Source organism: Parabacteroides sp. AM17-47, assembly GCF_003434625.1.
Classification (GTDB): domain Bacteria; phylum Bacteroidota; class Bacteroidia; order Bacteroidales; family Tannerellaceae; genus Parabacteroides; species Parabacteroides distasonis.
Map to the genome: position 1 here is coordinate 57,672 of NZ_QTLI01000018.1, position 57,671 is coordinate 115,342.

A 57,671-nucleotide genomic window follows, 5' to 3' on the forward strand; every position below is an offset into this window, starting at 1 on the left:
AGATCCACGTTCGATAAGATATCGACATTATGTATCAAGAAAGGCTCGTTCCCGCATAAAAGAGAAGTGGCCTTCTTGATTCCTCCTCCCGTATCCAGCAGATAATCGCTCTCGTCCGAGATTTCGATCCGGACACCGAAGTTGTTGTTCGCCTCCAGAAAATCCACGATCTGGTTGCCTAAATGGTGGATATTGATCACGATCTGGTCGAAACCGGAGGATTTCAGTTTCAGTATGACGTGTTCTAGCATCGGTTTGCCCCCGATAGGTATAAGCGCTTTTGGCGTGTGATCGGTTAACGGCTTCAGTCTGGAACCAGTACCGGCCGCGAAAATCATAGCTTTCATAATGTAGGGTTAAAGAGTTGTTCTATATTTTGTTCTCTATGTACTAAATGTACTTTTACTCCGAACTTGGTGTTAAGATGTTCCGCCAGATGCTGTGCGGAATAGACCGAACGGTGCTGTCCTCCCGTACATCCGAAACAAATCATCAAATTGGTGAATCCACGATCCATATATCGTTTTACCGAGGCGTCTACGATATGGTAGACATGCTCGAGGAAGTTCGTGATCTCCCCGTCATCCTCCAAGAACTGGATCACTGGCTCATCCAAACCGGTGAAATGGTTGTAACGCTCGTATTTACCGGGGTTATTTATCGCACGGCAATCGAATACGAATCCACCTCCGTTCCCGCTAGGGTCGTTCGGGATTCCTTTTTTATAGGCGAAGCTCATGACCTTTACTTCCAGCATATGTTTCTGGATATCGTCCGTGAATTGTTTCAACCCGGTAAGCTCACGAAGGACGGAGCATAAATAGGGATATTCCGGATAGTCATTCTTCAATAACTGCCGCAGGTTCTCGATTGCGAACGGGACGCTTTGGATGAAATGGGGTTTTTTCTCGAAATATCCCCGGAAACCATAAGCCCCCAATACCTGCAAGGTCCTAAACAGGACGAAATGGCGCAGCTGGCTATGGAAGTAAGCCTCGTCTACCGGGATATATTTACGTAGGGCCGTGATATAATCCGATAGTAATTCATTCCTCAGATCCTCCGGATATTTCGCTTTCGCCTGCCAAAGGAAGGAAGCCACGTCGTAATAAACCGGGCCTTTTCGTCCACCTTGAAAATCAATAAACCAAGGCTCTCCGTCCTTTACCATAACATTGCGTGACTGGAAATCACGGTATAGGAACGTGGCGGATGAACTGCGTAACAATACGTCGCTCATCTTCAAGAAATCATCTTCCAGACGGTTTTCTTGAAACTCCATCCCGGTAGCCTTTAAGAAACAGTACTTGAAATAATTCAAGTCCCAAAGGATAGACCGTTGGTTGAACTCGGCTTGCGGATGGCAATACGAGAAATCGAAACCGTCGGACCCCAAGAACTGGATGTCGGGGAGTTTGGTGATCGTCTTGTGTAATAAACGGCGTTCCTCCTCGTCGAATACACTGCTTTTACGGCCTTTCTCGATGGCGTTGAAAAGAAGCGTATCTCCTAAATCTTCTTGGATATAAAATGAATGGTCGTCCGAGCTGGCATATACTTGCGGTACGGGTAAGCCCTTCCCCCGGAAATGTTTTGCCATATAGATAAAAGCCTCGTTCTCCTCAATAGAAGTGCCACTAACTCCAATCAACGTCTCAGGACCTTTTATCCTGAAATACCGGCGGTTAGAGCCGGATGACGGTAACTCCGTTATTTCCTCTGCCGGTGATCCGGTATATGATTGGTATAGCTTCCTAAGTTCTTCTGTTATCATACTTATCGATTTACGGCACTAAGATACCGCTTTTTAATTGAAAATTAAGAATTGAAAATTGAAAATTGGGACTTCGTCGGAAATAAGAAAGGGGAATAGCCTCTCAAAGCCTATCCCCCTCGCTTATATGATCATCAATCGCTCCTCTCTAACTAATTTTCAATTCTCAATTCTTAATTTTCAATTACCTAGAGTATTCCTTGTGCCATCATAGCCTTAGCTACCTTCATGAAGCCGGCTACGTTGGCGCCTTTCACGTAGTTTACGTAACCATCCTCTTGCTTTCCGTATTTTACGCATTGCTCGTGGATGTTTTCCATGATGCTTTGAAGTTTCTGGTCTACTTCCTCGCTGCTCCAGCTTAACTTCTGTGCGTTCTGAGTCATCTCAAGACCGGAAACGGATACACCACCTGCGTTAGCGGCCTTACCCGGAGCGTAAAGGATCTTGGCCTCAAGGAATGCGTCGATAGCTTCTGGTGTAGAAGGCATGTTAGCACCCTCGGATACGGCGAAGCAACCGTTGGCCAATAAAGTCTTGGCATCGTCGCCGTTCAACTCATTCTGGGTTGCGCTCGGCATAGCGATGTCGCATTTCTCTCCCCAAGGACGAGCGCCTTGTACATATTTGCATCCGTATTGCTCCGCGTATTCACGGATACGGCCACGATACAAGTTCTTCAACTCCATGATATAATCCAGTTTCTCACGGTCGATACCATCCGGATCATAGATATAACCGTCGGAATCAGACATCGTGACAACTTTCGCTCCAAGACTGATTAATTTCTCTACCGTATATTGAGCCACGTTTCCGGAACCTGATACACAAACTACCTTGTCCTTGATATCAATGTTGCGGGTTTTCAGCATCTGCAACAAGAAATATACGTTTCCGTAACCTGTAGCTTCCGGACGGATCAAGGAACCTCCGAACTCGATACCCTTACCCGTGAATGTGCCCGTATTCTCACGAGCCAATTTCTTGTACATTCCATACATATAAGCCACCTCACGTCCGCCTACACCGATATCGCCGGCGGGAACATCCGTGTCCGGACCGATATGGTGCCATAACTCAAGGATGAAGGCTTGGCAGAAACGCATGATCTCAGCGTTTGACTTTCCTCTCGGGCTAAAGTCGGAACCTCCTTTACCACCACCCATCGGCAATGTAGTCAGTGAATTTTTAAACGTTTGCTCAAAAGCCAAGAACTTAAGGATCGATTGGTTTACGGAAGCGTGGAAACGGATACCGCCTTTGTACGGGCCGATAGCGTTGTTGTGCTGGATACGGTAACCCATGTTCGTCTGGATTTGTCCCTTATCGTCCATCCAAGTTACACGGAAAGAGAAAATGCGATCGGGGATACAAAGGCGCTCGATCAAGTTGCTTTTCTCAAATTCCGGATGCTCGTTGTAAGCTTCCTCGATAGTCCCTAAAACCTCTGATACTGCTTGATGATATTCCGGTTCGTTCGGAAATCTTCTTTTCAAGTTGTCTAAAACTTCACTTGCCTTCATGACTGAATTTTATATTTAGAATGTTATACCATTTTGTTATCCGTACGCCGTTTGTTTAACGACGTGGCAAAGGTAAGCTAATTTTTGACACTAGCAAATAATTGAAAGAGAAAATGCGTAAAAAATATCATTTAGATATATTAAGTTTGAAAAAACGACGAAATGTTATTCATCTCTATGCTTGAAACTCTTATAGATCGGAACGAACACAATGATAGCGGAGGCTACAAGGGCAAATATGACGTCGAAATTGATCGTTTCGCTGTATACAAGCAGCATGTAGCATAAGACACCCCATAGTAAGGTGATACATACGGCTTGACTATTTGTTATCTTTCTGCGTGCCATTGATTACATTTGTTTAGTTTGAGGAAATAAGCGATCCGAAGTAAATCACCAAAGCCAAAAAGACAGCTATGATGACGAATAGGATCATGATTTGTTTCTCTAAGGGATATTTTCGTAGAAAAGGGATATGACGTGCGAATCCGGCGACTTGTTCTACCGGTTCCGCTTGCTCGTCTTCCCGGGGTAGGTCGTAACCGCCTTCCTCCATGATCTTCATGGCTCGGGGAACGTCGCTTTCCAGAATCTCCACCCGTGCGCCGCCTACGTCTACGTAACCGGCCATGATCTGGCTGCTTAACTCATTGCGGAGATAACATTCTATCCCTTCCGACCTCAACAGGGCCATCAGCGGTTGGGCATCCGCCGGATAGGTGAACCGGGCTATTTCTACGATCTTGTCCATGGTATTTGTTTTTCTGCAAATGTAAGTAGACAATCACGAATTAACCGTGTTTTTTATTGTAATTTACTTTTTTTATACGTGAAAATATGAAACAGTATGATTTAGCGGAGGGTATGCGGATGTATATAGCCCGATTGAGAGAGCAAGGACGTTATTCGTCCGCCAAGAGTTATCAAGATGCCTTGAATTCATTCCTGCGTTTTTGTGGGCAGGAGGTGATTCCTTATACCCGTATCGACCGGGAAATGCTTTTGAGGTATCAAGACTATTTGCGGGACCGGGAATGCTCGTGGAATACGGTGTCTACCTATATGCGTAGGATTCGCCGTGTGTATGGGTTGGCGATGGAGAATGGGGAGGCTCCTTTTTCCCGTTATTTGTTCAAGGGAATTTTCATGGGAGTGAAAAGCAAACAGAAGAAGGCGTTGCCTACGGAATCCTTGCGTTTGTTGATGACCGCTCCGTTGGATGATTCGGGGCTGCGGAAAACACAGCGGGCATTGTGTTTGATGTTCTTGTTTTGCGGTATGGCGTTTGTCGATTTCGCTCATTTGAAAAAGAGTGATATCCGGAATGGTGTCTTGAGGTATAACCGCCAGAAGACGGGTACACCGATGTTGGTCGAGATACAGCCTGTGGCCAAGGAGTTGTTGGCTGCGTTAATGACCGACACGCTTAGGGATTCTCCTTATCTATTCACTTTCTTGAGTGGGACGAAAACGGGTGAAGAGGCCTTCCGGGAATATACCTCTGCCTTGGCTGATTTCAACAGTTCCTTGAAGGAACTGGCAAATGCCTGTGGTGTGACGGAAATGGTTACCTCGTACTCAATCCGTCACTCTTTCGCTACGACCTTGAAGGAACAGGGTGTACCGATCGAGATGATCAGCGAATTGCTGGGACACCAATCAATCAAGACGACGCAAATCTATTTGAAGAGCTTCTCTTTGGATAAGATGTCTGCGGTGAACAAGGCTTGCTTCGAGAGCATATATAATAATGTATCAAAGGTGGGGTAGGCGATCGGCTACTTGGGAAGTAGCGTAATCTTCCACGCCGCAAATTTAGTAAAAAACACCGAATAACAAACAATTTTTAGGCTTTGTGTAAGCTTTGTTTGTTTTCTGAATTTATCTTTCCTCGATTTTTCGTTTCTATTCGTGGTGTATGGGCACGACAATGGAGACGAAACGACCTCATATTTCCTGCATCATCACGTCTCCAAAAAAAATCGTACGAACATCGTGTAGAGACGGGGCGTGTCCCGTCTCATCCCCTCAAATGGGTATTTTAAATTACTGCCAGACGGTGGGAGACGGAGCACGCTCCGTCTCTACAACTGGGTAATAATCATTTCCTATCTTTTACGCTACTTCCCAAGTAGCCGATCTTCCACGTCCCGATAGAAGAGATATTGACATGGTTTCTATTGCTTTAAAATTTTCGGGAATAGAAAACGATATTTGATTTAAGTATTAGATTATCAGTGTGTTAATAGAATACGCTGATATGGCATTGAAGTATCTATGGGTCATGATCTTCCCCCTTTACCATTGCGTGATGTCCACACCGTAAGATGGTATGTGTTATCTCTTCCCGCTTGTCACAAAGGTCCAGCCAAAGGTTTGCGGAAGGAGTTAGATCGCAGGGTGCGTTTGGGCGAGCCTACGTTCGATTTTTTCGCCCCCTCTTTCGTGGAGATGCATCGCCGTGAGGGGCGTTTGGTGGAGACTCACCGTCCGTTACTCTACAATTATGTGTTTATCCGCTCTTCTGTGTATGAGATCTTCCGTTTGAAACGAGATTTTCCCTTGTATAATTTCCTGCCTAGCGTGGATGGCCGTGGCTCATATCCTTTTGTCTCCGATCGTGAGATGGAAAACTTGCGTTGGGTGGCCCGTTCTTACTCGGATGAGCTTCCGGTGTATGTGCCGGAAGCGGGTTATTTGCGTAAAGGTGACCGGATACGCATCACGGATGGTCGTTTCAAAGGTGTTGAGGCAAGTGTAGTAATACAGCCCGGTGTTGGCGAGCGGGAGGTAATGGTATGCGTGGACAACTGGATGTGGGTTCCTTTATTGCGTGTTCAGCCGGGCGAGTATGAGGTGATCAGCTTGGCCGAGGAAGGCAAGCATGTATATACCCGTTTGGACAATTCCCGGATACAAAATGGTCTTCATGAGGCGTTGGGCCGTCATTGGGGGGATGGTGGCGTTACGGCTATAGATCGTGAGCTGGCGACCGAGACCTTGCGTGCCTATGGAGAGTTACAGTTGGATTCTGCCGTGATGCGGTGCAAGCTCTATTCCCTCTTGTTGCCCGCCTATACGATACTAGGGGACGAGGAGCGGCAAAAGTCGTTGATCGGAACGATCGTCTCGTTCTTACCCTTGATTCGTGCGGAACAGTCGTTGGCATTATTACTACTTACGCTTTATGGTTGTACGGATAGCAGTATCTATTATTATCGTGCGCACGAGTTGATCGATCCGTGGAGCCGGGAATCCTCCCCGAAGAAGAGTAAATTATTCTTGATCCGTCGGTTAGCCGACTACGACCGCTGGCTAAAACACGTGGGAATTGAAAATTAAAAATTCAAAACATGCCTTCTCTTCCTTCTGGCATACGCTTGGTTACGTTACTAAACGAGCATCTGAGCGAGATCATGGATCGTGAGCGCACGAACCGTACCTCGATCCATTTATATTGTACGGGTCCTTATTGGGTGGCTTTCGAGCGTTCTGCCTATCAGTTGTGTCTCACCTTCCCGGATAGCGAGATCACGCCGCTGCGCCTGTTCGCCTACCCGTTCCCGATCGTGATGGTGTCCGTGACGGATCGCTCGTTGCGTTCGTACGCCCGTAAACATATTTTGAGGCAGGACGAGACGGATTACGTGGTGCTGACCGTCCCCGAATCCTCCTTGACTGACTACCGAAGATGGCATGCCGGTGAGGTGGAGGGCTTGCCCCAGCTGACATGAACCAAAAATTTTATTCATGATGAACCTTTTTTCTAAACTCTCAACGTGGTATTTCTCAAGGAAAGCGTTGCCGTATTGGAGCATTATCCTGTTGGATTGCTTGGTGATCCTGTTTTCAGGCTTGCTGGTATATGCCTTGAATAACGGGATCTTCGCCACGATGGGCATCTTTTGGCACCTGTCGCTCACGTGGGGTGTTTGCCTAGTGCCTTATCTGGTGGGCTTTAGGCTGTTCCGTACGTATTCGGGCATCATTCGTTACTCTTCCTTCGTGGATTTGCAACGGGTGGGCTTCGCCGTGCTGTTCGGTGTGGTTTGCGTGGTGACCTTCCAAGAGTTTACGGATTTTTCGCCTTACTTGGTGTATATCCGTAAACGAGACCTTGTGCTATCCTCCCTGCTGGCGATGAGCTTGATGTGGGCGATGCGTGTGTTCGTGAAGTATTTCTACGTGACGACCTTTCGCCAGTCGAAGGCTGAGCGTGCCTTTATCTTCGGCGTGAAGCAGGGCGGTATCAGTTTGGCGAAGAGCATCCAGAACCAAGATCCCGCACAGTACGTGCTGGCAGGCTTCGTCTCGGAGGCCGGGAACATGCAGAATCGTATATTGATGGGAGTGCGTGTGTACCCTTTCGATGAGGAGCTGATCGATGCGATGCGCCGGGAGCGGGCGACGATCCTTTTCGTCTCCCCCTTGAAGAGCGACTCCATCCGGGAACAGCCGGATATGGTGGCCCGTTTGGCGGAGGCGGGGATCAAGATCTACGTGACCCCGGCGGCACAAGAATGGGATGGCAGGAGCGATTTGACACATACACAACTCCGGAAGGTTGAGATCGAGGATCTGCTTCCCCGGGAAAAGATAGAGATAGACATGGAGGCGGTGGGCCGCTTGCTTCGTGGTCAACGCATCCTGATAACGGGAGCCGCCGGCAGCATCGGTGGCGAGATGGTGCGCCAGATCGCCTCGTTCACTCCGGATCGCTTGATCTTGGTAGATCAGGCGGAGACCCCCTTGCACGACATCCGCTTGATGATGGCGAGGGATTGGCGGGATATCAACGCCTATACCTTGGTGGCGGACATCGCTAACAAGTCTCGCATGGAGGAGATCTTCTCGGAGCATCGCCCCGCCTACGTGTTCCATGCGGCGGCTTATAAGCACGTTCCGATGATGGAGGATAATCCTTGCGAGAGTGTGGGTAACAACGTGGACGGTACCCGTGTGATCGCCGACTTGGCCGTGAAGTATGGCACGAGGAAGTTCGTGATGATCTCCACGGACAAGGCGGTGAATCCTACGAATGTGATGGGTTGCTCGAAGCGCATCTGCGAGATTTACGTGCAGAGCCTCGACAAAGCGATCAAGGAGGGCCATGTGGAAGGCGTGACGCAGTTCGTTACGACCCGCTTCGGCAACGTGCTGGGTTCTAACGGCTCCGTGATCCCATTGTTCCGTGAACAGATTGCCAAGGGCGGTCCCGTGACAGTGACGCATCCGGATATCATCCGTTTCTTCATGCTGATCCCGGAGGCCTGCCGGTTGGTATTGGAGGCGGGTACGATGGGTAACGGTGGGGAGATCTTCGTCTTCGACATGGGCAAACCCGTGCGTATCATCGACTTGGCGAAACGTATGATTCAGCTTTCGGGCGCCAAGAACGTAGAGGTCCGGTTTACGGGTCTTCGTGCCGGCGAGAAGCTGTACGAGGAGGTACTGAACGACGAGGAGATCACGCTGCCTACCTTCCATCCGAAGATCAAGATCGCCAAGGTACGGGAGTACGATTATGATACGGTTTGCCAAGATATAGATGAACTCGTCGGCCTAGGCCGCTCGAGGGACGATATGGCCATCGTGGGCAAGATGAAGGCGATCGTCCCCGAGTTCAAAAGCCGGCACTCTAAGTACGAGGTCTTGGATGGATAGCTTGTCGTTACTTTTCTCTTGAAAGAAAAGTAACCAAAAGTTCAAGGCTTAACCGGACGGGCTACTCCGAGACCTACGCTCGCTGTCGCGTCCCAACTCGCTTCGCTCAGACAGGGACGCTCCTGCCGCTAGCTTCGGTCTCTCCGCTTTACGCCCGTCCGCTTAGGCCGGATGTAGAGCCTTCCGGCTCTGTGAGGAGGTCTCACATCCCCCTCTTTTGTAAGTATTATATTATGTATATGATATGCGCACATGTACTTAAATGTAAAGAGGGATGTGAAGAGTGAGAGCCAACTTTAAACTAGAGCATCTGGCAGGCTTGTAGTCCGAATGCTCCGGCGATTGTGGTGGCCACGGCAATGATGACTTTTAAGATAATGCTCCAAACGCTCTTCTTAGAGGTTTCCGGAGCAGGATAGGTTTGTGTGATCATGATGGTTGAATTTTTGATTTATAATTTATGAATTAAGAATTAAAATACCACGGAGGATATAAGAGGAAAGCGACGCTTTCCTTTGGACGGCCTTAGCGGACGGGCGTAAAGCGAAGAGACCGAAGCGAGCGTCCGGAGCATCCCTGTCTGAGCGAAGCGAGTTGGGATGCGACAGCGAGCGTAGGTCTCGAAGTAGCCCGTCAGCGTCAGCCTTGACCTTTTGGTTACTTTTGGGTCAAGCCAAAAGTAACACTAAATCTCGTCAGGCGACTCGGAGTCCGAGGAGCCGTTCTTACCGGAGATATCCACCGTTGTCTTACCGGCCTTCTGGGCCTTGATGACGGCGGCTTGGGCGGCCCGGGTGGGGACGAGGTTGAACTTGAGGCCTTGGAAGATGACTTGAAGTTCCTCGCCGGGGACGAACTGGATGTTCACCCCCTTGATATAGTCGGAGGTGAACAGGTCGGCACTCGGCGCTCCCCCGGAATTGATCTGGAGGCGGAAGGCACCCAGATCGCCGAAATTCACCTGCTTACCGGCTTTCAGACCTTCCAGCATGCACTCGGTGGTGGCGATGAGCACGGCCGAAACGTCGGCTTGGTGCACTGTGCATTTACTCGCTATCAGGGTAGATAGCTCTTTTAGACTGAGCTCGCCGTTGGTTTGCGCCTTGGCGTAGGCTTTCTTGGGTTCCTCTTTTTTCAACGGGTTGCCCATCATGGCAATGGAATAGTTTAATGACATAATCGTAAGATATTTTAAGTGATACATAAAGAACTTGGGGGATGATGAGTTGAGTCCTCACGCTTGATGACTTGGCTCTTCGTGCTCCTTGATTTAAGTCTTCAGTTTGAAAGACTTAAGTCAATTAGGCGACTTTTCTTTATCGATAACCTGACAGCGAAGATTGCCGGGTACGTAAGAGATATGGATCCATCGGGCGCCGGGCTCTAGGATGAGCTGAGTGAACTCGAGTCCGCACAGCTCGTGCGTCTCTTGTATCAGTCGGAACAAGCGGCGATGATCATCTGGAGAGCCGGCTATCAGGTCGGCGGCGCAACCGAGGAGGTGGTGACTGTGCTTGGCTCCCCCGATAAGGATGTTCAATTCGGGGCAGCGATAGCCGCTACTGATGACGATGGGTCTGCCCCAGACCTGCCGTAGCGGGTCTAGTAGCATTTCCACAAGGATCGTGACCATCCTCCGGGCCACCGGGGTGAGGCTGTTGTCGATCCCGTCTCGCCGGGCCGTGGCGGAGTCTTCAAACTCTTGATAATTAAAGTAGCGCATAGGAGACAAGGTTGATGTTTTTGTTTCTGTAGCAAAGATACGATAGGCGGAAAGCCCGGATATACCATTTGTTTCCACCTATTCGCTCTAGGAGAAGAATTTTAGGGTTCCCCTAAAAAATCATAGAATATCTGTACTTGCTTCGGCGTGATGGAGCGGTCTTTCGAGTGATAACCATGACGGATAAGGGCCTCTTTCAGTCCTTTCACGTCACGGATATATCGGTTCAACTTATGCAAAGCGTTCGAAGGGGTGCCTGTCAGGCAATATTGACGGGCGAGATCTATTTTTTTCATCTGTATTGAATTTTAAAATGACTATAGGAGGGTTTCAAGTTTCAAGGTTTCATGAACCCTCTTTCCTCACACACACGTACGTACATTATATGGGTTTCAAATAAATCCCTTTATGCTCGCCATGCAGGAGGGCTCCGGAGTCGCATAGTCGGCGTAGCCATGTCTTGGCGGTGTTCTTAGGGATGTTGGCATGCTCGGCGGTCTCCATCCATTGGACGGTGGTGAACTCGTCTGGCATGGAGCTGAGCAGACTGTCCTTTTCCGAGAGGCCTCGGCTGGTGATCTCGCCGGTAGGCAGGAATGAGAGGATATGGGTGGCGTGGAGGTAGAGCGGCTCCGCCATTGTCAGAAGGGCGGCGAAGTCATCGTCGGTGATATGGAGTTCCCAGCCTCCGATGATCTTGTCCTTTAGGTTGTCGCTGTTGATGCCTTGGGCCGGCAGCAATAGTTCCGGTTGTTCCAAGGCACGAAGCATGGCTACCACCTCCATGAAACGTACGAGGTTGATGGCGAGGCGTACCACGGAACTGTTCATCTCCTGCCCGTTGGATTGCCGGGCACGCAGGAAAAGACGTACGAAGCTGTCGTTGAAAGCGGCTTGTTGCCGCTCGTCGAGGCGCAAGGTAATGGTACCCCGGCACTTGAGCTGATCGATCGTGGCCTTCCACTCGTAGCCCATCCGGTGGAATTCCTTCTCGGCGTCTACCTCGTCGACGGAGAATTGGTCGATCCATTCCCGGATCTGCGATTTGTAGTAGAAGACCTCACGGCTGAAGAGCCCGTTCTCGCCCGAGGGGATAAGCGGCGCTACCTGTCCGGGCGTACCCGAGAGCACCATCGAGAGGAAGGTGGAGTCGCATTCCCGGTATTCGTTATCGGTCCGTCGGTTGAACGAGAGCCCGGCATGGTCGAAAGCGTTACGGAGCGTATCGCTCCAATGCCCGTAATCACCCCCGATAGCGGTGGTGATGGTATCCGCCTCGGTCTCGAAAATGATACCGGTGCCGTCCGAATCGATGATATTTTGCAAGATACCCGTCCCGGTATTGTTGCCGGAGATGATAAACATACTGTTTTTAGGCATCTGGGGCATCTCCATCTTGGCTTTCTCCTTGCCTAAGGCATGATAGGCCGCCAAATCTTGGCGGTACTGTTTCATCGCTAGGTCCACTTGTTGGCGGATCTCCCGGTGGATAGGCTCGATAAACTTACGCAGCCACGCCATGATGCCCTTACCCGATGCGGGCGGAGCGATCACGAAGAGCTGGATACAGGGATAGATCCAATGCATCCCATAGAGGCAACGCACTGTCTTGCCCAAGGTGGCGCCTAGGGCGGTGAGAGCCGTGAGCAAAAGGATATCCCGCTGCTCGGCATTATCGGCGAAACCGAGGATGTTCCGTAGCAACGAGGGCCATGGATAGCCGGGTACCAGCCGTGGCAGGGAGGTGTAAGGCTCGCTGCCGATGTGGAGTGGGGCGTCGTTTGCCTCGGTTTCCCGATCGCTGGTCTCGTGGGCTTGATCTACCGTATCGGCTATATTATATGTACTCACACGTGTGTGTGAGGAAAAGGGTTTCGTGAAACCTTGAAACTTGAAACCTATTTCCACGCCCGCCAGCTTGGCCAAGTGGAAAGCGGTGCCCAGATGGACATTCTGGTTTCCGGTGCGCAAGGCACTGGAGAAAAGCTTGTTGGCGTGTAGGGCGTTGAACTTGGGCGATGGCTCGCAGAGACTGATGAAGTCGCTACGTCCTGCCTCCCCGCAATCGGTGGCGATGGCGAAAGCCAATTGTACATACTCGGCGTAAGTGGGGGCGATGTCGGCATGGGCCGCCCGTACCGCTTCTACTAGTTTGGAAAGATCGTTGTTCATGGTATGAATATTTTAGCGTTAGAATCATGAGACAAGAAACAGCAGCGGGCGATATCCTTGCCACAGGTATCCACCTCACCCTTGAAGGTGTCGGCATACAGGAGCTGTATGTAACTCATGGCCCATCGAACGGTCTCGTCTCCGGGTATGAAAAGTTTCACTCCAAGTCCTCCGGGGCTGACAAAGGCGAGGCGGGTCCCGAGATAGGGGTCCTCGAAGAGGTGGTCCCGGAGTTGTTCCGCCTCCTCGAGAGAGGCGAGATGGTCGATATCGATCACTACCAACCCCGAGGCGGAGATGAGAGCGTCGCTCTTACGACGGGAAAAAACGCCGTGGGGCGTTACGAACGGCAGTTGTCGCTGTTTGAGTTGGCGGTATTCCGCTACCCTGCCTTCCCTGATGAAGGCGCGTAATTCGTTGGTAACCGTTTCGAGAGATTTATCCTCGGTGATCCATCGGTACACTTCCCGTAGTGTACAGTTCCCAGTCGGAAGCGTGTTGGTGATGGGAGGAAGGAAGTAAGACATTTGTTGGTCCATATCAATAGGATTTCAGATTAATTTTCTAAAGCTATTGCTAATAATTGATTCTGCGTTTCAGCCTATAGGCTGAAATATTGGATGATTGTTTAATGAAAATTAGCATAGTATGAAGGAAAATTTAGATTTGAACCAGATTTTATTTGATGAGTTAGTGGAATTTCCACGTAAGCGGTTAGGAATCTCTATCCGTGAGTTTTGTGCGGAGGCCCACGTAGGCACCGCCACCTACAGCAAAGCGAAAAAAAAAGAGTATCAATCCCCAGAGTCTGACCCGCTTGGTACAAGAACTATGCGTAGAGATGGATGAACCGGAGTTCATGGGGTATGGGGCCGGGGCGCTCAAGGAGGTGTATAGGGCGATGAGGCGTGGAATGGAAAAATAGAGGGTTGAAAATTGATCGTTTAGGGAAATAACGTTATATTTGTCTTGACGAACCAATAAACAGAGACGAAGATGGAAGGGCGGCGATTATATCCGATAGGAATACAGACATTCTCCAAATTGAGAGAGGGGAATTATGTGTATGTAGATAAGACGGAATTGGTCTACCGAATGACACACGGTGCGTCTGGTTATATATTCTTGAGCCGTCCCCGCCGTTTCGGGAAGTCGTTGCTTACTTCTACGCTCCATAGTTATTTTGAGGGGCGAAAGGATTTGTTCGAGGGCTTGGCCATCGAGCACCTGGAGAAGGAGTGGACAAGCTATCCGGTGCTTCATTTCGACATGAGCACGGCAAAGCATATGGACAAGGATCGGCTTCTGAGTGAGCTGGAGAGGAAATTGTATGGTTACGAGCAGATATACGGACGTGATGAGAGCGCTATTTATACGAACCAACGTCTGGAAAGTCTCATCCAACGTGCCTACGCCCAGACCGGTCAAAAGGTGGTTGTCTTGATCGACGAGTACGACGCTCCCTTGCTGGACGTGGTGCATGAGGAGAAGGAGCTGCCGAAGCTTCGCGACGTGATGCGTAACTTCTATAGTCCGCTGAAAGCCTGCGATCCTTATTTGCGTTTCGTATTCTTGACAGGTATCACGAAGTTCTCTCAATTGAGCATCTTCAGCGAGTTGAACAATATCAAGAATATCAGCATGCTCCCGGAGTACGCCTCGCTCTGTGGCATCACGGAGGAGGAAATGCGTGAGCAGATGGGCGAGGATATCGGTCGTTTGGCCGACAACCTCGGCGTTACTCCGGAGGGTGCCTTGGGAGCCTTGAAATCGAATTATGACGGTTACCATTTCACGTGGCCCTCGCCCGATATATACAATCCGTTCAGCCTGTTGAACGCCTTGACCGACAGTAAACTAAATTCCTATTGGTTCGGTAGCGGTACGCCCACCTATTTGATCGAGATGCTGAACAAGTATCACGTGAAACCCCAGCAAATAGGCGCACGCAAGGTTTTGGCAGAGTCGTTTGACGCACCCACGGAACGGATGGTCGATATTACGCCATTGCTCTATCAGAGTGGTTACATCACGATAAAGGATTATTCCTCGCTCACGAATTTGTACACGCTCGACATCCCAAACAAGGAGGTACGTATGGGATTGATGAAGAGTTTATTGCCCAATTATTTGCATCAATACACAGCGGATGGACTTACTACAGTAGCCCTTCTTTTCGAGGCGATCTTTGGAGAGCGGATGGACGATGCCCTGCGTCTGTTGCAGACCTTCCTGTCCACCATCCCCCAATGTGACAATACGGATTACGAGGGCCATTATCAGTCCTTGCTTTACACGATCTTCAGCCTGCTAGGAATGTATGTGGACGTGGAAGTCCGTACCCCGAAAGGCCGTGTGGATATGGTGATGCGCACACCGACAACACTCTATGTCGTGGAATTGAAGTTAAACAAGACCGCGGATATAGCCCTTGAGCAAATCAATTTGCGCAATTACCCGGAGCGCTTCGCCCTTTGTGGGTTGCCGATCGTAAAGGTTGGGATTAATTTTGATAGTGGGCGGCATACGTTGGGGGATTGGGTTATTGAGGGTTCTATGTCTTGTTGAAAGTTACAGGTTACTCTAGTCTGATAAAGATGTTTTATCTTCGTGCGGAAGATGTATCATCTTGTTGATGTAAGGTGTATCATCTTATCGTTGTAAGATGTATTATCTTTCAGAGGTATCAGGCTTACGGAAACGAAGGGACTCCTAATCGAATTGCGTACCTGTTGGACAGAGGACAGTCAAAGAATTCAGAATTTAGAAGTCAGTATTATACAGAAGCCCTTAATTATCTGAATTGATTCTGGAAAGAGATATTTGCTTTCTTTATAGCCTTTTTAATCACAATCAAATCGTATGAATGTTCCCAAAATCGACATAATTGTACCAGTGTATAATGTCGAACCATATTTGAGAAAATGTGTTGATTCTTTATTGAATCAAACTTATGATGATTATATAATCTCTTTGGTAGATGATGGTTCTCCTGATGAGTGTCCTGTCATCTGTGATGAATATGCAATCAACTATCCGGAAAAAATCAGGGTTTATCATAAGCAGAATGGAGGATTATCAGATGCGAGGAATTATGCGGTAGAAAGATCAAAATCGGAGTTTGTGATTTTTGTGGATTCCGATGATTGGGTATCGGAGCGTTTTATTCAGAATCTAGTTGAAGGACTCACCTCTAGTGAAATTGATATGGTGGTTTCTCCATATTACAGAGCAACAGAAACTTCGGAAGGATTTTCTATATATTTTAATATGTCAACAAAAGCTCCTTGCGCAATGGAAATGGAAGAGGCTTTAGTGGAGTTGTGTAAAGAAAAATATTATGGAAATCATGCATGGTCTAAACTTTTTCGTTTAGGTTTACTTAAGGCGTATCCTTATCCAAAGGGTAAATATTATGAGGATTCTTATACTACATATAAACATATAGCTCATTCAAGGTTGGTGTCGTATGTTTCTACTCCTGGATATTATTATCTTCAACGTAAGGGGAGTATCGTACGTTCTGAATTTCAGAGAAAGCATCTTGATGTTATTTATGCAACCCAAGAAATGGTAAAGTATATGATTGACAATCATTTTTCTCGGAAAACTGTTTCGTTTGGGGTTTATAAATTATTAAGAAATGCCCATGCTACATTTATTCATGCTAAGAGAGAGCAAGATTTTGATATAATTTATGATGAGATATTTTTGATTTTGAATCAATATAAGGAGTATTTTCCTATTATTAATCAATCGTTGAAAGAAGCGATGATTCATAAACTGATGATGTCTTGTCGTTTATTGTATCATTTTATGATTCTTTATAAAAAAGAATGACCATTATTAATGGTTTGATTGTAATTGATTGATTTTGAGTTATATTTGATTATATGGTAAGATTAAAGCAATATATAGGGTTTGGACTGTATTTGACATTGAACATGTTTTTTATATTGTTTTTTTTGATAGTTCAATCTGACTTTATAATAAGTGGTCTTTTTTTGGTGTGGGCAAATATAACTGTGTATGCTGTAAGAGACTTGAAATCAAAAGGTATGCTGTTTGCCTTTTGTGTGGCTTTTTTTTCGTTTCTTATGGGTAGGCATTTGTTATCTTATTATTTTAATTATGAAGTAGAGGTCTTTTCTGAGGAGATTAATACACATGCGGAATTATGTATATTGCTGAGCTTATTGACTGTTTTTTTTTCTTATATATTTTTTTATGTGCGTAATAGGAGAAAGAATAAACAGAGTCATGCTGAATATGTTTTACCTGATAGATATATAAAAATTATACGCAAATATTCTCTTAGAATATTTTGGGTTGCTTTTGTATTCTCTGTGATATATGCGATTTTTATTGTAGTTTTGGTACATACGATAGGCTATTTGGCTAGCTATACGGTCGAAGGAAAGGAGATGATGAGAGGCAATTATTTATTGTTGACACTCAATAGGATAGAACAGGCTCTTCCTGTTGCTTTTTGTTGTTATCTAGCGACATTTCCTGAAAGAAAGTCGTGTAATAAAATCTGTATGTTCTATTTTTTATACTTGGCTCTTACGTTGTTGGGAGGGCAAAGAGGCCCATTCATATTGGGAACCCTATTTTTGATGATATATTATTTTTACCGGAATAAGAGAGAAGGTGAAATATGGATAAAGAAAAGTTGGATAAGGATGGGGTTGATAGCATTTCCTTTTTTACTTGTCGGATTAGGGATTTTTTCTAAAATACGAACTGGAGATAAGATCGAATTTAGTAATGTGGGTGATTCTATTGTGGATTTTGTGTATAATAACGGAGTAAGTGTTAATGTAATAAAAAGATCTTATGAGTTAGATTCTCGCTTAAGATCAGATCGATTTTATTCATTACATTTTCTTCATGATGGTGTATTTGGATTAGTTTTTGGTTCTGATGGCGCAGGTAATAATGCGGATAAGGCTACCGAGGGTTATCACCTTGCTCATGCGCTTCCATACTTAATGTTCCGTGATAAATATCTTGAAGGGGCAGGAACAGGTACAAGCTATATAGCAGAGTTGTATCATGATTTTGGTTATATTGGAATAGTGCTTGGAAATGTGATTTATGGATTTCTGTTGGCCTCATTAGCTAAGTTAGATAAAAATAAACCCTTTAATACATCGGTTAAACTTTTGATTATAACTCGGCTTCTTTGGGCACCACGTGGAGGATTTACTGAATTTATTACGATATTATCTCTTCCTGCTACAATTTTTATATATGTCGCTGTTTTTTTGGGTGCATTTTTAGTGTTTAGTATTCCACGGAGACGTTATACTAAATTGGGTGTTGGATAAAAATAATTTTTAATTTTAATAGTTGTGAATGTTTCTGAAAACAACAGGCGTATTGCTCGTAATACGTTACTACTTTATGGAAGGAAAGCTGTAACCATGTTGATTGCGCTATATTCATCAAGAGTATTGCTGCAATATTTGGGAATTGATGATTTTGGTTTATACGGACTTATTGGTAGTATAATTGCTGTTTTTACGTCACTCAAATCAACATTCGCCGCATCTGTTCAGAGATTTCTAAATGTAAATAAGGAAGAGAGTATCGCAAGGAAAAATGAAATCTTCTGCATGGGGATGATCATTCATGTGTTAATTGCGGTTGTCTTTATTCTATTAGCAGAGATTGGAGGTGCGATATTGCTCCCTAATCTTAATTTGAATACTGAAAAACTAATAGTTGCAGGATGTATACTTCGTTTTACTATCTTGTCGGCAGCAGTTTCTATAATTACAGTTCCTTTTGATGCACTTGCTATGGCAAATGAGAAATTTGATGCCTTGGCAGTTATTTCTATTATAGATTCTGTTTTGCGTCTTTGTGTGATATTTATTTTGTCATTTAGTCCGATTCAGAGGGTCGTTTTTTATGCAATATTACTTTTATGTGTAACTATTGTACATATTCTTATGATAGGGGGGTATTGTTATAAAACTTTTAAGGATACAGTGAAATTTCATTTTGTAATGGATAGAGTTTTATTTAAGCGAATGACCTCTTTCGCAGGATGGAATTTTTTTGGTAATTTAGGATACTATCTAACAAGTGAAGGTGTGAATTTTATTCTTAATATATTTGGTGGAATAGTCGCTAATGCTTCACGTACAATCTCTTATCAAGTGAAAAACGCATTACAGACTTTGGTGAATGATATAACTGTTGCTTTTCAGCCTCAGAGTATGATGGCTTTTTCAACAGATAAACAACGTTTTTATAATCTTCAATTTTTAGCGACAAAAGCAAGATTTGCTATATGCATAGTTTTGGGGTTCCCTTTATTTTTATTCATTCCTGAGATTTTGCAAGTTTGGTTGGGAAAACAACCGGAAGGAGCAGCGACCTTTATAAGATGTATTCTATTGTTTGTGGTCATACGTTGTTGGCATGATGCTATTGATACAACCTTTAAATCGGCTGCACGTATGCGAAATTATCAAATATGTGAAATGTCTATTATGCTATTTAACTTACCTGTATCTTGGCTTATGCTTCATTTGAAATTGCCTCTGTATAGTGTGTTTATAACAATGTCGGTTATTGAATTTGTAAATCTGATAGCAATAATGGTATTGGCATATAAAGAGTTGGGTTTTATGATAGGGGATTATATTAAGAAAGTAATTGTACCTTCGGTATTTATAATTTGTATCATGGGTATAATATTTCTAAGTTATTCTTTTTTTGATATACGCCTTTATGGGTGGACAGAGATGTTGCTTTTTTTAATAGTTACATTTATTGTTGCGATTGGTTTGATTTTTATGATCTTGTTTTCTCAGATTGAACGAGAGAAGTTAATAACTATAATGAAGCGTATATAATATTACTTTGGATGAAAAGTGAATTTGTTATGACTAATATGAAAAATCTAGCAAACTTTTAAATTATAGAGCTTTGATTGTTTCTATAGGTGATTGAAGTGAGGGTTAACCTAGTTGAAATATTAGTTTTTTTACAGTAATTCAAAATGTTTGTTTTAATTATTTCCCGAGGATTTCCGTCTTTACAAGATGTAATGATCGGAAATTTTGAGGCAGATCAAGCAAGAGCATTGTATGCTTTAGGACATAAGGTTGTCGTATTGAGTATAGACAGACGCCTTAAAGCTCATGATAGACATATTGGTTTTAATCATAGAGTTATTGATGGAATAGATGTGTACAATTTCTATATGTTTCCAATGCCGATAAAGACTATGTATAAATTGGGTTATTTTTATATAGTCCAAATGGTAAGATTTTTGTATAGGATTATTCTACGTAATCATGGTAGGCCTGATATTATACATGCGCATTATCTATATACCATGCCTATAGCTTTGAAATTGAAAGATTTATTTAATGTACCGTGTGTGGGAACTGAGCATTGGAGCTTTTTAGGAAAAAGCGTTATGCCGGTTTTTGTTAGATTTTATGCAGAAAGGATATACCACCGATTGGATGCGCTTATTACCGTTTCAAATAGTCTGGGAATGAATATTCGTAAACAATTTGGGGTAAAGAGTTGTGTCATCCCGAATATGTTGGATGTATCAAAATTTAATATCAACGCTCAAAGTAAATTTAATAGGGGCAAAGCAAATTTTTCTTTTATATCTGTTGGTGCACTTGTTGATGGAAAGTGCTTTGATTTATTGCTTAAGGCATTTTCTAGGTTGAAGTTTGAAAATAAATATTTGACTATTGTTGGCGATGGACCTAAAAAGCATTATTTGAAAAATTTGATTATAGAATTAGGTATTGAAAAATGTGTGGAATTTACCGGGAAATTGAGTAGGGAAGAAATGTTGCCTAAGCTATCTTATTCAAATGTTTTTGTTTTACCGTCAAATTCTGAAACATTTGGGGTCGTTTATATTGAAGCTATGGCTTTAGGATTACCTGTTATTGCTACTAAGTGCGGTGGCCCTGAAGATTTTGTTGATTCTTCTAATGGTTTATTAATTGAACGGAATAGTGAAGAACGATTGGTTGATGCTATGGAATATATGTACAAACATTATAATGAGTATAAGCGGGAATCTATAAGTGGAAGTGTGATAAATAGATATTCTCCTAGTAAAATCGCTAGACAGATTGAGCTTTTATACATGGAATGTCTGGGTAAGTGATATTTTACAAGATTATATGTGCCTTGATACTTTTTGTATAAGTGCTATAATACCTATATTTATTGTTATAATAGATGAAAAAAATAATGATTTTAGGAGCAAGCATCCTCCAGCTTCCTGCAATTAAAAAGGCGAAGGAAATGGGATTGGATGTGATTGCTGTAGACATGGATCCGGATGCTGTCGGGTTTAAAGAAGAAGGGATAACGAAATTGCAGATTAGTACGATAGATACTCCCCGAATTGTAGAGGCTGCTCGTGCTTATCAAATAGATGGGATAATGACGCTTGCTTCCGATATGCCTATGCAAGCGGTTGCTACGGTGTGTGAAGAGTTGGGATTAATAGGTATTACCCCTCAAACTGCTCTTAATGCGACAAATAAGGCGGAAATGCGTATGTGTTTTAAAGCGCATGATGTTCCTATCCCTGAGTTTTATATAGTTAGTGAGCTTGATGAATTTATGGAGGCGACTAAGCATTTTACGACTAAATTTATAATAAAGCCTGCTGATAATTCGGGGAATCGTGGGGTGAAACTTATAACAGATATAGCGGATGAAAAGGTCTTGATCCAAGCTTTTAATTATAGTAAGAAGTATAGCAGGGATGGACGAGTTCTACTTGAGGAGTACATGGAAGGCGATGAGTTTAGCGTAGAGACAATGAGTGTTGATGGTGTATGCCATGTGATTCAAGTTACGGATAAGTTGACTTCTGGTGCGCCCTATTTTGTGGAAATGGGACATACGCAACCCTCCATGTTCGCAGAAGATATTAAGATGAGGATAGCGGAAGTCGCAAAAGCAGGGATTAAAGCATTAGGTATCGATCATGGTCCTTCGCATACGGAAATAAAACTTACGTCTACTGGGCCTAAGATAGTCGAGATAGGAGCAAGATTGGGGGGAGACTGTATTACGACTCATCTTGTCCCATTATCAACAGGTATTAATATGGTAGAGGCTAATATACGTATAGCTTTAGGAGAATATACTGATTTGAAAAGTAGATTTAATAGAGGTGCAGCAATTCGTTTTATCCAATCTTCAGTGGGAGTTATTAAATCAATAAAAGGTATAGATGCTGTGAAAAAAGATTCGAATGTTATAGAATTTGTATTATTGAAAAGAGTAGGTGATAAAATTTCAGAAATACGTAATAGTTTGGATCGTATAGGCTACGTTATAACACAAGGAAATACTCGTGAAGAAGCTGTAAGATTCTGTGAACAAGCTGTCGAAAAGATTCAATTCGAAATGGAGTAAATCATGTATAAGAATTTCTTTAAACGTTTATTTGATATTATAGGTGCGCTTTCGGCTATACCATTTGTCCTTCTTATAAGTTTGTTTGTTGGTTTGGCTATTTATATAGAAGATAGGGGAGATATATTTTATCTTGCTTCCCGGCGCGGTCGTTATGGAGAGATATTTAAGATGTTTAAGTTTCGTTCGATGAAAATGAATGCTCCGGATATCCGTAACTCAGATAATTCCACCTATAATTCACCTGATGATCCGAGGATTACTAAAGTGGGTAGATTTATCCGTAAAACGTCTATTGATGAATTACCTCAGTTTTTTAATGTCTTGATTGGAGACATGAGTTTTATCGGACCAAGGCCTGTGACTACGGATCGACCGCTGGAGGAGTATGATGAGAAGCGAAAGATACGGCTGGAGGTACGTCCTGGAATTACAGGTTATTCGCAAGCTTATTTCCGAAATTCCATTTCTAATGAGGAAAAATTGGAGAAGGATGCGTTCTATGCTCGAAATGTGACTTTTGGGGGTGATCTTAAAATCATTTTTGCGACAGTTAATACAGTCGTTTTCCGTAAAAACATATATAATAAGAAGAATCGATAATGAATGTGAAAGGTAAACGCTTGCTTATATTAGGAGCTGGGCGTGGGCAAATAGGGCTGTATAAGGCGGCTCGTGAAATGGGGGTGGTAAGTATTGCGGGAACGATGCCGGACAATGGTCCCCCTTGCATACCCTTGGCTGATGAGGTGTGCTATATGAATATCCTTGATCCGGATGAGGTGGAGAGTAAAACAGCTGATTTACGATTTGACGGCGTGGCAACTTGTTGCTTGGATCGTGGCTTGAAAGCTCTTGGACGGTTATGTGATACATGTGCATTACCTGGATATTCGGAGGAAGTAGCGGAGCTTTGTAATGATAAATCAAAAATGAAACTTCGATTCAGTGAGTATGGTGTAAATACGGCCCCATTTAAACAAATATATACGGATGAGGCGTTATTAGACGCTATAGATAAGGTTGGTGGATATCCTGTGATTATTAAGGCTACGGATTTAGCGGGTAGTCAAGGTATTTATAAAGCCGTTAATAAAGAAGAGGCTTTTGATGGATTTTGTAAAGCGATGAGTGCTACTCGGGTTGACTATGTGCTTGTGGAGAAATTCTTGCAGGGACGTGAGTTTGGGGCACAGGCATTTATCTCTAATGGTGAAATCCTTTTTGTTATGCCTCATGGTGATATACTTTATCAGGCAGATACGGCAGTTCCTGTAGGACATTATGTCCCTTATGAATGTTCGGATATACTTCGTGAAAAAATAAGGAAAGAAGCCGAAATGGCTATCAAAGCTATGGGACTTAATAATTGCGCTGTTAATATCGATTTTATAGAAGAAAATGGTGTAATATATGTGTTGGAATTAACGGGTCGTATCGGAGCCAATTGTTTGCCTGAACTTGTAAGTATTCATTATGGCTTAAATTATTACCAGATGGTGATTGCAGCAGCGCTGGGCATTGATCCAAAAGAAATATGGAATGGACGTAAAGAAGGTGAGGCGGGTTTGTCAAGAATGATAATTTCTCCAGAAAGAGACGGTATTTTAGAAGACATGCGATATGTAGGTGAAAGGGACTCTTTTATTTATGATTTGACATTCTTTGTGCGTCCCGGTTCTGAGGTGAAAAGATTTGCCAATTCAAGTCATTGTTTGGCTCAAATAGTAGTGAAAGGGCAGGATTTAAAAGAATGTGAAGAGCGAATGGAAGCGGTTGTTTCTAAAATTGATATGAAGTTAAAATGAGGATCTCATTTCTCTGTGAGATACGAAAAATAGAAGATTAAAATTATTTCTTATGAAGAAAGTTCCTTTTTCTCCTCCTGATATAACTGAGAGTGAGGTTAATCTAGTATCAGAGGCTCTTCGTTCCGGTTGGATCACCACGGGGCCTAAAACAAAAGAATTTGAGAGATTAATTGCCATGTGCTGTCAGACGGAGCAAGCTGTATGCTTGAATTCGGCTACGGCTTGTATGGAGTTGATATTGCGTGTTTTGGACGTTGGGCCAGGAGACGAGGTGATTACTTCCGCTTATACGTATACCGCTACCGCAAGCGTAACTTGTCATGTAGGGGCAAAGGTTGTCATGGTAGATACCGCTCCTGATTCGTTTGAGATGGATTATGATAAGTTGGCAGATGCGATCACGGAGAAGACAAAGGTGGTTCTGCCTGTTGATCTTGCCGGTGTGGTTTGTGATTATGATAAGATATTCGCTGCCGTAGAGAGCAAGAAACATTTGTTTTCGCCAGCGAACGATATCCAGAAGGCGTACGGTCGGGTTATCGTACTTGCGGATGCCGCTCATGCTTTTGGTGCCAAATGGCATGGAAAGATGTGTGGTGAGATCGCTGATTTTACTTCGTTTTCCTTCCATGCCGTGAAAAACCTTACGACAGCAGAGGGAGGTGCGTTGACTTGGAGAAATCATGATGGGGTTGACAACGAGTCTCTTTATAAACAGTTTCAATTGCTTTCCCTTCATGGGCAGAACAAGGACGCGCTTGCTAAAACGAGGTTGGGGGCATGGGAGTATGATATTGTCGCTCCGTATTATAAGTGTAATATGACGGATGTGATGGCGGGTATTGGTCTTGCGCAGTTGAAGCGTTATCCGGAAATGCTGTATCGTCGTCGTCAGATTATTGAGAGGTATAATGAAGGACTGAAGGGGCGCAATGTGCAGGTCTTGGATCATTTTGGTGATGACCATTCTTCGAGTGGGCATTTGTATCTTGTACGTTTGCTTGGTGAGGATGTGGAATATCGAAATGCTGTGATAGAACGGATGGCTGAACGTGGGATCGCTTGTAACGTACATTATAAACCTTTACCGATGATGACAGCCTATAAAAATTTAGGTTTTGATATCGTAGATTATCCGAATGCTTACAACCAATACCATAACGAGATTACTCTTCCTTTGCATACCAGTCTTACGAATGAGGACGTAGAGTATGTGATCTCTAATTTTGTTGATATTATTACCCAATAAAATAATCAATCGATTTGAAACGTTTTTTTGATGTTGTAGCCAGCGGGATAGGACTTATCTTGCTTAGTCCTCTATTTATCATTTTGACAATTTGGATTAAGTGTGATTCTACCGGATCAGTTTTTTATAGGCAAATTCGTGTAGGACGTAACAATCGAGATTTTCAGTTGCTTAAATTTCGAAGTATGCGTGTAGGTTCTGATAAGAAGGGACTTATTACCGTAGGAGGGCGTGATCCACGGATTACACGGTCTGGTTATTATATCCGTAAGTATAAATTGGATGAGTTTCCTCAATTGATCAATGTACTCAAAGGGGATATGAGTTTGGTAGGTCCTCGGCCCGAGGTACGTAAGTATGTTGATCTGTACACGGCTGAACAACGGCGTGTGTTGGCAGTTAGACCGGGTATTACAGATTATGCGTCTATAGTGTATATGGATGAAAATAGATTACTTGGACAATCCTCAAATCCCGACAAAACTTATGTTGAGGATATTATGCCGGCGAAAATTAAACTTAATATGAGATATATTAATCATCCTACATTGTTTGAGTACTTTAAGCTGATATTTCTTACGATTTTTAAAATAGCTAGATAAAAAAGATCGATTTTGTTTTTATGTGAAATGTTATCGGGAGAGTTGGTGTAAGAACCGGCTCTCCCTTTTTTTATTTCTATCGAACGCTTGCGTTTAAAAGGCGATCGCCACCTCCGCACCGATCTGGAAGGGCTTACCCAGTTGGATAAACGGATTCCCGAATGACTCGAAATAAAATGCAGAGTAATGGGTGTTCGTTATATTACGGCTCCATAGGTTTACGTTGACGATACCTTTGCGTACGCCTACCTTTGCGTTCACCGTTCCGTAGAATTTCTGGTAGATGTCGTTTCGCTCGGTCCAGAAGATCTTTCCGACACCGCTGAATTGGGCGGAGGCGGAGAATTGGTCTATCCATGCGTTACGGAACAGGCGGGTGTATTGCAGTCCTACGTTGAAGGTATGACGTGGGGTATATGGGATGAAGTTGTTCTTGAAATCCTCTTTCCCATTGTTGTAATCCCGGAACGTAGCATGGGTGAAACCGTAATTAACGTCGGCGGTTAGCCCATCGATGATGCGGGCACGCAAGGAGGCCTCTATACCGTAGCTTTTGGCTTTCCCGGCGTTGGTGAGGATACGGCCGTTGCCGCTGTTCACGAATTTGGTCAACTGCACGTCTTGAATGTCCATATAGAAACCTGTTAATTCTGCGCTTAGGCGTTGGAATAGCAACTCGCTACGGATACCGATCTCGTAGTTCCAGCTTTTCTCCGGTTTGTAGGCGGCTACTTCCTCGATGGGGGTAGGTTCTTTGACCTCGATCGGCATCATGTCCTTGAAAGCGCTCATCATATCGTATTGCATCTGGCTTTGCATCACGTCTGCCGACATTTGTACGTTGTAGCCCCCGGTCTTATAACCTTTCGCTACCGATACGTAAGTGAACGTGTTTGGTGAGCATTCGTACTTTAAAGATATTTTCGGAAGTACTTGCCAGAAGTCTTGGGAGACACTGGCGTCCATCACGGTGGTTGGGATCGGGAAAAGTTTCTCTATGTCGATAACCGGTCCGTTTTCTACGAAGCCGAACCCCATTCTCATCTTAGCCTCAGAATTGTAATCCATCTTTTGCTTCTCGTAATCCAAGCGGATACCGGCGGTAATTGACAGACCTTCCGTGAACAGATTGTTATAAGTGGATTGGTGATACAATGCAAGACCGTAAGAAGGGGTGTCGAAAGAACCCGGAATATAAAGATGATCGTCCAGTATTTTTAGATAGGGCATCTTAGGGTGATCTTTCTTCAATTGATCGAATACGGGCTGGAGAACGGTCTTAATTCCGTCTTCCTTGAAATCGACCGGGCCGTCCGTATGTAGATCATCGTAGAAACCGTAGAGTCCGAAGGACCATTGGTAATTATTCCTCGTGTTGCTCTTGATCGCCAATTCCTCGCTGAAAGCGTTTTGCTTTTGCTTTTGGTTGAGGGTAAAGATCGAGAGAGGGGAGAAGTCTTGATCCATCTTCATGTCATCCTTGAAATATTGATGACCGGTGGTGCTGCTCAGTATCACGTGCTCATTCCGGTATTCGAGGGACAGGTTATTGGCGATGACCGTCCGTTTATAAGAGCTGGGATCGTTGATATTGATAGGATTTACATACTTGTGATCGGTATTTCCGGTTCCGATGAACATACCATATGGAAACGCTCCTTGATCCGTATAATCTACGGAAAGGGAGTAGGAGGTACGGAAGTTTGGATTGAAGCGACCTTCTAACTTGAATCGGCCGCCTACATTGTCTTCCTTATCGATCTTTTTCCCATCGTAGGCATTGGTGTAGAAGCCGTCGCTATGGTCATAGTAAGCGGCAGCGGTGAATCCGATGGTCTCGCTCAACTTAGCATAATGAGAGGCCTTGACTTTATATTGCCCGTAGCTTCCGGCCGATAGGGAGAGTTTCTTTCCTTGGTAATCGAACGGGGAGATGGTATAGATATTTACGATGCCCCCCATGGCGTTACGACCATACAAGGTTCCTTGCGGCCCTCGTAATACCTCGATGCGTTGGATATCGGTCAGCTCGAAATCGAAGGTGCTTTTATCCAGATAAGGCACGTTGTCTACATATAAGCCCACGGATTGTCCGCTACTTCTGGCTCCGATACCGCGGATATAGATGGCCGAGGTTAGTTTTGCCCCATAATCCGGCATGTATAGATTCGGGACAAAAGAACTTATATCCTTTAATGCGTCGATCTGCCTGCCGGAGATCATTTGCGGGGAAAGGATTGATACGGAACCGGGTAACGTACGGAGGTTATTTGTCTCCTTCGTGGATGAGGTCACGATTACCTCACCCATGTTATAGGTTTTTATCGTGTCGTTCTCGTTAGCCTTGATATTCTCGGCGTATACATTTTGCAGCCCCAACGCACCTAGGGCGATGATACCTAAGTAGTGTCTCTTCATCGAATTTCTTTTGTTAGTATATTTTTTCAATCGCGAAGAAACGGTAAAGAAACAGGATGGTCAATCACTAGATGTAGTGATTTTGAAAGCTGGTTTGTTGGCTTCGCTATAGTTCGATATCGTCACCTGAGATGATCCCGTTCATGATGGCGTAGAAGGTGAGGCCGGAAACGGTCTTGATGCCCAGCTTGGCGGTGATGTTCTTACGATGGGTGAGGACGGTGTTCAAGCTGATGTTCAGCTTATCGGCGATCTCTTTATTCGTGATGCCTTTTACGATCAGTTGAAGTACGTCTACCTCACGGCTGGATAGGTCCTTGTTGTTTTCGGTAGTGGTGTTGCCGGAGCTGTCGCTCGTAAATAATTGTTGCAATTGCTCGATAATGGTCTCTTGGGAGGAACGTAACGTGATACGGTTCGTAGACGAGAGCGCCCCGTGTTCTTCGGTGCTGTCGATGAGGAGGGCGGTCTTGTTTCTTCTCGGGAGGAAGAAATCTGCGTTGAGCACAAGGGTATCTGAATCGGTGAAATAGTAATCGTAGGTGTCGCTTCCTGTGGAGGAAAGCATCTCGAAATTTGGAAAATAGCAAACCTCTACCGGGGGGAAGTAGTCGGTCAGCAAGCTTTGCAGCCCAATACTTCTTAGGGTATCAGACAGTATGATCGCTATTTGTTTGTTTCGATGCATTTCAGATCGTTAGATACATAATTTTTCCATGGCCGAGACCATGGGGGTAAGGATTCGATACCGGATCCGGTTGTGTTGTTTGATGTCTTTCTCCAGACTACAGACGGAGAAGAGGACGGCATAACATAAATTCTCGTCGTAATCTCCCGAAAGATGCTTGACCATGATACTTTTTAAGTCGGCTAAAAGGGCCTCGATGGTATCTTCCGTACGTTGCTCGGAGGTGATTTGCAATCCATCGATCGTTCGCGCCGGTTCTTTTCCCAGCTTTTTACTTAACGACATGCAGTAGGGGAACCATATCTTATCATCTTTCTCAATGCGGGCGATGAGTTCTTCCTTGAATGAGGAGAAGAAGCGTCCTATCAATCCAAGAGTAGGATTGCCGGGCGTACTCATCGAGATAAAGGAACCTAGATGGCGTTCTATATTGGGGAGCTGATAACGTAAATAGTATTGGTTCGTCTTTGTCAGGTAATCAATAATCTGCGATGTATGGAAAGTTTGTAACTTCTTCTCCGGAAAATACTCCTCGTTGAGGAAGGTATTGATCACTGTCAATAAAAAGTCCGTATCCAGCGAATGTTCTTCACAGAGCGTCTTCACCGATTTGTCGCCAAGCCCGAGACGAATCCCAAACCGGTTGATTACGGGAATGAGTGAGGGGTGTTCTTCCACCACCTCACTCAATTGCATATTTGGGTATACTAAAGGCATCTTATCAAGCTTGTTCCCATTGTTCACGTAATAACTTGACGGCGGCGGGGACTACCACGTTACGGTCTCCCTGACATCCGCACTCGAAACTTACGTAGTTGTTATAACCAATCATTTTCAATCCCTTGAAGCCATTGATATAGTTATCGGCATCTCCATCCTCACCCGGCATGCTGCGACGTTTGCGGCTGGCCACGTGTACGTGTTGGAGATACTCTCCACCGGAGATAAAGGCTCCCATATCAGAGGTCTCTTCCCATGTCATATGCCAGAAGTCGCCCATGCAACGTACACCCGGATTATTGATATCCCGGCATAAAGAGGCGGCGTCGGCTACTTGACGTAGATAAAAACACTCTTTTCGGTTCAAAGGTTCAAAGATGACGCTAGTCCCATGCTGGGCGGCGAAAGTTCCCATCTCGTTGAATTGCTCGCAAAGGAAATCCCGTGTCTCCATCGTATGAGGCAAGGCGGGGACTTGACCATTAAAGGCAGGAACGATAATCACGCCCGTAGAACCTAATTCACCGGCTGCGGCGATGATCTCTTTCATCGTATCCATGCATTCCTTGCGGATGGCTGGATCGGTAGAAAGAATAAAGCCTTTGAAGCCGGCGCAAATGGCACTCACTTTGATATTACGTCCGTTTAAGGCCTGCTTGATCTCGTTTACCCGGCTGGCTAATCCTCCGCCACCCGGCTCAAAACCTACAACGCCCAACTTCTCCATAAAATCAAGTTTCTCGTTCAAACTTTCACCCGGGGCGATTCCCTCTTGGAAAGAAAGCTTTAATTCAAGGTCCTTGCCGGGCTTGTCGCTCCCTTTTTCTCCTTTGGCAGTGTTTGCCGACTTGGAAGAGCAGGAGGCCAAGGCCGTACTTCCTACCGCTAAAGCAGCGCCGGATAAGGAGGTTCTTAAAAAGTTTCTTCTATTTAATGTCATAAACAGTCTGGATTATTTCTTGTCGATTGGTTTACCCGGAACAGGAACGACGAAGCCGCTCATATCCATCTTTCCTAAGTTCAAATCTTTCGGAGTGTAATCCAATGCTGAGGCAGTCATGGCATCCCAAGTGGTCTCGGCACCCGTGTAAGCGGACTCACGACCCATGATTGCGGCCATATTGGAGATAGCAGTCTCAGAAGCTTGCTCGATTTGTTTACCACCACGGATGCAGTTGATCCAGTTTACATGCTCTAATGTATACGGGTCAGTTTGCTTGAAGTTCGCTTTTTCGGCCTCACTATCATATTTCCAGATAACGTTTCCTGCCAAATCCTTGATCTCCATCGTGTCACTGCTCCATGATCCCTTGGTTCCTTGGATGAATTCGCTTACATTATTTGCACAACCATCTATCTGGCGGCACATACTATGCATATGGATACCATTTTCCATTGTGAAATCAACGCTGAAGTTATCATATTGGTCGCCAGTGATACGACGGTGGCGAGAACCGAAACCTACAGCCTTGACTGGTTTCAATCCGCTGAACCAAGTGAATACATCTATATTATGTACGTGTTGCTCTACGATATGGTCGCCGGAAAGCCATTTCCAGTTTACCCAGTCTTTGATCATATATTCGCAATCGTTCCATCCCGGTTGACGATCCCGATACCAAAGCATATTCTGATTCCAGTAAACCGTACCGCCCGTGATCTCACCGATCAATCCTTCCATGATCTTCTTGTAAGACTCGACATAACTGCGTTGGTGATGGCGTTGAGTACCGGTTACGACACATAAGTTCTTTGCCGCAGCTTGTTTTGCGGTAGCCATAATGGTACGGTAACCAACCGGATCAACACAGATAGGTTTCTCTAAGAAGGAATGTTTGCCCTTTTCTGTGGCGTATTGGAAATGAACTGGACGGAATACGGGAGGAGTGGCGACGATCACTACATCTACACCGCTATCAATCACTTGTTTGTATGCATCCAAGCCGACGAAACGTTTATCAGCCGGTACATCAATTCCTTTCTCATCTTTTAATTTCTTTGCCAAATCATCGACACGTTCTTGGAACGTATCGCCTAAAGCCACGATCGTAACGCCGTTCGCAGCGTTCAAGAAGTTAAAAGCGGCTCCGGAACCACGTCCGCCACAACCGATTACACCAGCTTTTAGTTCTTTTCCATCAGTCGCCAGATCTGGTAATTCGGGCACGTAATAAGTACCGGGTTCTTTCAAAGGCTTTATTGCGTTCGCACTTTCACCTCCACCACAAGAAGTTAATACACCAACTGTACTACCTGTTCCAATTGCTCCAAGCGCACCCGCTAGGGCTGAACTTTTCAGAAATGATCTTCTGCTAATGCTGTTCTCTTTTTTCATGATATTATTTTTTAGACACTATTTATTAGGTTCACATACAACACGGAAACCGATTCCTCTGATATCGGAGTACCACCAGATACTCTTCGGTTGTTGCGGATCGGTTTTTAACCAAGCTTCATGTTTGGTATAATCACGGGAAGCGCAGCGAAGATCTGCCGCATCGGAGGTGTAATTACCGCCTCTCACTACCCACTCAGTACCTTCGGTAACCAATGGATCTGTGGCGCTACTTCCGCTTTTAGCGTAAGCTTCAGGATCATACTTGTCGGCACAATATTCCATTACATTACCCAACATATTCTTTAAACCAAAGGGATTGGCTTTTACTAAATCCGGTTCTTGCGTCTTGTTTTTGCTGTTCTTGCTATAAATCACATAAGAACCTATACTATCAGTCTTTGCGTCGAAAAATTTACGCCAGAAGCCTTGATCGGAGAAATCTTTTGGATTGCCCGTAAAGAAATAAGGCGTTTCCGTGCCGCCACGTGCCGCATATTCCCATTCCGCCTCGGTCGGTAAACGATAAGTCTTTCCTGTTTTCTTGGATAACCATTGGCAGAAAGTCTCGGCCGCATAATGAGTCATTGTAATAGCCGGGCGATCTCCACCACCCCAGCCTTGATCCGGAAAACCGAACGGAGGTGTAGGACCGGAGATGGCATCGACATTCGGATTACTGTTATTTGCGTATACGGTCTCTGGAGGGGTACGGCCCTCACTCATCGTATTCCCATAGAAAGCCCAGTATTGATCCCAAGTCACCTCGACCTCAGCCATGAAAAACGGACTGACAGTTACGTTGTGTACAGGCGACTCATCTGCTTTATGAAATGCCTCTTTTTCCTCACTACCCATTTTGAATGAACCTCCGGGGATAGCAATCATCTTGAATGAGACCATTGTTCCGGGAATTTGTTCTACATAGTCGGTGAAAGAGGTAACTGTAGTTGGTTCCTTAAAAAACAAACTGGTATCCGAAGATGCCCCGGATGTATTTTGTCCTGGTATACCAACCATCTTGGAGTGATTGTAGTTCGGATTGTAATGTCCTGCATCCAAATGGCAACTAATACATTGTAGATCTAGCTTTTTCTCATTCTCATCATAATATAAATGTGCCGTTACACCATCATCGGTAATTCCTTCGGGGAATAAGTTCTGATGGCACTCCTTACAAGATTCATTGGGGATATATTTAACGGCGTGTTCCAACTCGGACTTAGTTTCCCAATTGAAATCCGCGCTGTCTTTAGTCAAGTATGACCAAACATCTTTCATACCCAATTTAGCCTTTGCGCTATAATGTTTCCAAGTATTTGTTTGGGGTGGGAGGTGACAAGCTACGCAATGTGTCTTAACGCCACTTCCATTATTTACATGCTTGGAAAGTTTCCAACTGTTTTCTACGTGAGGATGCACGTGGCACATCATACAAGATTCATCTGTCGAGAAATATACAGATGTTTTATAAAGGGCGATCATAATCCCAGCTCCCAAAAATAATCCGAGGCACAGGATAAACGCCTTACTTTTGAAAAAATACTTTTTCCTCTCAGACGAGTATCGATTTGAAAATTTGTTAGTTGTCATCTGTTTCTATGGTATACGATTTACACTAAGTCTCAATTAGATTTAAAATCGGCAATAAAAGTAGTATATTCCTTTATATATTGAAAGAAAAAATAGTCTCTTTAACGAAAAATGTTGTCTTATTTACGCTTTTTTATCGCAATGGGAAGAGAAGGAGAATAATAAAAAAGCGGCAACACATATTCATAGTGTTGCCGCTCATGCACGGAAGGAGAGGCTCGAACTCCCGACACCTGGTTTTGGAGACCAGTGCTCTACCGACTGAGCTACTTCCGTATTGCGGGTGCAAAAGTAGTTTAATAATTTGAATATGCAAGTAAAATATGAGAAAAAATAGTCTGCTTTTTAAAAAGGCATTTAGATTATATTTAGTATGTTTGCCAAATCAAAGAAAAAGGAGTGGGAGTTTTTGTGCGAGATATCAAAGGGTTGCTTGAATCTGTGTCGGTAGATAACAGGGGAGCTTTCGAACGTTTTTATAATTTATATTATGATCAGGTTTTTCGCTTCGCTTATTATTGTTTAGGCGAGAAGGAGGCATGCCGTGAAGTTGTGACAGATGTTTTTTTCTCGGTCTGGCAATCCCGGAAACGATTAAAGGATATTGATAATATAGATACCTATTTATATATTTCCGTACGTAACGAGTCTTTTCGTTTTCAAGCAAGGAATAAAGACTTGAATAGGGTTTCTTTAAATGAGTTGTTGCCATTAATGGAAGAGGAAGATGAGGGTTCTCCGGAGGAGCATTTGGAGTTAAAAGAGATGAGAGAGATGCTTGATAAAGCGATTGACGAACTTCCTGAGAAATGCCGTCTTGTGTTTTTGATGTCTCGTGAGGAGGGATTGAAAACGAAGGAGATCGCGGAAATATTATCGGTTCAAGAGAGTACGGTTCGTGTACAGATGAAGATCGCTATAGAAAAATTGGTAGCCCGGTTGAAGCCGAGCTTTCCAAATATTTCATTCTCTTTATTGCTGATGTTTATTTTTAATGTGATTTATAGATCTGCTTAAGCTTTCTATATGGGGATATTCCCTGTTAGAAGGAAAGATGATAGTTCTTTTATATCAGTAACGATTTTGTTTGCTCCGGCATTCGCTAGTTCTTCTTCATCCCCGTAGCCGTAAAGGACTCCTATTGAATCTATGTTATTCGCTTTGGCCCCTTCTATATCATATTTACGATCACCGATCATGACTACGTCAGACCGTGTTTTTATATCGGTGCTGTCTAATACATATTGTATTACATCCGCTTTTTCGGAACGGCTTCCGTCGAATGTGCTTCCTCCAACAAATGTAAAATAAGATTCTAAGTGGAAATATTCTAGAATTTGTTGAGCGAAGGGCTGCGGTTTTGAGGTGGCTAAGTAGATTTTCATTTCGTTTTCGGTAAGCAAACGGAGTAATTCATCAGTACCTTGATACAGGGTATTCTCGAAAATACCTTGTTTTGAAAAATATTCCCGGTATTTAGCAATGGCTACATCTGCTTGCTCATCTGTAAACTGATAGAAGTCCTTAAAGGATGTTTTTAATGGTGGCCCGATGAAAGGGCATAAAGATCGTAAATCTTCTACTTCTATATTGAAATAGGAGAGGGCGTACTTTACAGAACTGGTAATACCAATCATAGGATCGGTTAATGTACCGTCCAGATCGAACAATATATGTTGATACCTTTTGTTATTCATTAGATATTAATAGGATTGAAAAAAGAAAGGCAAGATCTCTTTCAAGATTCTTGCCTTTTTGATGAGTCGGGATGAGAAGACTCGAACTTCCGACCTCCACGTCCCGAACGTGGCGCGCTAGCCAACTGTGCTACATCCCGTTTTTTTGTATCGTTGTCTCGATTACGGGTGCAAAGGTACACATTGTTTTTGAACCTGCAAGAGAAAAGTGGATTTTTTTGCAGGAAAAATAGATAATTTACTGTCCTGTGAATTTTTCTTTCAAAACATTTGCTGGATTAAAAATAATACCTACCTTTGCACCCGTAATCGAAACAACGATATACAAAACGACATGATGGTGCCATAGCTCAGTTGGTAGAGCAAAGGACTGAAAATCCTTGTGTCCCCGGTTCGATTCCTGGTGGCACCACTTTTAAGAAAAGAAAAACGATGTAAATTCTTGAATTTCAAAGAAATTCAGGAATTTTTCATTTCCAAGAATAAGCAAAATAAGTGGGACTAAAGCAAACTATACATCCTTATTCGGGGGATAGTTTTAGAAAGCCTAAAATGTTACACAGCACAAGTGCTACTTCGTTTTTTTACAGCACATTGATCTATTTTACATAACCGGGTTCTCGGTTCGATTTCCTAACTTTGTATCATTAAAAATTGAGCCGTATGGAAAGAGAAATATTCAGCGTGTTGTTCTTCATTAAGCGTAGTAAAACGTTAAAAACGGGAAAGTACCTCTGCGTGTGAAATTCTATCAGATTTACCAAGACTTGGAATTGGAGGAAAAGATTGTCTCCGCACGTGCCATAGTAAACCGCTATCAGGGAAAGGACGAAACTTTCAAAACATTATATAATGTGTTCAAGGAGTATAACGACAACTTGGAAACTCGAATGAAACAGATCCCCAATATCCAACTTAAATTGACCCCCGATTTATTTTTCCTAAAATACAAAAAAAACATCACATAATCAGTTTATTAGTTTTCGATTTGTGCTGGGTTTATAATTTTTATTTACTGCCAATATAGTCATTCATTTCTTCCCGCAAATTTTGCGTATGGACTCTCCGTGCAGCTCAATTCTTACGGCTAGGTGAGTTATTCTGTTCATGACTGCGCCGGCTATTGTCTCCTTGCCGATGACATCATACCTGTCTTTGACCGGCAATTGTGATGTAATCAGTGTTGATTTCTTACCATATTGGTCTTCGATGATGTCCATCAGATGCATTCTGCTTCCGTTGTCCAACGGCTGCAAGCCGAAATCATCCTGTATAAGCATATCTGTCCTTTCTATTTTTTTCTGCTCCTACAGGATGCTACCTTTTACCTTGGTGGCCTTCAACTGCCCTAAAAGTCTGGAAGTATTGGCATACAGTACTTTCAATCCTTTCTGGCAGACTCTGTATCCCAAGGCTGTGGCAATGTAGCTCTTTCCTGTACCGGAGCTTCCCATGACAAACAAGTAGCACACCTCCTTGACAAATCTTGTTCATGCTGATTGATTTATTGGGAATACTATCTGTTTTGTCTATTTAATAGATTAATGTAGAATTATGAACTGATTCTGTAACTCTTTTAATGTTTTTTGGGTGGGGCAATTTAAATTGGATTTTGGGGAACTCTTTAGATAGGACAATGGGGGGACAGTTTATACCAAATTTTCCACCTGTCAATACACAGAAGAATTTTCATTGTTTATTACCGAAAAATAGAAGCAGTCTCTACAAAAAAAGACTGCTTCTGCTTCATTTCTAAAACAAATCAAAAAACAAATATGCTCAACTATTAATCTTAATTTTCTTTTAAGAAACGGATGATAACACAGGTTTGTCTGATACGGAAAACAAGTGTTCACTAAGCGCCTTCAAAGCATGCACTTTATCTTCCGCTTTCATCACCAACGATACATTACTACTACTTCCGCCGTATGAAATCATCCGTACGGGAATATCTTTCAATGCATTGATGATGCGTGCCTCAAAAACGACATTTTGCCATTCTAGGTCACCAACAACACAAACAATCACCATATTCTTTTCGACTGTAATCGTTGCGTATTTCCGTAATACACCCACAATCTCGTCTATATGCTTGTCATCATCAATCGTTACGGAAACCCCGATATCGGAAGTGGTCACCATGTCCACCGGCGTATTGTAATTATAGAACGTATCAAACACGATGCTCAGAAAATGAGGTGTCGGTATCGTATGGAGCGACTTGATCTTGACATACGTGATGTTGTCTTTGGCGGCAACAGCTTTGATCGTACCCTTTTCCACCGTATTCGAGATCAATGTACCCGACGCATTTGGCTGCAATGCGTTCAAGAGGCGTACCGGTATGTTCTTTTCCTTGGCAGGCAGGATGCAAGTCGGATGTAGTATCTTGGCACCGAAATGTGCCAACTTAGCGGCTTCGTCGAAGTTCAACTGCCTAACAGGAGCGGTGTCATTGACAAACCGTGGATCGTTGTTGTGCATCCCGTCAATATCCGTCCATATCTGTATCTCTTCTGCTTGGATAGCCGCTCCAATTAGAGAGGCGGTGTAATCGCTTCCTCCTCTTTCCAAGTTGTCAATGCTGCCGTAAGCATTCCGGCAGATGAAACCTTGCGTAATATATATTTCTGCCTCTTTGTTTTGCTCCAAAAGTGTATTTAGGTGTTTAGCGATATATTCCATGTCCGGTTCATTGTCCATTGTAATTCGCATGAAGTTCAACGCAGGCAATAAAACTACCTTCACTCCTTGTTCTTCCAGATAGCAGGTCATCAGAAAGGTTGATATTAGCTCACCCTGCGCCAAGATTTCCTTTTCATCGAACATGCTGAAAGGCATATTAGAGAAAGACCAGACATGTTGAGACCGTTCAAGCATGTATTGCATGGCCCTTTCTTTGTAGGTATCGCTTTGGTATAATTCTTCTATATGATTGACATAAGCTTGTTCCAAAGCAGAAAGGATCGCATTGGCTTTTCCCGGATCTTTCTTATGGAAACACTCAGATATCTCCACTAAAGAGTTTGTTGTCCCTGCCATGGCAGAGAGTACTACTATTTTCTGTTCCTGATCGCAAATGATTGATGCGACATTCTTGATCCGCTGGGCAGAACCGACTGAAGTACCACCAAATTTTAATACTTTCATTAGACTATCTGATTTTTGATTTTACTTTTTATACATTGAATCTGATCACGAACGTGCTACCTTTACCGACTTCGCTTTCGATACGGATCGTACCACCATGAGCTTCCACAAAGTCCTTGCTGATGGCAAGTCCCAAACCGCTACCTTGTACTTTTGTTCCCGGCACACGGAAATAGTGGTCGAAAATACTTTCGTGGTAACGCGAGTCAATGCCCTTTCCGAAGTCCTTGACATAGATCTCGACGGCTTTGTCGATCTGTCGTGCACCGATGATAATCCGTCCGTTCTCCGACGAATAACGGATGGCGTTCGATAACAGGTTGGTCACAACCCAAGCAATTTTCTCGCTGTCGACAAACAATTTGGTGATCTTTTCAGGATACTCCACTTCGATCTGACAGTTAAAACGCTCGGCCTGTACCCGGTTCGCCTTGATGGCATAGTCGATCAGTTCGATCGGTTTGGTAATCTTCGGATTCAGGTAGAGCTTACCGCTTTCTACCTGTGACATCTTCAACAATTCGCCAGTGATCTCCAACAAACGGTTGCTATTTTCCTTTATGTTCTTGGAAAGGCTCTCCTGTTCTGTATTCAGTTTTCCGATCCGATTGTCTTCCAGCAGTTCCAAGCTCATCATGATAGCCGATATCGGTGTCTTCAGTTCATGAGAGATCGTTGAAATAAAGGTTGTCTTTGCAATATCTTTTTCTTTAAATTCGGTCACGTTCTTCAACAGGATCACATCCCCGACATACTTACCCTCCAGTCCAGTCTGCCTGTTAACGTTGATCGGGATGTATTTTACTTGAAAATAGCTTTCCTTGTTGTCCGCATAGATTTTCAACGGATCCTTATTGTCATCGGGATGTACCAACTGGCGGATCAAACGGCGCAGCAGATCATTTTTTAACGCCACTTCGGGAGCCGGTTTGTCGATAATGTTTTCCCGTGTCAAATTCAAAACAGTCAAAGCCTCGTCATTGACAAACAAAATCTTCCGTTCCTTACTCAAGCCTATGATAGGTTCTGCAATGCTGTTGATAATTGTTTCTATATATTTTTTCCCTTGCAGGATATCTTCCAGCGAACTGTTCCTGTATTCGGCCAAGCGCTCGGCCATCTCGTTGAACAACGTGGCTATTTCCTTAAACTCCGGTTCATTGCCCAAATTGAGCCGTTTGCTGTAATTGGCATTGGTGATTTCCTTGATGCCATCCGTCAATTTCCGGATCTGTACGCTGACCGAGCGTGGCAGGCGAGCCAGAAAGAGGAAGGCGATCACGATACAAGCAATCCCTACCGTCCAGATCCAAAAGAGAGACCTTTCCGCCGTGTGGACAGCCACTTCATTCTTCTCATAAATGGCAGACATATTGACTGCCATAATGGTATAAATCGTCTGGCGTATCTGCCGAATCGATTCATCATCCATGTCATCCAACGCCTTTTCACAGTTCGAACTTAATCGGTTAGTCAGTATGTCTTCATCCTTCTCTGTCAGATTTTTTTTCTGAGCTTCCAACCCGGCCTCAAACTCTTTTCGGGCATTCGGATTTTCCCGAATGGCATCCAGTGACTCGAGCATCTGACGGGAATAAAGGAGTGAATTATAATTATCCGCTAGGATATTCTGCGTGTCATCCGATACATTATGAATGTTTTTTATAGCCAATCCACCTAATAAAGTGATCAGGACAAATAAAAGTCCTATCCCATAAGTCAACTTTGTTTTTATATTCATATTCATGGAAGGATTTTTATGCTAATATTATTAAATCAATGCCTAATTGAGCCAACTCTTCTAACATGTTCCGATAGTGAACCATCGCAAGGATAGCGGAAGGATATTTTAAAGCTGGTCGTCCGATACATAGCGTACTGATTTGCTTTTCTTTACAAACCTGTACGATCGCATCCGTTATATGTGGGGATTGCACTTGAATGATTTCTCCTCCAAGTTCCGTTGCCAACTTGAAATGGTTAAGCAAATGCCTTTGACTTGCCAACGGAATCCTGTCGGAACTTTCTCTTGGGGTTTGTACATACAGTACAAAAAACTTGGAATTATATCGGGTTGCCAACCGTGCGACTTTCCGTATGATCTTACGGGGAGTTTTCTCATTACTGCTGATGCAGGCCATAAACCTTTCGTGGCGTACACCGAGATTCTCTGGAATGGTATTCTCCACTTTTTTTTCTACCCGCAAAGCTACCTCTTTCAATGCCAACTCCCTAAGCTGAAGAATATGTTCAGCCTTAAAGAAATTATTTAATGCTGTTTGTATCTTATCGGGTTTGTATATTTTTCCGGCTTTTAACCGAGCCAGCAATTCGTCAGCGGTAAGGTCTATGTTGACCACTTCATCAGCCTGCTCCAGTACGATATCAGGAATACGTTCCTTGACCTCAATGCCAACCACGTCCTGCACCATCTCGTTAAGTCCTTCTATATGCTGAATATTGACCGCCGTGATCACACTGATACCGGCATCCAGTATATCCATGACATCCTGCCAACGCTTTTCGTTCTTACTGCCTTCGACATTGGTATGAGCCAATTCGTCAACGATGACAACTTCAGGATGGATACTGAGAATCGACTGCAAGTCCATCTCTTCGATCTCTTTTCCTTTATAAAATATCTTGCGGCGGGGGATGATAGGCAATCCTTCCACCAATGCCTCCGTCTCGACTCGCCCATGTGTTTCTATATAACCGATCTTGACATCGATACCGCTTTCCAGTAATTGGTGGGCATCTGATAGCATCCGATACGATTTACCTACACCGGCAATCATGCCGATGTAGATTTTAAAATTGCCACGACGAGACTTTTTCAACAAATCTAAAAAATGTTGTACACTTTGTTCTCGGTCCATGCGTATTATTATATCAAGGTCTTAAAGAAATTCCCAAGACAAGATGGGCATCCTCCATACGAGGGTTCCAAATTGCCTGTGTAAAAATAGGTAATGAGAAAGAATCCGTGATTTTGATATCTTTCGTTGCTTTCAATGCAACATTCGTTACTGCAAATCCACTATTTACATCACCTCCATACGTAGTTATTCCCGCATCATACGGAAGAACACCACAAGTTGCATTCAGATCGACGCCCTTCACTGTGAATGGAAAATTCAACTCCACATAAGAAGAATAGTTTTGGTTTCCATTTTCATCTTTGTCTTGACCGGCAAACATGAAATTCCAAGTGATAGACAAAGGTAACTTCTCAATAGGCAAAGTGTAAGCCAAACCTGCTTCAAAATGGTGATCTGTTTCATGGCTTTTGAAGTTAAAATAACGGCAAGAGCCTTGCCCTGCCCACCATAAGCTAGCGACAGACAATGTAGGACCAGCTGATCCGAATGTATACGCTGCCGTTAAATCTATCTCTTTAGCCGCAGGCATAGATGTAGAGTTTGCTCCCTGAAAATCGGTAGATCCCCAGGCTGTCAAAGAGAAATTACCTACCCCCAGTGATAGTGTCGGCTGGAAGCTAGCACCAGTTTGGTAGAAACCACGCCAAATATAGGAACTTACCAAATCTCCCTGTACAGAAAAACTTACTTTACCATCCTCTTCCTGTGCATTAGCCAACGTAGAAGATGCCATTGAGAATACAACTGCCAAGGCTGCTACTTTTTTTACGAATGATTTCATAACCTAAATCTAATTGACTTATTAAAAATTTGTTATTTGTTATTTGATGCTTGATCAAGCGCAACATTTAATTTCAATACATTTACTTTCTCCGTTCCGAACATACCCAATAACGGTTTCTCAACATGAGAATTGACGATACCCATTACCTTTTCTTCCGACCATCCACGAGCGTCCGCTACACGTTTGGCCTGTGCATAAGCGGCTTTCGGTGAGATATGGGGATCCAAACCGGAACTGCTGGCCGTGATGATTTCAGCCGGAACTTTTTCACGGGTTAGGTAAGGATGATGAACCAAGAATGTATCAATACGTTCTTCCAACAAAGCTAAATGTTCTTCATTGGAAGGTCCCTTGTTACTACCTGCCGAACTGGATGCATCGTAACCGTCACCAGCATGGGAAGGACGTCCCCAGAAATAAATATCTTGCGTGAAATTCTGACCAACATTGGCGGCCCCCACTACTTTTCCATTCAATGTAACCAGTTCGGCATTACCCTTATTCGGTCCTGCCACTTGGGCAAACAACCACAAAACGAAGATGTAGAAAACACTGAAGAACAAACAAAATGCAATTGTCAGTCTTAATGATTTAAAAAGATTTGATATCATAATGAATTATTGTTTTATTTTCTTAACCTTCCTCCTATCTTCATACAGAGGGAGGAAGGTTTTTAATATTGATTTTACTTTTACATGAATAAACTTACAATCATATCTATCAACTTGATACCAATGAACGGGGCAATTACACCGCCCAAACCGTAGATCAGCAAGTTGCGACGAAGCAATGCGGAAGCACCGATCGGTTTATAAGCCACACCACGTAATGCCAGAGGGATCAGAATCGGGATGATGATCGCATTAAAGATGATCGCACTCAGGATCGCTGATTCCGGACTGTGCAGGTGCATGATGTTCATCGGGGCCAATGCCGGGATCGTAACCATGAACAGAGCTGGTACGATAGCGAAATACTTGGCCACGTCGTTAGCGATACTGAAAGTAGTCAGCGTACCGCGAGTCATCAGCAACTGTTTACCGATTTCGACAATCTCGATCAGTTTCGTTGGGTCGTTGTCCAAATCAACCATATTACCAGCTTCCTTGGCAGCCTGCGTACCACTGTTCATTGCGACACCAACGTTTGCCTGAGCCAAGGCCGGGGCATCGTTCGTACCGTCCCCCATCATGGCGACCAGCTTACCGTTTTCCTGTTCCTTACGGATATAGTTCATCTTGTCTTCCGGTTTGGCTTCGGCGATATAATCGTCTACACCGGCTTTTTCAGCGATATATTTTGCGGTCAACGGGTTATCACCGGTTACCATTACCGTCTTCACACCCATCTTACGCAAACGTTCAAAACGTTCTTGGATACCCGGTTTGATGATATCCTGTAACTCGATCACACCAATGATGAAATCATCCTGTGAAACAACCAGCGGAGTACCGCCGTTACTCGTGATCTTCTGAACCAAATCGGCCACTTCTTTCGGATATTTGTTGCCGGCAGCCTCACTCATCTTACGAATAGCATCAAAAGCTCCTTTACGGATGCGAGTACCGTTTGCCAAATCCACCCCTGAACATTTAGTTTCTGCCGTAAACTTGATCATCTTTGATCCGGATGTATTCAGATCATGTACACGTACACCTTTTTCACGTCCCAGTTCCACGATTGACTTACCTTCGGGTGTATCGTCAGAAAGAGAGGACAGTAGACAAGCTTGTACAAAAGAGTGTTCGTCAATGCCGGATACCGGATAGAATTGGGTTGCTTTACGGTTACCGATCGTGATCGTACCGGTCTTGTCGAGCAGCAAAGTATCAATGTCACCGGCTGTTTCAACCGCCTTACCGGATTTGGTGATTACATTAGCAGACAACGCACGATCCATACCGGCAATGCCGATGGCAGATAACAAACCACCGATCGTAGTCGGGATCAAACAAACGAACAAAGAGATAAAGGCTGCGATCGTAATCGTCGTGTTGGAATAATCAGCAAACGGTTTCAAGGTACCGCAAACAACAACGAATACCAATGTAAAACCTGCCAGCAAGATTGTCAAGGCGATTTCGTTCGGAGTTTTCTGGCGAGAAGCGCCTTCCACCAAGGCGATCATCTTATCCAAGAAACTTTCACCCGGTTCGGTCGTCACTTTCACCTTGATCTGGTCGGACAATACTTTCGTACCGCCTGTTACAGAACTCTTATCTCCACCCGCTTCACGGATCACCGGAGCAGATTCACCTGTGATGGCGCTTTCATCGATAGAAGCCAGACCTTCGATAATTTCACCATCGGAAGGAATCGTGTCGCCGGCTTCACAAATAAAGATGTCGCCTTTCTTCAACTGAGAAGAACTGACCGTTTCGATCTTGTTACCGACACACAATTTGGCAGGAGTTTCTTCCCGGGTCTTACGCAAACTGTCGGCCTGAGCCTTGCCTCGTGCCTCTGCAATCGCCTCTGCGAAGTTGGCGAAAAGCAACGTGGCGAACAATACAATAAACACTAAGATATTGTAACCGAAAGATCCTTGCGTTGTATCACCGGTGGCAGCAGCCCAAATCGTAACAAACAACATGACGAACGTCACCACCTCCACGATAAACATGATCGGGTTACGGAACATCATCCGCGGATTCAACTTAACGAATGATTGCTTCAAACTTTCTATAACGAGCTCCTTTGGAAATAAAGAAGCAGTTTTGTTATTTCTCATCTTCTTAATCTGTCAATTAGTAAATACTAAAATATTCGGCGATCGGGCCTAATGTTTGTGCCGGGAAGAATGACAAGGCAGCAACGATGACGATTACGCAGAATGTCATCACACCGAATGTAACCGTATTAGTCTTTAATGTACCCGCGCTTTCCGGAGTGTACTTCTTGTTTGCCAAAAGACCTGCAATAGCTACCTGTCCGACAATTGGCAAATAACGTGAAATGATCAGTGCCAAACCGCAAGTGTAGTTCCAGAAATAGGTATTGTCGCCTAATCCTTCAAAACCGGAACCGTTGTTAGCAGAAGAAGAAGTATATTCATATAACATTTCACTGAAACCATGGAAACCGGGGTTGTTCAACCAGCCACCCTCGCTCTCTACGAATTCAGGGGCATATACCCATACGTAGGAAGAGATAGCCGTAAAGATCAAAATCACGAACGGGTGAGCCAACGAAACGATCGTCGCAATCTTCATTTCTCGGGCTTCTACCTTTTTACCTAAGAATTCCGGCGTACGTCCGACCATCAAACCGCTGATGAATACAGCTATGATCAAGAATGCATAGTAGTTCATGAAACCTACGCCGACACCACCAAACCATGTATTGATCTGCATGTTCAACATCTCCACCATACCGGAAAGAGGCATTGTGCTGTCGTGCATACCGTTAACGGAACCATTAGAGGTGACGGTCGTAGTCACAGACCACAAAGCGGTTGCGCCCGGACCCAGACGGGTTTCCTTACCTTCCATAGCACCGCAAGACTGGTCAATACCCATCTCGTCGATTTTCGGGTTACCTGCCATCTCATAGTGAACGTTACAGAATACCCCCAAAAGATAAGCAAACAGCATTACACCATAGATCACATAACCTAACTTTTTACGTTTCAGATAAAATCCCAAAGCAAATACCAATGCCATCGGAATGATCAGAATAGACCAGCATTCTACAATATTGGTCAGGTAAGTCGGGTTTTCCAATGGGTGAGAAGAGTTTACTCCGAAGTAACCACCACCATTCGTACCTAACTGTTTAATCGGAACGATTGCAGCTGTAGGGCCTTGTGAAACAGTTTGTTCTGCTCCTTCCAATGTCGGGATTGTCATTTTGGAGTCGAAGCCCATCGGCGTACCTTGTATGATCAGGATGAAACCCACGATCAGAGACATCGGGAAAAGGATACGTGTACAGCTGATCACTAAATAGTGCCAGAAGTTGCCGATTGTTTTAGTTGTTTTGGTAGCCATCGATTTCATAATTCCAGCCATAGCAGCCATACCTGTTGCAGCAGTGATGAACTGGAACAACATGATGACGAACAACTGTGTAAAATAAGTCAAACCGCTTTCTCCGCTATAGTGCTGCAAGTTACAGTTAACCATGAAACTAATACACGTGTTGAACGCCAAATCTGGACTTTGTCCGCTGTTCCCATCAGGATTCAAAGGAAGATATCCTTGCGATACCAACAGGATCATACCCCAGAAGAACCAAAATACGTTTATAATAAGCAGAGATTTCAAGAATGCCTTCCAATCCATCTCTTCATTGGGGTTGATACCCGCCAGTTTGTAAATAAATCTTTCAATTGGAGCCATGAAACGCATGCAGTCGTTTCCATCCTTATACACCTTGGCGATATGCTTTCCCAGCGGGTAACTGATAACCAGCAGCAGCAATATCTGCAATGCTACACCTAAAATTTCTGTATTCATCTTTTCACTTAAAAAAATAATTACCATTAAAACTTTTCGGGCTTAATTAGGACATACATCAAATACCCGAAGATCAATAAGCAAAGTATAAACAGTGCTAAAAACATAATTTAATTCTCCTTTCTTACATTAAATTTTCTCAAACCAGTCCACACACTTGAAGAAAAACCAATAGCATACTACACCGGTAGCACACAAGAACAAAAATGATAACGTATCTTCCATACTTGTCTCTTTTAATTGTTAATACTATTTATTTGTTTTCCGCCCTACTATATGCCAAAGTTGTGCCAAAAAATCGAGTTTATGCACAATATATTGTTTATCAGTTATATAATCAAAAAAATAATATTATTATGTAATATGCTCAATCCTTTTCAAAATGAAAATATCCTTTTCATTTTGAAAAGGTATATAAAAAGGCAAGCTGCCTGTTTTAGGTAACCTACCGGGTATGCAAGAACAAAGTGTTCCACATTATAGTCCATAGGCTTCCATCTTCTTATAAAGTGTGGTTAAGCCTATCCCAAGAAGACGAGCTGCTTCGGGTTTGTATCCGTTGGTATGTTGGAGAACTTTCTGAATGAGGTGCTTTTCAACGCTGATTAGGTCCAATTCAATATTATTCCCCATATTTTCAGATAATTGACATTTCCTTTCCATGGACATCGTTTTATGGCTGCCATATATTTTTTATGATCACTTTAAATCTCACCAAAATCTTTAGATATCTGCCCTGCACAGACAGGCTTCCAACAATCGAAATTTCTCTTTTTAGCTAAAATCGTGTTATTGATTATAGGCAATTCGCAACTTTCGCTGATATATAAAATAGCATGTCCCCGAGCTGTTGTTTTCAATTGTTTTCTTAATGTGTTCCAAGCTTCTGTATCAGAAATAAAATATTGCGATGCGGTAGACTCCGTTTCATACACCAGTTTGTATTCATTCAGCACCAATTCATTTTCCTGATTTGTCTTCTTTTGAGGATAGCATAAATAGGCAATTCCTGTCAAAAGGATGATTCCTGTAAAAGTATTCAGCAGATATTTAAAATAATAATCATTTTCGAAGAAATAGAATTCATTGATGTTACCACATATACATACGCTAGCCACAAACAGTAATATTACCGTTATCCGTTGCTTCAAAAATTTCATCCGCATATTCTTTTCCATTTGTATCCTAATTTTTGAAATTAAATCTTTTAAATAAGCCGTGAATAAATTATATCCACGGCTCAAAAAGAAAAAAAACAATTCAAATCTTTACATAATGAATGGAGAAAAAGATTTTGGTACACATAAAACAACTTTAATTGCAATAATATATAATATGAAACTTATATCCTTCTATGGGCAACCAAATACTTCTTGCAAGGCCACCATTTTTCAATCCTGTTTTTCAAAATGAAAAAATATCCAAAAACACCAATCCAGCTTGTTACTAGTAACAGAACGATAATCTTGTTTTTGATCCTTTGAGGAACATCTTTTTTATTAAATTGCTGATTGCCCATACAGAGGCAAGCGAGCCTAATTGATAAATAAAAAATACCATTTTGTTTCTTTGTTGTTCTACACTGTTTCTTATAGCAGACAACCGAAGATGAATATTAATGATACTTTCTTCGGAAATCTAAACTGATAAAGATAATGCCAAAATCAGACCAATTTAAGAACAATAAACATAAATCACTATATATCAATAGATTAAAAATATCAATTCTAAATTGAAAGTAAAAAAAACAACTAAAATGAAAAACACTTTTTCATTTTGGTAATATTACTTAGGCTTCCCTATTTGCAAACATCTGTTTATCAATGACAAATACAAATTGGTATGGATTTTGCTTTGTGTTGTATATAATATTTCAAATATGAGATTATTTATCATTTCGAATAGGTTGCCTGTAAAAGTTACACGTTCCTCCGATGGAAAATTTGTTTTTTCACGGAGCGAAGGAGGGCTGGCTACAGGTTTGAAGTCATTGGACGTTGATTGTGAAAAACATTGGATCGGTTGGCCTGGCGTCTGCGTAGAACAAAAGACGGAAAAAGATGACATTTGCAGTCAATTGGAAAAAAATAATTATCATCCGGTATTCTTATCCGACAGGCAGTATGAAAATTACTACGAAGGATATAGCAACAGTACCCTATGGCCCCTCTGTCATTACTTTTTTGCTTATACGTTATATAAAAAGAACTTTTGGGAATCATATAGGGAAGTCAATGCTGTTTTTTGTGAAGAGATATCGCGGATAGTTGAACCTAATGATTGGGTTTGGGTACAGGACTATCAGTTAATGCTGTTGCCGGGCATGCTCCGTGAGAAGTTTCCCAACCTTCATATCGGGTATTTCCACCATATTCCGTTTCCTTCACATGAACTTTTCCGGATTCTGCCCGAAAGGGTCGAGATCCTGAACGGACTTTTGGGAGCCGACTTTGTCGCTTTTCACATTCACGATTATATGCGTCATTTCATCAGTGCGACGGAACGCGTCCTTCATAAGAATTTCAATCTGGATGAAGTTCAAATGAATGATCGTGTAACCCGTGTGGATGCATTACCGATGGGGATAAACTATGATCTTTATCACAATGTGATAGCTGATAACAAAGTCCACCACGCAGTAGAGAAAACACGAGTTCTATTTGGAGATCATAAGTTAATCATATCGGTAGACCGACTGGATTACAGCAAAGGAATATTGCACCGTCTTTACGGATTCGCCTCTTTTTTGAAAAATCATCCGGAATATCACGGGAAAGTGACATTGGCGATGGTTATCGTCCCCTCTCGCGACCATGTAGGCAGTTATGCCGAATTGAAAACCAAAATAGACGAGGAGATCGGTTCTATCAATGGAACTTACTCTACCATGAATTGGACTCCGGTATGTTATTTTTATCACGGTTTCTCTTTTGAGGAATTGGTAGCGATGTATTATGTTGCCGATATAGCCTTGGTAACCCCTTTGCGCGATGGTATGAATCTTGTGGCAAAAGAGTATGTCGCTACCAAACAAGATAATCCGGGGGTACTCATTTTAAGTGAAATGGCTGGTGCTTCGGTTGAATTGTCTGATGCTTTATTGATTAATCCAAACGACACGGACCAGATCGAACAAGCCATTTGCCGTGCATTGAAAATGCCATTGGAGGAACAAAGAGAAAGGCTTCAGCGAATGCAAGCCATCCTTTCGGTTCAAACCGTAAACAAATGGGCTGCGGATTTCATGAGAGAATGGCGGCAGACCGCAGAGAAAAACAAACGATTACAAAAGAAAAAGATCTCCGCACAAGACCAGAACGAAATCAAAACATTATATGACCAAGCGAAAAAGCGCTTGATTTTGCTGGATTACGACGGAACATTAACTGCATTCAAAAATCATCCGGAAGATGCAGTTCCAACACCTGCATTACGAGACCTGTTACAGCGTTTTTGTTCCGATTCTCGGAATCATGTAACCATTAATAGCGGGCGGGACCACTATACATTGGAGAAATGGCTGGGAGATCTTCCTCTGTCTTTTGCCGCCGAGCATGGTGCATTTTACAAGGAAAAAGGCGCATGGCATAAAAACATAGGCAATCGAGAGTGGGATTCGGAGCTATTGTTTATTCTAAATTTGTTTGTAAGCAAAACCCCGTACTCTCATCTTGAGACAAAAGAAGCTGCTCTTGCCTGGCATTATAGAGAATCGGACGCCTGGCTGGGAGAGCTGAGAGCGCAACAGCTAACAAAGGCTATAATGCCTGTTTGCCTGAAAAAGGGATTACAAATCATGCAGGGCAACAAAGTCGTGGAAATAAAATCTCCAGAATGCACAAAAGGTTCGGAAGTAGCTCGCCTATTATTGGCTTCCCGCTATGATTTTATACTAGCAATGGGAGATGACACGACGGATGAGGATATGTTCCGGGCTCTTCCAGTATCCGCCATAACAGTTAAAGTTGGAATTGTATCTGAAAAAGCCAAATACAATCTGTCCTCGCAGGAAGAAGTATTGCCTTTTTTGGAAAAACTGTCGGGTGAAGGTGTTAGTTACGGAACGACTTCCAAAAGCATAAAAGGTCAACTGAAAGCCACCGTTGATTTTTTTAAAGGATTGTGGACAAATAAAAAATGGTAACTATATACAATCTTACAGTATAACCCTTGTAAAGAGGTGTAAAGACTTGTTAAGTCATATTGGCAGAATATTTCCTTATAAGAATGTATTCTTGTCAGTTTCTCTGACGCAGCAACTTACAAATCATGAATTATAAACTTTGGCATACGATTCGCATTATATTGGCTAGTGTCATAGGCACCCGCTTGCTGATAAATCTAATACGGTTATGCGGCAGTTTACACTTATCTTTCTGGGATTAAGATAGCGGAGCTTCATCCTCCGTATAAAAGGGGAATTAACATGTTAAATTTTTTGTTTTTTCATGAGTAAGAGAAATACATATAAGTACGAACTTACTAAAGGGAATAAAGTAGTGTACGTTGGTATTACCAATAATCCCGGAAGAAGAGAAGCAGAACACCGTCAAAATAAAAATTTCGACAAAATGAAAATAGTCGGAAATGTTTCTACTTTAGACGGTGCTTCTCAATGGGAGACAAATAGGATACAAACCTATATGAACAACCACAAGGGACAAACACCACTTTACAACCAAAACGAACATGGTAAGTAGTAATGTGATGCTTTTTACTCAAATCGTGTAGCAGCACGATTTTGAGGTCTAATCAAAGTCACTGTTAGTTTGGCACTCTAACAGCGATTTTTATAACGGTAGAAGTAATATTTTATTATATATCATTTTTAGATAGATCATATATTTTCTTTCATCCATTCAAGTAAATTTTCATCAATATCATATGTTGCCCAAGCAGAATCTGTTATATTAATAACAACGACTTGCCCTTTTCCTTCAATAGCTTCCACTAATTCATCTCTAACCTTTTTTGAAGAATGAGATGTATTGATTATCCAAGCGCGAGCAAACAATTTTGCCCAATTAGGATATTTTTTCAATCTTTTGCTCAACTTTGTATAGTCAGTAGAGTCTTTTAATGTATATGTAACAAAATATGTACTCATTCTTTTGATGCTTTAAAGTAATATCCAACTATAAAACCAAGAGGACCTGACAATACTCCTGACACGGTGACAAGCATGTCTTTGTATTCATCAACCTTGAAACATTTTAAGAATCCAATTACAAATACTATAGCTATTACTATAAAAAATGCACAAACATATATCATAGCAATTCGACTTCGTGTATTCTCTTTTGGGTCTGAACTTCCTTTTGAGCTTATTTCCGGTTTATCTGTTTCTGCCATATAGTTACGTTTATGTCCGCAAATATATAGAGAAATCGTAAAACCTCAACTCGTTTTATTGAAACAATGTGTATATAAATACTGTTTAAATTGAAAATTTAAATTCTTATATATATTGTAAAGAGAGTATAAATCTAATACCTCTTTGATAAAGCATCATATTATTTTCTATACAAATCATTGATAGTCATTGTTTTATTTTCAGAATTGGAAATATGTGTTTTAGATGGTATTTGCTGTCCTTTATATTCTCGTTGTTCTGTTTTACATTCTTGTCGACTTTCTACTCTATTAGAATTTTTGTATTCATCTTGATTGCTTTTTCTGCAATACATGTTTCTCCACTCTTCCTCTTGAATGATTCTCTCCTTGCGTTTTTCATCTGTCTCTCCTATACAAGCAATCATCAAAATTGCTAAGAAAGGACTGGTGAATATCGCTAATACAAACCAAAGCATAATATTTCTACCTCTTTTGGCTGCCATTTGAACAGGGATTATGCAAAGTAGAAGGTAGATAACTACTATCAATGCAAGAAAAAATGCTAAAAAATTGAAGATAAATTCCATAAGGCGATTTTAACGATGTTCTCTTAGGCAGTCAATAAGAGATATTTTTAATAAAGAAAATGGGCTGCCCCTGTACATACTCGTTAAGTATCGCCAAACACTTGTATATACGCACAGATGGGCAACCCACTTGATATAGGTTGTCCTCTGTGCCTTGTATATACCTTCTTGAGATTGGCGATTTCAACGAGTATAAGGCACTTTCTCTTGTTTTCAAAAAACTTTGTCTCGAAAGACGGGACAAAGATAATGAGAATATTGATATATACTTACATAGCTTTCTCATTTTCTTTCAGTCTATGCAACAGCAATAATATTTTGATAAGTCAATTTCTTTTCAGCATTGCAGAGAAATAGCTTAAATCTACTTCCTTCACTAATTTGTCTTGTGTTATACCTAAAAGCGAACTCATTTGCATATAATTGTAAATGCTTCTTACTCATGTGATGATAGATACCAATGATTCCTCTTTTAAGTATAGACCAAAATCCTTCTATTGTATTGGTGTAAATATCTCCATCAACAAATTGCTTTTTACTGTGATCTACTGAAAAACGAGTATAAATTTCAGCAATATCATTATATCCTTGCCATTCATCAGTATATAAAACAGATGAAAATTCAACGAACTTTAAAATATTGGGAGTAATTTCATATTGAGAAGTATTTTCTACTACTCGACAAATGACATCACCTTTTCTCTGTAACATTCCAAATATTGGAGTTTTGTCTTTAAAACTTCTTCCTTGAGAATTTTTCACTTTTTTATTCTTATGCCTATTCTTATTTTTACCACCTACAAAAGTCTCATCGCATTCAACCTCTCCATCAAGCTTACCTTTATTTTTACAAATCAAGCAGGTTCTAATCTTCTGTAATATATACCATGCTGTTTTTTGAGTTATTTTCAAATCTCGTGATAATTGCAATGATGATATACCTTTTTTATGAGAAAGAACCAACCAAATAGCCATAAACCACTTTCTTAAAGGCAATTTAGTGCTATGAAATATAGTTCCTACTTTTACATTGAATATCTTTTGAGTATTTTTACACATATATCTGTGATTACCTAAATGATAAACTTTTGATTTTTTATCAAATGGAGATTTTACTTTATTTGGCCACCTTAAATGCTCCAAATAAATAATGCAAGATTCTTCATCAGGAAATGCATCAAGTAATTCTATTAAAGAATCAAATTTAGCAATCTTTGCAAGCTTCATATTTATATTGTTTTATTATTAATATTACAATTAATATTTTATTATAAATAATTGATTATTAATTATTTATATCTCAATAATGCAAAGGTAAAAAGAGAATTTACGATTCAATATTGAAGCTTGTAAAGATGTATTAATAAAGGTTAAGTTGTTGATTTATAATTAATATATATTACTATTATTTTTATCTATAAAAATAGAATTTATTTTTTTTGATATGTAGGGTGATTTATTAAATATGAAATCATGATTTTTTCTTGTATTTCGATATTTTTCGTATATTTGCAGCACAATTATAACGTATGAATCATGAATCAAAATAAGAAAATTAATGTAGGATCATATATTAAAGTTATTAGAGGAGCTATGTCTGGTGAAGTTTACAAGGTTTTTTCTATATCCAGTAAAGGAACGTTTATAGGTGTAGGGATTCTAAATGCAACAGATACAGTAAATACAAATGATATAATTATAGTTTCAGAAGATACATTTGATAAAGTAAATCATGATAAAATTTCACATGAAAGTTGCTTTTTAGATTAATTTCCACTAAAATATAAAGGAACTAATACTTCTTGCATTACTTCTGGTGTCATAGATTTCCCATCACCAGTCCAAGTAAAACCAACCTTTTCATCATTAATAGGTAAATTAAGTTCATCTGCAATTGCTTGCAATTCTTTCCTTACTTCTTCTGGATCAGAATATATTTTTCTTTTCATAATCACTTTTTTATATTCAAACTAAATATAAATCCGATCACCTTTATTCCTAATAATATCTATATATAATAATTTGTTTTTCAATATTATATATAGATATTATTTTAATTAGAAGTTACAAGGTTTAACAAGGGTTATACTGTAAGATTGTATATAGTTACCTAAAAAATAATTTTTATGGACAAGTTAAATTACGGAGTAATAGGAAATTGCTGCACTGCGGCTTTGATTTCGGATAAAGGCAGTATAGATTGGTTATATTTCCCTAACTTCGACTCACCTTCCATCTTTGCATCATTGCTCGATCGGGAGAAAGGGGGATATTTCGGCTTCGAGGTTTCTCCGGATTATCAAATATCGCAATCGTATGTTCCTCATACAAATATTCTTTCGACCAACTTCGTATCAGAAGAAAATGAATTTGCCGTTGTAGATTTCATGCCTTGTTACCATCTGAGCGATGCGAGCAATTGTTATCGTCCGGCAGAGATCTACCGATATATCCGCAGAATCAAAGGTACTCCCCGTTTTAAAATCAACTATGAGCCGGCTCCGGACTATGCCCGTGGAAAGACAATTTTCAACACGACCTCGGAATATATAGAGACCTACTCTACTTCTAACAGCAAAGATAGGCAATATCTTTATTCCTCACTACCTTTGCACAACATCTTGGAACAGAAAGAAATCGTACTGGCTAAGGACGAGTTCTTGCTACTTTCATATAACGAGAAAGTAATACCCGTCAACATTGAGCGTGAGAAACTGGAATACTGCCGGACGCTGGTTTATTGGTTGAATTGGACTGACCGAACCAAGAAGTTTACGGTCTATAACGATATCATTGAGCGAAGTCTCCTAGTTTTAAAATTGATGTCTTTTTATAATGGAGCCGTATTGGCGGCCATAACAACTAGCCTACCGGAAACGATCGGAGAAGTCCGTAACTGGGATTATCGTTTTTGTTGGCTGCGCGACGCCTCCATGTCCATTGAAACTTTGTTCCAGATAGGCCATGTGGAAGCCGCAAGGCGGTTCATGAGATTTGTCCAGTCTACTTTTGTTTCTCAACACGATACTTACCAGATCATGTACGGTATTCGCGGAGAAAGAAAATTGACGGAAGTTATTCTGGGACATCTTTCCGGTTATAAGAACTCACGACCCGTTCGGATCGGTAATGATGCTTACCACCAGCTTCAAAATGACTCGTTCGGCTATTTAATGGACCTGATCTACCAATACTATCGTTTGATGCCCGGTACATTGGACGAGGTGGAAGATATGTGGGAAATGGTAAAAAGTATCCTGACGAATGTGATGATTGACTGGAAAAAACCAGACAAAGGCATTTGGGAGATTAGAGGAGAAGGACAGCATTTTGTTTCCTCCAAAGTTATGTGCTGGGTCGCATTAGACAGGGGAGCTCGTATTGCAGATTTATTAAACAAACCGACATACCGGAGACGTTGGTCGGAAGAAGCGACCGTAATCAAAGAAAATGTCATGAAAAACGGTTGGAAAGAAGAGATGCAAAGTTTCTCGCAAGCCTACGGTAATTCCGACCTTGATGCGTCCTTGTTGTTAATGGAACCGTACGGATTTATCGATCCGAGAGACATACGCTACCATAAAACAGTGCAAGCGATAAAGAATGCGTTACTTTACAAAGGGTTGATGTACCGTTATAAATCTCATGATGATTTCGGACTTCCCTCTTCCGCCTTTACTATTTGTACGTTCTGGCTCATTCGTGCTCTTTATGTCATAGGAGAAAAAGAAGAAGCACGTAGTCTGTTTGAGGAAATGCTTCATAATTCAAATCACTTGGGACTTTTCAGTGAAGACATTGATTTTGAAACCAAGGAGCAACTGGGGAATTTTCCTCAAGCATATTCCCATTTGGCACTAGTCAATACCGCTATATTGTTTTCGGAAGAGGACATACGACTGTTTTTTAAATAAACCTTCTGTATCTCTTTCATTTTGGAAATATTTTTTCACTATGAAAGAGATTTTATTCTATTTTTATAGGACAAAGCTCATAGGAATCAATATGGAAACGAATAATTTACTGGCCCCATTATTTTTTGTATTGATAGGGTTGATGGGAGGTGCGATTTTAAAATTCGGATTAAAAAAGATGCCTCTTCCTTACACGGTCGGGCTATTTGCCTTTGGATTATTGATCGGTACGTTTGACCGGATAGGCTGGTTAGAAAGCATTCCTATATTAAAATCATCGATCGATTTTGCCGGAAATGCTAATCCCGATATGATACTTTATATTTTTCTTCCGATCTTGATATTCGACGCTGCTTATGAACTGGACGTGCATATCTTTCGAAAAACATTGACAAATGCCACTATATTGTCCGTACCGGGTGTCATTATTGCGATGTTGCTGACGGCTGCCTTGATGATAGGGATCGGAACGTTCGCCCCTTCTTATGAAGGGTGGAACTGGACATTTGCATTGATGTTCGGAGCCTTGATAAGTGCGACAGACCCAGTGGCCGTTGTCGCATTGTTGAAAGAGCTAGGCACCAGTAAACGTTTCTCGACGCTAGTGGATGCCGAGTCAATGCTGAACGATGGAACCGGTATTGTCCTTTTCATGCTGTTTTTCGGAGCCTATACCGCTACTGGTGTTTCGGATTCTCCCGTAGCGGACTTTATAATTGTATCAATAGTTCATTACTCGTATAAAAACCAATAATCCATAGATTACACAATAAAGCAATCGCAACCAAGGGAAATCCTATGGCATAACCTAATTTCAGAATTTTACTACAGATTGAAAATAGTGTCTTCCCTTCTCCCGCACCAATCGCATTACTGACTAATGAGCCTGTTGTAAGCGCAAAAGAATTCGCTATCACAAAAAATATAGCCGATACGCTCCGGGTTATATTGGAAATCGCTAACTCTATTTTTCCCAAATGCTCAATTGAAACGAAAAACAAGAACCAAGGGGCTACACTAATAAACGCATGAAGCATACTCCATATTGATAACTTCAAGACTTTTATAAGTAAATTACCATTATAGACCGGCCTTAACCCATATTTTTCTTTATCCAATCGTATCCACATATAGAAGAAAAGCATCATAAAGGAGCCCATCTCTG

Annotated in this window: 52 protein-coding genes, 3 tRNA genes and 6 pseudogenes (2 of these 61 cut by a window edge); 24 read left to right on the forward strand and 37 right to left on the reverse strand. The window is 42.4% G+C overall.

Translation table 11 applies throughout. From position 1 onward, the window contains the following. The 5 genes from DW205_RS15210 to DW205_RS15230 all read right to left on the reverse strand — a co-directional run. A protein-coding gene (locus DW205_RS15210) for a nucleotidyltransferase family protein (protein ID WP_005858756.1) crosses the window boundary here: on the reverse strand, positions 1–347 show its beginning. The gene continues 391 nt to the left of window position 1, outside the view; only the first 347 of its 738 coding nucleotides appear in the window; it begins with the start codon at positions 345–347; its stop codon lies beyond the left edge, outside the window. Further along, complete coding sequence (locus DW205_RS15215) at positions 344–1,774, reverse strand: RNase adapter RapZ (RefSeq protein WP_005868544.1); 1,431 nt, start codon at positions 1,772–1,774, stop codon at positions 344–346. The genes DW205_RS15210 and DW205_RS15215 overlap by 4 nt, the downstream gene beginning before the upstream one ends. A gap of 188 nt (positions 1,775–1,962) precedes the next feature. Beyond that, on the reverse strand, positions 1,963–3,297 hold the full coding sequence (locus tag DW205_RS15220) for an NADP-specific glutamate dehydrogenase (protein WP_005858752.1): 1,335 nt from the start codon (positions 3,295–3,297) through the stop codon (positions 1,963–1,965). A gap of 165 nt (positions 3,298–3,462) precedes the next feature. Then, positions 3,463–3,645, reverse strand: a complete 183-nt coding sequence (locus DW205_RS22565; RefSeq protein ID WP_005868546.1) for a hypothetical protein — start codon at positions 3,643–3,645, stop codon at positions 3,463–3,465. A 13-nt stretch (positions 3,646–3,658) separates the two neighbouring features. Next, complete coding sequence (locus DW205_RS15230) at positions 3,659–4,048, reverse strand: DUF2007 domain-containing protein (protein ID WP_005858748.1); 390 nt, start codon at positions 4,046–4,048, stop codon at positions 3,659–3,661. A gap of 86 nt (positions 4,049–4,134) precedes the next feature. Between DW205_RS15230 and DW205_RS15235 the strand changes: the two genes are divergently transcribed. The 4 genes from DW205_RS15235 (at position 4,135) to DW205_RS15255 (ending at position 8,961) form a co-directional block, all read left to right on the forward strand. Next, on the forward strand, positions 4,135–5,067 hold the full coding sequence (locus DW205_RS15235; RefSeq protein ID WP_005868548.1) for a site-specific integrase: 933 nt from the start codon (positions 4,135–4,137) through the stop codon (positions 5,065–5,067). Positions 5,068–5,574: 507 nt separating this feature from the next. Beyond that, complete coding sequence (locus DW205_RS15245) at positions 5,575–6,639, forward strand: transcription termination/antitermination protein NusG (RefSeq protein ID WP_005868550.1); 1,065 nt, start codon at positions 5,575–5,577, stop codon at positions 6,637–6,639. An 11-nt stretch (positions 6,640–6,650) separates the two neighbouring features. Beyond that, positions 6,651–7,031, forward strand: coding sequence for a hypothetical protein (locus DW205_RS15250; protein WP_005868553.1), 381 nt, complete (start codon positions 6,651–6,653; stop codon positions 7,029–7,031). 16 nt (positions 7,032–7,047) lie between these two features. After that, positions 7,048–8,961 (forward strand): nucleoside-diphosphate sugar epimerase/dehydratase, encoded by a 1,914-nt coding sequence (locus tag DW205_RS15255; RefSeq protein ID WP_008777944.1) that lies wholly within the window; start codon positions 7,048–7,050, stop codon positions 8,959–8,961. Between the two features lie 301 nt (positions 8,962–9,262). On the opposite strand, the gene DW205_RS22160 is transcribed toward DW205_RS15255, so the two are convergent. From DW205_RS22160 to DW205_RS15285, 6 genes are all read right to left on the reverse strand, one after another. After that, positions 9,263–9,394: a smalltalk protein gene (locus DW205_RS22160; RefSeq protein ID WP_005868555.1), complete on the reverse strand. Its 132-nt coding sequence runs from the start codon at positions 9,392–9,394 to the stop codon at positions 9,263–9,265. 252 nt (positions 9,395–9,646) lie between these two features. After that, on the reverse strand, positions 9,647–10,138 hold the full coding sequence (locus DW205_RS15265) for a DsbA family protein (protein ID WP_005868556.1): 492 nt from the start codon (positions 10,136–10,138) through the stop codon (positions 9,647–9,649). A gap of 120 nt (positions 10,139–10,258) precedes the next feature. Then, positions 10,259–10,762 (reverse strand): D-Ala-D-Ala carboxypeptidase family metallohydrolase, encoded by a 504-nt coding sequence (locus DW205_RS15270; protein WP_008777945.1) that lies wholly within the window; start codon positions 10,760–10,762, stop codon positions 10,259–10,261. A 23-nt stretch (positions 10,763–10,785) separates the two neighbouring features. Further along, positions 10,786–10,980, reverse strand: a complete 195-nt coding sequence (locus DW205_RS15275) for a DUF4248 domain-containing protein (protein ID WP_005868558.1) — start codon at positions 10,978–10,980, stop codon at positions 10,786–10,788. A gap of 85 nt (positions 10,981–11,065) precedes the next feature. Further along, positions 11,066–12,856, reverse strand: a complete 1,791-nt coding sequence (locus DW205_RS15280; protein ID WP_005868559.1) for a DUF3987 domain-containing protein — start codon at positions 12,854–12,856, stop codon at positions 11,066–11,068. Continuing rightward, entirely contained in the window at positions 12,853–13,395 is a 543-nt protein-coding gene (locus DW205_RS15285) for a BT4734/BF3469 family protein (RefSeq protein WP_005868561.1), read from the reverse strand. Before DW205_RS15285 ends, DW205_RS15280 begins: the two co-directional genes overlap by 4 nt. A 109-nt stretch (positions 13,396–13,504) precedes the next feature. Between DW205_RS15285 and DW205_RS15290 the strand changes: the two genes are divergently transcribed. The 12 genes and pseudogenes from DW205_RS15290 to DW205_RS15340 all read left to right on the forward strand — a co-directional run bounded on the left by DW205_RS15290 (position 13,505) and on the right by DW205_RS15340 (position 25,947). After that, positions 13,505–13,705, forward strand: coding sequence for a hypothetical protein (locus DW205_RS15290; protein ID WP_005868570.1), 201 nt, complete (start codon positions 13,505–13,507; stop codon positions 13,703–13,705). Between the two features lie 147 nt (positions 13,706–13,852). Beyond that, positions 13,853–15,424: an ATP-binding protein gene (locus DW205_RS15295; RefSeq protein WP_121963118.1), complete on the forward strand. Its 1,572-nt coding sequence runs from the start codon at positions 13,853–13,855 to the stop codon at positions 15,422–15,424. Positions 15,425–15,556: 132 nt separating this feature from the next. Continuing rightward, positions 15,557–15,660, forward strand: a pseudogene (locus DW205_RS22860) (IS66 family transposase); the annotation flags it as partial. Between the two features lie 58 nt (positions 15,661–15,718). After that, on the forward strand, positions 15,719–16,696 hold the full coding sequence (locus tag DW205_RS15300) for a glycosyltransferase family 2 protein (RefSeq protein WP_005868573.1): 978 nt from the start codon (positions 15,719–15,721) through the stop codon (positions 16,694–16,696). A 53-nt stretch (positions 16,697–16,749) separates the two neighbouring features. Beyond that, on the forward strand, positions 16,750–18,189 hold the full coding sequence (locus DW205_RS15305; RefSeq protein WP_005868575.1) for an O-antigen polysaccharide polymerase Wzy family protein: 1,440 nt from the start codon (positions 16,750–16,752) through the stop codon (positions 18,187–18,189). A 24-nt stretch (positions 18,190–18,213) separates the two neighbouring features. Further along, positions 18,214–19,728, forward strand: coding sequence for an oligosaccharide flippase family protein (locus DW205_RS15310; RefSeq protein ID WP_005868578.1), 1,515 nt, complete (start codon positions 18,214–18,216; stop codon positions 19,726–19,728). Between the two features lie 146 nt (positions 19,729–19,874). Further along, positions 19,875–21,017 (forward strand): glycosyltransferase, encoded by a 1,143-nt coding sequence (locus tag DW205_RS15315; RefSeq protein ID WP_005868580.1) that lies wholly within the window; start codon positions 19,875–19,877, stop codon positions 21,015–21,017. A 74-nt stretch (positions 21,018–21,091) separates the two neighbouring features. Next, positions 21,092–22,285, forward strand: a complete 1,194-nt coding sequence (locus DW205_RS15320) for an ATP-grasp domain-containing protein (protein WP_008777947.1) — start codon at positions 21,092–21,094, stop codon at positions 22,283–22,285. Between the two features lie 3 nt (positions 22,286–22,288). Next, complete coding sequence (locus DW205_RS15325; protein ID WP_005868583.1) at positions 22,289–22,888, forward strand: sugar transferase; 600 nt, start codon at positions 22,289–22,291, stop codon at positions 22,886–22,888. Beyond that, on the forward strand, positions 22,888–24,093 hold the full coding sequence (locus DW205_RS15330; protein WP_005868586.1) for an acetyl-CoA carboxylase biotin carboxylase subunit family protein: 1,206 nt from the start codon (positions 22,888–22,890) through the stop codon (positions 24,091–24,093). Before DW205_RS15325 ends, DW205_RS15330 begins: the two co-directional genes overlap by 1 nt. A 52-nt stretch (positions 24,094–24,145) precedes the next feature. Beyond that, entirely contained in the window at positions 24,146–25,345 is a 1,200-nt protein-coding gene (locus DW205_RS15335) for a DegT/DnrJ/EryC1/StrS aminotransferase family protein (RefSeq protein WP_005868588.1), read from the forward strand. Between the two features lie 14 nt (positions 25,346–25,359). Further along, a complete protein-coding gene (locus DW205_RS15340) occupies positions 25,360–25,947 on the forward strand; it encodes a sugar transferase (protein ID WP_005868590.1) in 588 nt (195 codons plus the stop codon). Positions 25,948–26,040: 93 nt separating this feature from the next. Here DW205_RS15340 and DW205_RS15345 read toward each other — a convergent pair whose 3' ends face one another. The 7 genes from DW205_RS15345 to DW205_RS15375 form a co-directional block, all read right to left on the reverse strand. Continuing rightward, on the reverse strand, positions 26,041–28,365 hold the full coding sequence (locus DW205_RS15345) for a TonB-dependent receptor (RefSeq protein ID WP_005868592.1): 2,325 nt from the start codon (positions 28,363–28,365) through the stop codon (positions 26,041–26,043). A gap of 106 nt (positions 28,366–28,471) precedes the next feature. After that, the gene (locus DW205_RS15350; RefSeq protein ID WP_005868594.1) at positions 28,472–29,053 is read right to left on the reverse strand and encodes a LuxR C-terminal-related transcriptional regulator; all 582 of its coding nucleotides are present in this window, start codon (positions 29,051–29,053) and stop codon (positions 28,472–28,474) included. 9 nt (positions 29,054–29,062) lie between these two features. Continuing rightward, the gene (locus DW205_RS15355; protein WP_005868596.1) at positions 29,063–29,749 is read right to left on the reverse strand and encodes a hypothetical protein; all 687 of its coding nucleotides are present in this window, start codon (positions 29,747–29,749) and stop codon (positions 29,063–29,065) included. A 25-nt stretch (positions 29,750–29,774) separates the two neighbouring features. Beyond that, positions 29,775–30,713, reverse strand: coding sequence for a sugar phosphate isomerase/epimerase (locus DW205_RS15360; RefSeq protein WP_005858715.1), 939 nt, complete (start codon positions 30,711–30,713; stop codon positions 29,775–29,777). Positions 30,714–30,725: 12 nt separating this feature from the next. Then, on the reverse strand, positions 30,726–32,108 hold the full coding sequence (locus tag DW205_RS15365) for a Gfo/Idh/MocA family oxidoreductase (RefSeq protein ID WP_005858713.1): 1,383 nt from the start codon (positions 32,106–32,108) through the stop codon (positions 30,726–30,728). Positions 32,109–32,126: 18 nt separating this feature from the next. After that, positions 32,127–33,701, reverse strand: coding sequence for an SUMF1/EgtB/PvdO family nonheme iron enzyme (locus tag DW205_RS15370; RefSeq protein ID WP_005858711.1), 1,575 nt, complete (start codon positions 33,699–33,701; stop codon positions 32,127–32,129). A gap of 203 nt (positions 33,702–33,904) precedes the next feature. Continuing rightward, positions 33,905–33,977: transfer RNA gene (locus DW205_RS15375), tRNA-Trp, on the reverse strand. Positions 33,978–34,112: 135 nt separating this feature from the next. Here DW205_RS15375 and DW205_RS15380 point away from each other — a divergent pair. Continuing rightward, complete coding sequence (locus DW205_RS15380; protein WP_005858709.1) at positions 34,113–34,718, forward strand: RNA polymerase sigma-70 factor; 606 nt, start codon at positions 34,113–34,115, stop codon at positions 34,716–34,718. A gap of 5 nt (positions 34,719–34,723) precedes the next feature. On the opposite strand, the gene DW205_RS15385 is transcribed toward DW205_RS15380, so the two are convergent. Both DW205_RS15385 and DW205_RS15390 read right to left on the reverse strand, forming a co-directional pair. Next, positions 34,724–35,398, reverse strand: coding sequence for an HAD family hydrolase (locus tag DW205_RS15385; protein WP_005858707.1), 675 nt, complete (start codon positions 35,396–35,398; stop codon positions 34,724–34,726). A gap of 66 nt (positions 35,399–35,464) precedes the next feature. Continuing rightward, positions 35,465–35,538, reverse strand: a tRNA-Pro gene (locus DW205_RS15390). 199 nt (positions 35,539–35,737) lie between these two features. Between DW205_RS15390 and DW205_RS15395 the strand changes: the two genes are divergently transcribed. Both DW205_RS15395 and DW205_RS22865 read left to right on the forward strand, forming a co-directional pair. Continuing rightward, a tRNA-Phe gene (locus DW205_RS15395) sits at positions 35,738–35,810 on the forward strand. Positions 35,811–36,061: 251 nt separating this feature from the next. Next, positions 36,062–36,276, forward strand: a pseudogene (locus DW205_RS22865) (site-specific integrase); the annotation flags it as partial. A gap of 153 nt (positions 36,277–36,429) precedes the next feature. On the opposite strand, the pseudogene DW205_RS22570 reads toward DW205_RS22865, so the two are convergent. The 11 genes and pseudogenes from DW205_RS22570 to DW205_RS15455 form a co-directional block, all read right to left on the reverse strand. Beyond that, positions 36,430–36,870, reverse strand: a pseudogene (locus DW205_RS22570) (ATP-binding protein). Between the two features lie 331 nt (positions 36,871–37,201). Next, positions 37,202–38,548 (reverse strand): aspartate kinase, encoded by a 1,347-nt coding sequence (locus DW205_RS15410; protein WP_005868603.1) that lies wholly within the window; start codon positions 38,546–38,548, stop codon positions 37,202–37,204. Positions 38,549–38,576: 28 nt separating this feature from the next. After that, complete coding sequence (locus DW205_RS15415) at positions 38,577–40,295, reverse strand: ATP-binding protein (protein ID WP_005868605.1); 1,719 nt, start codon at positions 40,293–40,295, stop codon at positions 38,577–38,579. Between the two features lie 10 nt (positions 40,296–40,305). Beyond that, positions 40,306–41,427 carry a sensor protein KdpD gene (locus tag DW205_RS15420; RefSeq protein ID WP_005868607.1) on the reverse strand — a complete coding sequence of 374 codons (1,122 nt, stop codon included), beginning with the start codon at positions 41,425–41,427 and terminating at the stop codon, positions 40,306–40,308. Between the two features lie 13 nt (positions 41,428–41,440). After that, a complete protein-coding gene (locus tag DW205_RS15425) occupies positions 41,441–42,211 on the reverse strand; it encodes a hypothetical protein (RefSeq protein ID WP_005868608.1) in 771 nt (256 codons plus the stop codon). 32 nt (positions 42,212–42,243) lie between these two features. Beyond that, positions 42,244–42,825 (reverse strand): K(+)-transporting ATPase subunit C, encoded by a 582-nt coding sequence (locus DW205_RS15430; protein ID WP_005868610.1) that lies wholly within the window; start codon positions 42,823–42,825, stop codon positions 42,244–42,246. A gap of 80 nt (positions 42,826–42,905) precedes the next feature. Next, positions 42,906–44,945 (reverse strand): potassium-transporting ATPase subunit KdpB, encoded by a 2,040-nt coding sequence (kdpB, locus tag DW205_RS15435; RefSeq protein ID WP_005868612.1) that lies wholly within the window; start codon positions 44,943–44,945, stop codon positions 42,906–42,908. A 16-nt stretch (positions 44,946–44,961) separates the two neighbouring features. Beyond that, the gene (gene kdpA, locus DW205_RS15440; RefSeq protein ID WP_008778626.1) at positions 44,962–46,671 is read right to left on the reverse strand and encodes a potassium-transporting ATPase subunit KdpA; all 1,710 of its coding nucleotides are present in this window, start codon (positions 46,669–46,671) and stop codon (positions 44,962–44,964) included. 26 nt (positions 46,672–46,697) lie between these two features. Next, positions 46,698–46,778, reverse strand: a complete 81-nt coding sequence (locus DW205_RS22870) for a potassium-transporting ATPase subunit F (protein WP_080504992.1) — start codon at positions 46,776–46,778, stop codon at positions 46,698–46,700. 370 nt (positions 46,779–47,148) lie between these two features. Further along, positions 47,149–47,283: pseudogene (locus tag DW205_RS15450) on the reverse strand (helix-turn-helix domain-containing protein); the annotation flags it as partial. 92 nt (positions 47,284–47,375) lie between these two features. After that, entirely contained in the window at positions 47,376–47,849 is a 474-nt protein-coding gene (locus DW205_RS15455) for a hypothetical protein (protein WP_005868619.1), read from the reverse strand. Between the two features lie 701 nt (positions 47,850–48,550). Here DW205_RS15455 and DW205_RS15465 point away from each other — a divergent pair. Together DW205_RS15465 and DW205_RS15470 are read left to right on the forward strand one after the other, a co-directional pair. Then, a complete protein-coding gene (locus tag DW205_RS15465) occupies positions 48,551–50,815 on the forward strand; it encodes a bifunctional alpha,alpha-trehalose-phosphate synthase (UDP-forming)/trehalose-phosphatase (RefSeq protein WP_005868621.1) in 2,265 nt (754 codons plus the stop codon). A 304-nt stretch (positions 50,816–51,119) separates the two neighbouring features. Then, positions 51,120–51,371: a GIY-YIG nuclease family protein gene (locus DW205_RS15470; RefSeq protein WP_005868623.1), complete on the forward strand. Its 252-nt coding sequence runs from the start codon at positions 51,120–51,122 to the stop codon at positions 51,369–51,371. A gap of 137 nt (positions 51,372–51,508) precedes the next feature. Here the strand turns inward: DW205_RS15470 and DW205_RS15475 are convergent, their stop codons facing one another. The 4 genes from DW205_RS15475 to DW205_RS15490 form a co-directional block, all read right to left on the reverse strand. Continuing rightward, positions 51,509–51,778, reverse strand: a complete 270-nt coding sequence (locus DW205_RS15475; protein ID WP_005868625.1) for a hypothetical protein — start codon at positions 51,776–51,778, stop codon at positions 51,509–51,511. Next, a complete protein-coding gene (locus DW205_RS15480; protein ID WP_034530617.1) occupies positions 51,775–52,023 on the reverse strand; it encodes a hypothetical protein in 249 nt (82 codons plus the stop codon). The genes DW205_RS15475 and DW205_RS15480 overlap by 4 nt, the downstream gene beginning before the upstream one ends. Before the next feature lie 161 nt (positions 52,024–52,184). After that, complete coding sequence (locus DW205_RS15485) at positions 52,185–52,508, reverse strand: hypothetical protein (RefSeq protein WP_134820281.1); 324 nt, start codon at positions 52,506–52,508, stop codon at positions 52,185–52,187. A 381-nt stretch (positions 52,509–52,889) separates the two neighbouring features. Next, positions 52,890–53,819, reverse strand: a complete 930-nt coding sequence (locus DW205_RS15490; RefSeq protein WP_005868629.1) for an IS1595 family transposase — start codon at positions 53,817–53,819, stop codon at positions 52,890–52,892. Between the two features lie 309 nt (positions 53,820–54,128). Between DW205_RS15490 and DW205_RS15495 the strand changes: the two genes are divergently transcribed. Next, complete coding sequence (locus DW205_RS15495) at positions 54,129–54,362, forward strand: hypothetical protein (RefSeq protein ID WP_008778625.1); 234 nt, start codon at positions 54,129–54,131, stop codon at positions 54,360–54,362. Here DW205_RS15495 and DW205_RS15500 read toward each other — a convergent pair. Then, complete coding sequence (locus DW205_RS15500) at positions 54,359–54,541, reverse strand: hypothetical protein (RefSeq protein ID WP_005868631.1); 183 nt, start codon at positions 54,539–54,541, stop codon at positions 54,359–54,361. The two genes, DW205_RS15495 and DW205_RS15500, sit on opposite strands and share 4 nt — an antisense overlap. Positions 54,542–54,718: 177 nt before the next feature. On the opposite strand from DW205_RS15500, the gene DW205_RS15505 reads away from it, so the two are divergent. Beyond that, on the forward strand, positions 54,719–56,506 hold the full coding sequence (locus DW205_RS15505; protein ID WP_005868633.1) for a glycoside hydrolase family 15 protein: 1,788 nt from the start codon (positions 54,719–54,721) through the stop codon (positions 56,504–56,506). 91 nt (positions 56,507–56,597) lie between these two features. Further along, positions 56,598–57,227 (forward strand): annotated as a pseudogene (locus tag DW205_RS15510) (cation:proton antiporter); the annotation flags it as partial. On the opposite strand, the pseudogene DW205_RS15515 reads toward DW205_RS15510, so the two are convergent. Continuing rightward, positions 57,220–57,671 (reverse strand): annotated as a pseudogene (locus DW205_RS15515) (MATE family efflux transporter) (its annotated part continues 577 nt past the right edge of the window); the annotation flags it as partial. The pseudogenes DW205_RS15510 and DW205_RS15515 sit on opposite strands and share 8 nt — an antisense overlap.

Bases quoted from the DNA above. Each gene is read 5' to 3' on its own strand.
- DW205_RS15215 (WP_005868544.1), bottom strand. From the start codon at position 1,774: ATGATAACAGAAGAACTTAGGAAGCTATACCAATCATATACCGGATCA.
- DW205_RS15220 (WP_005858752.1), bottom strand. From the start codon at position 3,297: ATGAAGGCAAGTGAAGTTTTAGACAACTTGAAAAGAAGATTTCCGAAC.
- DW205_RS22565 (WP_005868546.1), bottom strand. From the start codon at position 3,645: ATGGCACGCAGAAAGATAACAAATAGTCAAGCCGTATGTATCACCTTA.
- DW205_RS15230 (WP_005858748.1), bottom strand. From the start codon at position 4,048: ATGGACAAGATCGTAGAAATAGCCCGGTTCACCTATCCGGCGGATGCC.
- DW205_RS15235 (WP_005868548.1), top strand. From the start codon at position 4,135: ATGAAACAGTATGATTTAGCGGAGGGTATGCGGATGTATATAGCCCGA.
- DW205_RS15245 (WP_005868550.1), top strand. From the start codon at position 5,575: ATGGGTCATGATCTTCCCCCTTTACCATTGCGTGATGTCCACACCGTA.
- DW205_RS15250 (WP_005868553.1), top strand. From the start codon at position 6,651: ATGCCTTCTCTTCCTTCTGGCATACGCTTGGTTACGTTACTAAACGAG.
- DW205_RS15255 (WP_008777944.1), top strand. From the start codon at position 7,048: ATGATGAACCTTTTTTCTAAACTCTCAACGTGGTATTTCTCAAGGAAA.
- DW205_RS22160 (WP_005868555.1), bottom strand. From the start codon at position 9,394: ATGATCACACAAACCTATCCTGCTCCGGAAACCTCTAAGAAGAGCGTT.
- DW205_RS15265 (WP_005868556.1), bottom strand. From the start codon at position 10,138: ATGTCATTAAACTATTCCATTGCCATGATGGGCAACCCGTTGAAAAAA.
- DW205_RS15275 (WP_005868558.1), bottom strand. From the start codon at position 10,980: ATGAAAAAAATAGATCTCGCCCGTCAATATTGCCTGACAGGCACCCCT.
- DW205_RS15280 (WP_005868559.1), bottom strand. From the start codon at position 12,856: ATGAACAACGATCTTTCCAAACTAGTAGAAGCGGTACGGGCGGCCCAT.
- DW205_RS15285 (WP_005868561.1), bottom strand. From the start codon at position 13,395: ATGGACCAACAAATGTCTTACTTCCTTCCTCCCATCACCAACACGCTT.
- DW205_RS15290 (WP_005868570.1), top strand. From the start codon at position 13,505: ATGAAGGAAAATTTAGATTTGAACCAGATTTTATTTGATGAGTTAGTG.
- DW205_RS15295 (WP_121963118.1), top strand. From the start codon at position 13,853: ATGGAAGGGCGGCGATTATATCCGATAGGAATACAGACATTCTCCAAA.
- DW205_RS15300 (WP_005868573.1), top strand. From the start codon at position 15,719: ATGAATGTTCCCAAAATCGACATAATTGTACCAGTGTATAATGTCGAA.
- DW205_RS15305 (WP_005868575.1), top strand. From the start codon at position 16,750: ATGGTAAGATTAAAGCAATATATAGGGTTTGGACTGTATTTGACATTG.
- DW205_RS15315 (WP_005868580.1), top strand. From the start codon at position 19,875: ATGTTTGTTTTAATTATTTCCCGAGGATTTCCGTCTTTACAAGATGTA.
- DW205_RS15320 (WP_008777947.1), top strand. From the start codon at position 21,092: ATGAAAAAAATAATGATTTTAGGAGCAAGCATCCTCCAGCTTCCTGCA.
- DW205_RS15325 (WP_005868583.1), top strand. From the start codon at position 22,289: ATGTATAAGAATTTCTTTAAACGTTTATTTGATATTATAGGTGCGCTT.
- DW205_RS15330 (WP_005868586.1), top strand. From the start codon at position 22,888: ATGAATGTGAAAGGTAAACGCTTGCTTATATTAGGAGCTGGGCGTGGG.
- DW205_RS15335 (WP_005868588.1), top strand. From the start codon at position 24,146: ATGAAGAAAGTTCCTTTTTCTCCTCCTGATATAACTGAGAGTGAGGTT.
- DW205_RS15345 (WP_005868592.1), bottom strand. From the start codon at position 28,365: ATGAAGAGACACTACTTAGGTATCATCGCCCTAGGTGCGTTGGGGCTG.
- DW205_RS15350 (WP_005868594.1), bottom strand. From the start codon at position 29,053: ATGCATCGAAACAAACAAATAGCGATCATACTGTCTGATACCCTAAGA.
- DW205_RS15355 (WP_005868596.1), bottom strand. From the start codon at position 29,749: ATGCAATTGAGTGAGGTGGTGGAAGAACACCCCTCACTCATTCCCGTA.
- DW205_RS15360 (WP_005858715.1), bottom strand. From the start codon at position 30,713: ATGACATTAAATAGAAGAAACTTTTTAAGAACCTCCTTATCCGGCGCT.
- DW205_RS15365 (WP_005858713.1), bottom strand. From the start codon at position 32,108: ATGAAAAAAGAGAACAGCATTAGCAGAAGATCATTTCTGAAAAGTTCA.
- DW205_RS15370 (WP_005858711.1), bottom strand. From the start codon at position 33,701: ATGACAACTAACAAATTTTCAAATCGATACTCGTCTGAGAGGAAAAAG.
- DW205_RS15385 (WP_005858707.1), bottom strand. From the start codon at position 35,398: ATGAATAACAAAAGGTATCAACATATATTGTTCGATCTGGACGGTACA.
- DW205_RS15410 (WP_005868603.1), bottom strand. From the start codon at position 38,548: ATGAAAGTATTAAAATTTGGTGGTACTTCAGTCGGTTCTGCCCAGCGG.
- DW205_RS15415 (WP_005868605.1), bottom strand. From the start codon at position 40,295: ATGAATATGAATATAAAAACAAAGTTGACTTATGGGATAGGACTTTTA.
- DW205_RS15420 (WP_005868607.1), bottom strand. From the start codon at position 41,427: ATGGACCGAGAACAAAGTGTACAACATTTTTTAGATTTGTTGAAAAAG.
- DW205_RS15425 (WP_005868608.1), bottom strand. From the start codon at position 42,211: ATGAAATCATTCGTAAAAAAAGTAGCAGCCTTGGCAGTTGTATTCTCA.
- DW205_RS15430 (WP_005868610.1), bottom strand. From the start codon at position 42,825: ATGATATCAAATCTTTTTAAATCATTAAGACTGACAATTGCATTTTGT.
- kdpB (WP_005868612.1), bottom strand. From the start codon at position 44,945: ATGAGAAATAACAAAACTGCTTCTTTATTTCCAAAGGAGCTCGTTATA.
- kdpA (WP_008778626.1), bottom strand. From the start codon at position 46,671: ATGAATACAGAAATTTTAGGTGTAGCATTGCAGATATTGCTGCTGCTG.
- DW205_RS22870 (WP_080504992.1), bottom strand. From the start codon at position 46,778: ATGTTTTTAGCACTGTTTATACTTTGCTTATTGATCTTCGGGTATTTG.
- DW205_RS15455 (WP_005868619.1), bottom strand. From the start codon at position 47,849: ATGGAAAAGAATATGCGGATGAAATTTTTGAAGCAACGGATAACGGTA.
- DW205_RS15465 (WP_005868621.1), top strand. From the start codon at position 48,551: ATGAGATTATTTATCATTTCGAATAGGTTGCCTGTAAAAGTTACACGT.
- DW205_RS15470 (WP_005868623.1), top strand. From the start codon at position 51,120: ATGAGTAAGAGAAATACATATAAGTACGAACTTACTAAAGGGAATAAA.
- DW205_RS15475 (WP_005868625.1), bottom strand. From the start codon at position 51,778: ATGAGTACATATTTTGTTACATATACATTAAAAGACTCTACTGACTAT.
- DW205_RS15480 (WP_034530617.1), bottom strand. From the start codon at position 52,023: ATGGCAGAAACAGATAAACCGGAAATAAGCTCAAAAGGAAGTTCAGAC.
- DW205_RS15485 (WP_134820281.1), bottom strand. From the start codon at position 52,508: ATGGCAGCCAAAAGAGGTAGAAATATTATGCTTTGGTTTGTATTAGCG.
- DW205_RS15490 (WP_005868629.1), bottom strand. From the start codon at position 53,819: ATGAAGCTTGCAAAGATTGCTAAATTTGATTCTTTAATAGAATTACTT.
- DW205_RS15495 (WP_008778625.1), top strand. From the start codon at position 54,129: ATGAATCAAAATAAGAAAATTAATGTAGGATCATATATTAAAGTTATT.
- DW205_RS15500 (WP_005868631.1), bottom strand. From the start codon at position 54,541: ATGAAAAGAAAAATATATTCTGATCCAGAAGAAGTAAGGAAAGAATTG.
- DW205_RS15505 (WP_005868633.1), top strand. From the start codon at position 54,719: ATGGACAAGTTAAATTACGGAGTAATAGGAAATTGCTGCACTGCGGCT.